The 56,805-nt window shown below is 68.3% G+C and carries 55 protein-coding genes and 2 pseudogenes; 31 read left to right on the top strand and 26 right to left on the bottom strand.

All coding sequences use genetic code 11. The features are described from left to right. Positions 1-107: 107 nt before the first annotated feature. Both AB0H93_RS39945 and AB0H93_RS39940 read right to left on the bottom strand, forming a co-directional pair. On the bottom strand, positions 108-2,072 hold the full coding sequence (locus AB0H93_RS39945) for a beta-galactosidase (protein WP_358581096.1): 1,965 nt from the start codon (positions 2,070-2,072) through the stop codon (positions 108-110). A gap of 28 nt (positions 2,073-2,100) precedes the next feature. Beyond that, a complete protein-coding gene (locus AB0H93_RS39940) occupies positions 2,101-3,021 on the bottom strand; it encodes a dihydrodipicolinate synthase family protein (protein WP_358581093.1) in 921 nt (306 codons plus the stop codon). A gap of 216 nt (positions 3,022-3,237) precedes the next feature. On the opposite strand from AB0H93_RS39940, the gene AB0H93_RS39935 reads away from it, so the two are divergent. The 9 genes from AB0H93_RS39935 (at position 3,238) to AB0H93_RS39895 (ending at position 11,498) form a co-directional block, all read left to right on the top strand. After that, positions 3,238-4,902 (top strand): ubiquinol-cytochrome c reductase cytochrome b subunit, encoded by a 1,665-nt coding sequence (locus AB0H93_RS39935; RefSeq protein ID WP_358581090.1) that lies wholly within the window; start codon positions 3,238-3,240, stop codon positions 4,900-4,902. A 33-nt stretch (positions 4,903-4,935) separates the two neighbouring features. Further along, a complete protein-coding gene (locus AB0H93_RS39930; RefSeq protein WP_358581088.1) occupies positions 4,936-5,850 on the top strand; it encodes a ribonuclease Z in 915 nt (304 codons plus the stop codon). 52 nt (positions 5,851-5,902) lie between these two features. Then, the gene (locus AB0H93_RS39925; protein WP_358581085.1) at positions 5,903-6,931 is read left to right on the top strand and encodes a GTP-binding protein; all 1,029 of its coding nucleotides are present in this window, start codon (positions 5,903-5,905) and stop codon (positions 6,929-6,931) included. Between the two features lie 67 nt (positions 6,932-6,998). After that, positions 6,999-7,841 (top strand): SAM-dependent methyltransferase, encoded by an 843-nt coding sequence (locus tag AB0H93_RS39920; RefSeq protein ID WP_358581082.1) that lies wholly within the window; start codon positions 6,999-7,001, stop codon positions 7,839-7,841. A 52-nt stretch (positions 7,842-7,893) separates the two neighbouring features. Beyond that, a complete protein-coding gene (locus AB0H93_RS39915) occupies positions 7,894-8,406 on the top strand; it encodes a DUF664 domain-containing protein (protein WP_358581079.1) in 513 nt (170 codons plus the stop codon). A gap of 40 nt (positions 8,407-8,446) precedes the next feature. Beyond that, positions 8,447-8,938 (top strand): DUF1992 domain-containing protein, encoded by a 492-nt coding sequence (locus tag AB0H93_RS39910; RefSeq protein WP_358581076.1) that lies wholly within the window; start codon positions 8,447-8,449, stop codon positions 8,936-8,938. Between the two features lie 266 nt (positions 8,939-9,204). Continuing rightward, positions 9,205-9,738 (top strand): winged helix-turn-helix domain-containing protein, encoded by a 534-nt coding sequence (locus AB0H93_RS39905; protein WP_358581073.1) that lies wholly within the window; start codon positions 9,205-9,207, stop codon positions 9,736-9,738. Between the two features lie 111 nt (positions 9,739-9,849). Then, positions 9,850-10,128 carry a DUF6343 family protein gene (locus AB0H93_RS39900; RefSeq protein ID WP_358581070.1) on the top strand — a complete coding sequence of 93 codons (279 nt, stop codon included), beginning with the start codon at positions 9,850-9,852 and terminating at the stop codon, positions 10,126-10,128. 200 nt (positions 10,129-10,328) lie between these two features. Beyond that, entirely contained in the window at positions 10,329-11,498 is a 1,170-nt protein-coding gene (locus tag AB0H93_RS39895; RefSeq protein ID WP_358581067.1) for a 4-hydroxybenzoate 3-monooxygenase, read from the top strand. Positions 11,499-11,526: 28 nt separating this feature from the next. Here the strand turns inward: AB0H93_RS39895 and AB0H93_RS39890 are convergent, their stop codons facing one another. The 4 genes from AB0H93_RS39890 to mdlC form a co-directional block, all read right to left on the bottom strand. Then, on the bottom strand, positions 11,527-12,096 hold the full coding sequence (locus tag AB0H93_RS39890) for a helix-turn-helix domain-containing protein (protein ID WP_358581064.1): 570 nt from the start codon (positions 12,094-12,096) through the stop codon (positions 11,527-11,529). A 118-nt stretch (positions 12,097-12,214) separates the two neighbouring features. Further along, on the bottom strand, positions 12,215-13,675 hold the full coding sequence (locus tag AB0H93_RS39885) for an aldehyde dehydrogenase family protein (RefSeq protein ID WP_358581061.1): 1,461 nt from the start codon (positions 13,673-13,675) through the stop codon (positions 12,215-12,217). A 42-nt stretch (positions 13,676-13,717) separates the two neighbouring features. Continuing rightward, complete coding sequence (locus AB0H93_RS39880; RefSeq protein ID WP_358581058.1) at positions 13,718-15,043, bottom strand: aromatic acid/H+ symport family MFS transporter; 1,326 nt, start codon at positions 15,041-15,043, stop codon at positions 13,718-13,720. A 42-nt stretch (positions 15,044-15,085) separates the two neighbouring features. Continuing rightward, complete coding sequence (gene mdlC / locus AB0H93_RS39875) at positions 15,086-16,672, bottom strand: benzoylformate decarboxylase (RefSeq protein WP_358581056.1); 1,587 nt, start codon at positions 16,670-16,672, stop codon at positions 15,086-15,088. Positions 16,673-16,790: 118 nt separating this feature from the next. Here mdlC and AB0H93_RS39870 point away from each other — a divergent pair, with 118 nt between their 5' ends. After that, a complete protein-coding gene (locus AB0H93_RS39870; protein WP_358581054.1) occupies positions 16,791-17,726 on the top strand; it encodes a LysR family transcriptional regulator in 936 nt (311 codons plus the stop codon). A 2-nt stretch (positions 17,727-17,728) separates the two neighbouring features. On the opposite strand, the gene AB0H93_RS39865 is transcribed toward AB0H93_RS39870, so the two are convergent. Beyond that, positions 17,729-18,889 (bottom strand): C45 family peptidase, encoded by a 1,161-nt coding sequence (locus AB0H93_RS39865; protein WP_358581052.1) that lies wholly within the window; start codon positions 18,887-18,889, stop codon positions 17,729-17,731. A 1-nt stretch (position 18,890) separates the two neighbouring features. Then, complete coding sequence (locus tag AB0H93_RS39860; protein WP_358581050.1) at positions 18,891-19,466, bottom strand: GNAT family N-acetyltransferase; 576 nt, start codon at positions 19,464-19,466, stop codon at positions 18,891-18,893. Positions 19,467-19,645: 179 nt separating this feature from the next. On the opposite strand from AB0H93_RS39860, the gene AB0H93_RS39855 reads away from it, so the two are divergent. The 10 genes from AB0H93_RS39855 to AB0H93_RS39810 all read left to right on the top strand — a co-directional run bounded on the left by AB0H93_RS39855 (position 19,646) and on the right by AB0H93_RS39810 (position 27,633). Continuing rightward, entirely contained in the window at positions 19,646-20,572 is a 927-nt protein-coding gene (locus tag AB0H93_RS39855; protein ID WP_358581048.1) for a GntR family transcriptional regulator, read from the top strand. 70 nt (positions 20,573-20,642) lie between these two features. Next, positions 20,643-21,191, top strand: a complete 549-nt coding sequence (locus AB0H93_RS39850) for an FABP family protein (protein ID WP_358581045.1) — start codon at positions 20,643-20,645, stop codon at positions 21,189-21,191. Positions 21,192-21,222: 31 nt separating this feature from the next. Next, positions 21,223-21,678 (top strand): MarR family transcriptional regulator, encoded by a 456-nt coding sequence (locus tag AB0H93_RS39845; RefSeq protein ID WP_358581042.1) that lies wholly within the window; start codon positions 21,223-21,225, stop codon positions 21,676-21,678. A gap of 78 nt (positions 21,679-21,756) precedes the next feature. Next, positions 21,757-22,179: an MFS transporter gene (locus AB0H93_RS39840; protein ID WP_358581102.1), complete on the top strand. Its 423-nt coding sequence runs from the start codon at positions 21,757-21,759 to the stop codon at positions 22,177-22,179. 856 nt (positions 22,180-23,035) lie between these two features. After that, the gene (locus AB0H93_RS39835; protein ID WP_358581039.1) at positions 23,036-23,206 is read left to right on the top strand and encodes a hypothetical protein; all 171 of its coding nucleotides are present in this window, start codon (positions 23,036-23,038) and stop codon (positions 23,204-23,206) included. A gap of 624 nt (positions 23,207-23,830) precedes the next feature. Further along, positions 23,831-24,115 carry a hypothetical protein gene (locus AB0H93_RS39830; RefSeq protein ID WP_358581037.1) on the top strand — a complete coding sequence of 95 codons (285 nt, stop codon included), beginning with the start codon at positions 23,831-23,833 and terminating at the stop codon, positions 24,113-24,115. Positions 24,116-24,646: 531 nt separating this feature from the next. Then, a complete protein-coding gene (locus tag AB0H93_RS39825; RefSeq protein WP_358581034.1) occupies positions 24,647-25,645 on the top strand; it encodes an L-histidine N(alpha)-methyltransferase in 999 nt (332 codons plus the stop codon). Positions 25,646-25,723: 78 nt separating this feature from the next. Then, the gene (locus AB0H93_RS39820; protein WP_358581032.1) at positions 25,724-26,377 is read left to right on the top strand and encodes a HemK2/MTQ2 family protein methyltransferase; all 654 of its coding nucleotides are present in this window, start codon (positions 25,724-25,726) and stop codon (positions 26,375-26,377) included. Further along, positions 26,370-26,621: a CDGSH iron-sulfur domain-containing protein gene (locus AB0H93_RS39815; protein ID WP_358581030.1), complete on the top strand. Its 252-nt coding sequence runs from the start codon at positions 26,370-26,372 to the stop codon at positions 26,619-26,621. Before AB0H93_RS39820 ends, AB0H93_RS39815 begins: the two co-directional genes overlap by 8 nt. Continuing rightward, on the top strand, positions 26,578-27,633 hold the full coding sequence (locus AB0H93_RS39810) for an iron-containing redox enzyme family protein (protein WP_358581028.1): 1,056 nt from the start codon (positions 26,578-26,580) through the stop codon (positions 27,631-27,633). The genes AB0H93_RS39815 and AB0H93_RS39810 overlap by 44 nt, the downstream gene beginning before the upstream one ends. 236 nt (positions 27,634-27,869) lie before the next feature. On the opposite strand, the gene AB0H93_RS39805 is transcribed toward AB0H93_RS39810, so the two are convergent. The 8 genes from AB0H93_RS39805 to AB0H93_RS39770 form a co-directional block, all read right to left on the bottom strand. Next, positions 27,870-28,442, bottom strand: coding sequence for an alkaline shock response membrane anchor protein AmaP (locus tag AB0H93_RS39805; RefSeq protein WP_358581026.1), 573 nt, complete (start codon positions 28,440-28,442; stop codon positions 27,870-27,872). Next, positions 28,442-28,942 (bottom strand): DUF6286 domain-containing protein, encoded by a 501-nt coding sequence (locus AB0H93_RS39800; RefSeq protein ID WP_358581024.1) that lies wholly within the window; start codon positions 28,940-28,942, stop codon positions 28,442-28,444. Before AB0H93_RS39800 ends, AB0H93_RS39805 begins: the two co-directional genes overlap by 1 nt. A gap of 41 nt (positions 28,943-28,983) precedes the next feature. After that, entirely contained in the window at positions 28,984-29,460 is a 477-nt protein-coding gene (locus AB0H93_RS39795; RefSeq protein WP_358581021.1) for an Asp23/Gls24 family envelope stress response protein, read from the bottom strand. Next, entirely contained in the window at positions 29,457-29,645 is a 189-nt protein-coding gene (locus AB0H93_RS39790) for a hypothetical protein (RefSeq protein WP_168588647.1), read from the bottom strand. Before AB0H93_RS39790 ends, AB0H93_RS39795 begins: the two co-directional genes overlap by 4 nt. Before the next feature lie 2 nt (positions 29,646-29,647). Then, positions 29,648-29,986, bottom strand: coding sequence for a hypothetical protein (locus AB0H93_RS39785; protein WP_358581019.1), 339 nt, complete (start codon positions 29,984-29,986; stop codon positions 29,648-29,650). After that, positions 29,983-30,438 (bottom strand): Asp23/Gls24 family envelope stress response protein, encoded by a 456-nt coding sequence (locus AB0H93_RS39780; protein WP_358581017.1) that lies wholly within the window; start codon positions 30,436-30,438, stop codon positions 29,983-29,985. Before AB0H93_RS39780 ends, AB0H93_RS39785 begins: the two co-directional genes overlap by 4 nt. Positions 30,439-30,693: 255 nt before the next feature. Continuing rightward, a complete protein-coding gene (locus tag AB0H93_RS39775) occupies positions 30,694-31,266 on the bottom strand; it encodes an Asp23/Gls24 family envelope stress response protein (protein ID WP_358581015.1) in 573 nt (190 codons plus the stop codon). A 56-nt stretch (positions 31,267-31,322) separates the two neighbouring features. Beyond that, on the bottom strand, positions 31,323-31,940 hold the full coding sequence (locus AB0H93_RS39770) for an RNA polymerase sigma factor (RefSeq protein ID WP_358581012.1): 618 nt from the start codon (positions 31,938-31,940) through the stop codon (positions 31,323-31,325). 983 nt (positions 31,941-32,923) lie between these two features. Between AB0H93_RS39770 and AB0H93_RS39765 the strand changes: the two genes are divergently transcribed. Both AB0H93_RS39765 and AB0H93_RS39760 read left to right on the top strand, forming a co-directional pair. Continuing rightward, a complete protein-coding gene (locus tag AB0H93_RS39765) occupies positions 32,924-33,079 on the top strand; it encodes a hypothetical protein (RefSeq protein ID WP_358581009.1) in 156 nt (51 codons plus the stop codon). Between the two features lie 408 nt (positions 33,080-33,487). Continuing rightward, complete coding sequence (locus tag AB0H93_RS39760; RefSeq protein WP_358581007.1) at positions 33,488-34,141, top strand: PhoU domain-containing protein; 654 nt, start codon at positions 33,488-33,490, stop codon at positions 34,139-34,141. 460 nt (positions 34,142-34,601) lie between these two features. Here the strand turns inward: AB0H93_RS39760 and AB0H93_RS39755 are convergent. Further along, positions 34,602-34,772, bottom strand: a pseudogene (locus AB0H93_RS39755) (transposase); the annotation flags it as partial. 104 nt (positions 34,773-34,876) lie between these two features. On the opposite strand from AB0H93_RS39755, the pseudogene AB0H93_RS39750 reads away from it, so the two are divergent. The 4 genes and pseudogenes from AB0H93_RS39750 to AB0H93_RS39735 form a co-directional block, all read left to right on the top strand. After that, positions 34,877-35,617 (top strand): annotated as a pseudogene (locus tag AB0H93_RS39750) (LysR family transcriptional regulator substrate-binding protein); the annotation flags it as partial. 502 nt (positions 35,618-36,119) lie between these two features. Next, positions 36,120-36,707: a hypothetical protein gene (locus AB0H93_RS39745; RefSeq protein ID WP_358581005.1), complete on the top strand. Its 588-nt coding sequence runs from the start codon at positions 36,120-36,122 to the stop codon at positions 36,705-36,707. Positions 36,708-37,101: 394 nt separating this feature from the next. Further along, a complete protein-coding gene (locus tag AB0H93_RS39740) occupies positions 37,102-37,632 on the top strand; it encodes a DUF5994 family protein (RefSeq protein WP_358581003.1) in 531 nt (176 codons plus the stop codon). Between the two features lie 114 nt (positions 37,633-37,746). Then, positions 37,747-38,196, top strand: coding sequence for an Hsp20/alpha crystallin family protein (locus AB0H93_RS39735; RefSeq protein WP_358581001.1), 450 nt, complete (start codon positions 37,747-37,749; stop codon positions 38,194-38,196). Positions 38,197-38,251: 55 nt separating this feature from the next. Here AB0H93_RS39735 and AB0H93_RS39730 read toward each other — a convergent pair whose 3' ends face one another. Both AB0H93_RS39730 and AB0H93_RS39725 read right to left on the bottom strand, forming a co-directional pair. After that, entirely contained in the window at positions 38,252-40,366 is a 2,115-nt protein-coding gene (locus tag AB0H93_RS39730) for an EAL domain-containing protein (RefSeq protein WP_358580999.1), read from the bottom strand. Positions 40,367-40,728: 362 nt separating this feature from the next. Further along, the gene (locus tag AB0H93_RS39725) at positions 40,729-42,027 is read right to left on the bottom strand and encodes an acyl-CoA desaturase (protein WP_358580997.1); all 1,299 of its coding nucleotides are present in this window, start codon (positions 42,025-42,027) and stop codon (positions 40,729-40,731) included. 122 nt (positions 42,028-42,149) lie between these two features. On the opposite strand from AB0H93_RS39725, the gene AB0H93_RS39720 reads away from it, so the two are divergent. The 3 genes from AB0H93_RS39720 to AB0H93_RS39710 all read left to right on the top strand — a co-directional run bounded on the left by AB0H93_RS39720 (position 42,150) and on the right by AB0H93_RS39710 (position 44,195). Next, positions 42,150-42,329 carry a hypothetical protein gene (locus AB0H93_RS39720; protein ID WP_358580995.1) on the top strand — a complete coding sequence of 60 codons (180 nt, stop codon included), beginning with the start codon at positions 42,150-42,152 and terminating at the stop codon, positions 42,327-42,329. A gap of 182 nt (positions 42,330-42,511) precedes the next feature. Next, positions 42,512-42,940 (top strand): NfeD family protein, encoded by a 429-nt coding sequence (locus AB0H93_RS39715; protein ID WP_358580993.1) that lies wholly within the window; start codon positions 42,512-42,514, stop codon positions 42,938-42,940. 10 nt (positions 42,941-42,950) lie between these two features. Next, positions 42,951-44,195: an SPFH domain-containing protein gene (locus tag AB0H93_RS39710; RefSeq protein ID WP_358580990.1), complete on the top strand. Its 1,245-nt coding sequence runs from the start codon at positions 42,951-42,953 to the stop codon at positions 44,193-44,195. A 363-nt stretch (positions 44,196-44,558) separates the two neighbouring features. Here AB0H93_RS39710 and AB0H93_RS39705 read toward each other — a convergent pair whose 3' ends face one another. Further along, positions 44,559-45,920 carry an SGNH/GDSL hydrolase family protein gene (locus AB0H93_RS39705; RefSeq protein WP_358580987.1) on the bottom strand — a complete coding sequence of 454 codons (1,362 nt, stop codon included), beginning with the start codon at positions 45,918-45,920 and terminating at the stop codon, positions 44,559-44,561. A 267-nt stretch (positions 45,921-46,187) separates the two neighbouring features. Here AB0H93_RS39705 and AB0H93_RS39700 point away from each other — a divergent pair, with 267 nt between their 5' ends. Continuing rightward, positions 46,188-46,406: a hypothetical protein gene (locus AB0H93_RS39700; protein WP_358580985.1), complete on the top strand. Its 219-nt coding sequence runs from the start codon at positions 46,188-46,190 to the stop codon at positions 46,404-46,406. A gap of 49 nt (positions 46,407-46,455) precedes the next feature. Here the strand turns inward: AB0H93_RS39700 and AB0H93_RS39695 are convergent, their stop codons facing one another. From AB0H93_RS39695 to AB0H93_RS39670, 6 genes are all read right to left on the bottom strand, one after another. Further along, a complete protein-coding gene (locus AB0H93_RS39695; RefSeq protein ID WP_358580982.1) occupies positions 46,456-47,301 on the bottom strand; it encodes a hypothetical protein in 846 nt (281 codons plus the stop codon). Between the two features lie 332 nt (positions 47,302-47,633). Then, positions 47,634-48,464, bottom strand: a complete 831-nt coding sequence (locus AB0H93_RS39690; RefSeq protein WP_358580979.1) for an alcohol dehydrogenase catalytic domain-containing protein — start codon at positions 48,462-48,464, stop codon at positions 47,634-47,636. A gap of 53 nt (positions 48,465-48,517) precedes the next feature. Further along, the gene (locus AB0H93_RS39685; protein ID WP_358581099.1) at positions 48,518-49,033 is read right to left on the bottom strand and encodes a fatty acid desaturase; all 516 of its coding nucleotides are present in this window, start codon (positions 49,031-49,033) and stop codon (positions 48,518-48,520) included. 301 nt (positions 49,034-49,334) lie between these two features. After that, positions 49,335-49,739, bottom strand: coding sequence for an amidohydrolase family protein (locus AB0H93_RS39680; protein WP_358580977.1), 405 nt, complete (start codon positions 49,737-49,739; stop codon positions 49,335-49,337). 570 nt (positions 49,740-50,309) lie between these two features. Further along, positions 50,310-50,522, bottom strand: a complete 213-nt coding sequence (locus tag AB0H93_RS39675; protein WP_358580975.1) for a hypothetical protein — start codon at positions 50,520-50,522, stop codon at positions 50,310-50,312. Beyond that, on the bottom strand, positions 50,519-56,290 hold the full coding sequence (locus AB0H93_RS39670) for a PA14 domain-containing protein (RefSeq protein ID WP_358580973.1): 5,772 nt from the start codon (positions 56,288-56,290) through the stop codon (positions 50,519-50,521). Before AB0H93_RS39670 ends, AB0H93_RS39675 begins: the two co-directional genes overlap by 4 nt. A gap of 45 nt (positions 56,291-56,335) precedes the next feature. On the opposite strand from AB0H93_RS39670, the gene AB0H93_RS39665 reads away from it, so the two are divergent. Next, the coding region (locus AB0H93_RS39665) for a class I SAM-dependent methyltransferase (protein ID WP_358580971.1) at positions 56,336-56,805 on the top strand (470 nt) is incomplete at its 3' end.

Genomic DNA, 56,805 nt, shown 5'->3' with positions numbered 1-56,805 from the left:
CTTGACCTCCGGCCCGCAGCCCCCACAATCCACCCATCGCGGGGATGGCCCCAAAACACACCAAACCTCTAAAAGCCCCAACCCCGCCCCAACCCACCCAAAAGCCCCTACCCCGCCAGAACCTCCACCCCGAACCCGGCAATCTCCACCCGACCCCCAGCAACGGAAACCGAAACGCTCCCAACGTTGTGGTTGAGCAGGAAAACCCGCCCACCCCGCCGAACGGCCTGCACCCCTTCCGGCAGCCCGGCCACCACGGGCGAAACCCCGCTGTCCCGCACAACCCGATCAAGCACGGCCCGCATCCCCTCGCGCCCCAACCGGGTCCCGAGGTACCAGGCCACGCCGTCCCCGAAGGCGTTCCGGGTCAAGGCGGCCCCGCCGGCCAGCCCGCCCTCGGTGAACCGCCCGACCACCTCGGCCCCATCCACCACGATGTCCTCGGACCACAGAACCCCGCGCTCGGCCGAATCCAGCACCGAGACCCCGACGGATTCCCCGTCCGCCAACGGCCAGAACTCGGCCACGTGCGCGCCGAGGACCTCCCGCAACGGCCCCAGGTACCCGCCCAGGTGGACCTGGTCGGATTCGTCGGCGATGCCGGAGAAGAACGACACCAGCAGGTGCCCGCCCCGCCGGACGTGCTCGGTCAGGTTCGCCGCCGTTTCGGCCCTGGTGAGGTACAGGTTCGGCACCACGACCAGCCGGTAGCCGGACAGGTCCGAGTCCGGGTGCACGACGTCGCAGCCGATGTTCGCGTCGAACAGCGGCGAGTAGTGCGCCAGGAGCGCGTCGAGCTGGTCGAGCGTGGCCGGGTGCGAGTTCAGCTCCAGGGCCCACCAGCTCTCCCAGTCCAGCACCAGTGCCACGTCGTTGTCGGGACGGGTGTCGACGAGCTGGCCGGTTTCCGCGAGTTCCGCGCCGAGTCCAGCCACTTCGCGGAAGGTCCGGTTGTCCGGCCCGGTGTGCGGCACCATCGCGGAGTGGAACTTCTCGGCGCCGCCCTTGGACTGCCGCCACTGGAAGAACATCACGGCGTCGGCGCCCTGGGCCACGGCCTGCCAGCTCCACAGGCGCATCCGGCCCGGCTGCTTGACGCCGTTGCGCTCGCGCCAGTTCACCGCGCTCGGCGCCTGTTCCATCAGCAGCCACGGCTGGCCGCCGCGCAGCGACCGGATGACGTCGTAGGACAGCGCGGCGAGCACGTGCGCCTGCGGGTCGTGCGGGTCCGGGTAGGAGTCGTAGCTGACGACGTCCACTTCGGATGCCCAGCGGTGCAGGTCGAGGGTTTTCGCCAGCGGCACGTGGTTGGTGGTCACCGGCACGTCGGGCGCCGCCGCCCGCAGCACGGCCTTCTCCATGCGCAGCAGGTCGAGCATCGTGTCCGAGGAGAACCGGGCGAAGTCGAGCTGCTGCGTGGGGTTGGCGAAGGTGGGCGCGGTGCGCGGCGGCAGCACTTCGTCGAAGTCGTCGTAGCGCTGCGACCAGAACTTCGTCGACCACGCGTCGTTGAGCTCGGCGATGCCGCCGTAGCGCTCGCGCAGCCATTCCCGGAACGCCGCCGAGGAGCTGTCGCAGTAGCAGGCGCGGACGTGACACCCGTACTCGTTGCCGATGTGCCACAGCGCGAGCGCGGGGTGATCGGCGTAGCGCTCGGCGATCCGGGTCACCAGCCGCGTGGCGTGCTCCCGGTAGACGGGGCTGGACGGGCAGTACGCCTGCCGCGCCCCGGGCCACAGGACCGTGCCGTCGGCGCGCCGCGGCAGGGTTTCCGGGTGCAGCTTCGCCAGCCACGGCGGCGGTGAGGCGGTCATGGTGGCCACCGCGGCGGAGATCCTGGCATCGGCGAGGTTGTCCAGCACGCGGTCGAACCAGCCGAAGTCGAACTCGCCGGGCCGGGGTTCCACCAGCGCCCAGCCGAAGATCCCGACGCTGACCAGCGACACCCCGGCCTGCTTCATCAGCCGCATGTCCTCGGCCCACACCTCTTCGGGCCACTGCTCCGGGTTGTAGTCCCCGCCGTAGGCGATGCGGCCCAGCCTCTCCGGCAGGCGGCGCAGGTTCTCGGTCACGACTTGACGCTCCCTTCGACGGGTTCGGTCAGGCCTGGAGGAGGCCGGCCTCGACCAGGTGCCGGCGGACTTCGGCTCGCTCGGCGTCGTCGAGCGTCACCATCGGCACGCTGGTCGTGCCGTGCTCGATCACGCCCAGCTGCACCAGCGCCTCCTTGAACGCGCCGATCGCCGAGGAGTACCGGCTCATCGGGCGGGCGCCGACGCCGATCACCCGGAAGAACCGCCGCAGCCGCGCCTGCTCGGTCGCGGCCTGCTCCCACTGCCCCGCGGTCGCGGCGTCGTAGAGCCGGACGTAGCCGCGCGGGTCTGCGTTGCCGAGGCCGGGCACCAGGCCGTGCGCGCCGAGCTGCAGGCTGGTGTCGGCCATCGTCTCGGAGCCGCTGAACACCAGGAAGTCCTGGTCCGGCAGGGTTTCCAGCACGGTGCGCAGGCCGTCGAGGTCGCCGCTGGAGTCCTTCAGGCCGCGGAGCGTGCCGTCCGCCGCGAGCTCGACGACCGTTTCCGGGTCGAGCTTGGTGTGCACCGAGACGGGGATGTCGTAGGCGAGCAGCGGCAGATCGACGGCGGCGCGGATCTGGCGGAAGTGCGTCCGGATCTCGGCCGGATGGGTCGGGACGTAGAACGGCGCCGTGGCCACCAGCGCGGAGGCGCCGTGCCGCAGCGCGGCCCGCGCGTGTTCGACGACCCGTGGAGTGGCGGTGTCGATGACGCCCGCGAGCACCGGCACGGAGCCGGCCGCCACCCCGGCGACGACCTCCAGCACGCGGTGCCGTGCCGCGTCCGGCAGGTAGCCGACCTCGCCGGTCGAGCCCGTGACGAACAGCCCGTGAACCCCTGCTTCGAGCAGGTGACCGGTGAGCTTCTCCAGCGACGGCACGTCGACTTCGCGGTCCGGGGTCAGCGGTGTGCACAGCGGCGGGATCACTCCGCCGGCCAGCTCGGCCATACCACTCCTCTGTTGCCCATCATGAAGACGTAGGACGTAGGATGTCCAGACGCTATCGGCTCGGACCGCCCCTGACAAGTGCCGGTGCGCCCGCTGCCGGTGGCGGGCCGGCGCAGTACGCTCGTATCCGCGCAGTGTCGTTTCGCCCAGCCGATCGGCGGGAGTTCGCGGAATCGACGCCCGTCGGTGGCTCGCAGCGCGGTGCCTGGAGCCGACATGAGCAGGTTGACGCAACCCACCAAGCCCGAGAGCAAGCTGTTCCGGAAGATCCGCCACCAGGCGAACGAGGCGGACCTGCGGTTCCGCCTGGCGCCGGGGATGCGGCGCCAGATCAGCAAGGTCTTCCCGTCGAACTGGTCGTTCCTGCTCGGCGAGCTCGCGCTGTACAGCTTCGTCATCCTGGTGCTCACCGGCACCTACCTCGCGTGGTTCTTCGACCCGTCGATGACCGAGGTGACCTACAACGGCGTCTACCAGAACCTCCGCGGGGTGTCGATGTCCCGCGCGTTCGAGAGCACGCTGGACATCTCCTTCGAGGTCCGCGGCGGGCTGTTCGCGCGCCAGCTGCACCACTGGGCCGCGCTGGTGTTCATGGCCGCGATCGTGGTGCACATGTTCCGGATCTTCTTCACCGGCGCGTTCCGGCGGCCGCGCGAGGTGAACTGGACCATCGGCATCCTGCTGTTCTTCCTGGGCATGTTCGAGGGCTTCATCGGCTACTCGCTGCCCGACGACCTGCTCTCCGGCACGGGAATGCGGATCGCCTCCGGCATCGTGCTCTCGGTCCCGGTCATCGGCACCTGGCTGCAGTGGATCCTCTTCGGCGGGGAATTCCCCGGCACCGAGATCATCCCGCGGTTCTACATTCTCCACGTCTTCCTGCTACCGGGCCTCATCGTCGGCCTGGTCGCGGTGCACCTGGCGATCGTCTGGTACCAGAAGCACACCCAGTACCCCGGCCCGAAGCGCACCGAGTCCAATGTGGAGGGCGTGCGGATCATGCCGGTGTTCGCGGTGAAGAGCACCGGGCTGTTCCTGATCATCACCGGCGTGCTGGCGATCATGAGCGGCATCTTCCAGATCAACGCGATCTGGAACTTCGGCCCGTACGTGGCGTCGATGATCTCGGCGGCCTCCCAGCCGGACTGGTACATGATCTGGACCGACGGGATGGGCCGGCTGTGGCCGCCGTGGGAGGTCTACCTCGGGCCCTACACCATTCCGGCGGTGTTCTTCCCGCTCGTCATCGGGCTCGGCCTGGTGTTCACCGTGGCGATCATCTACCCGTTCCTGGAGCGCAAGCTCAGCGGCGACACCGCCCACCACAACCTGCTGCAACGGCCGCGCGACGCGCCGGTGCGCACCGGGCTGGGCGTGATGGCCATCGCCTTCTTCGTGGTGGTGCTGCTGTCCGGGGTCAACGACGTCATCGCCTTCGTGTTCGGGCTGTCGCTGAACATGACGACTTGGGCGGGCCGGATCGGCGTGCTGCTCGCGCCGCCGATCGCCTACTACGTCACCTACCGGATCTGCCTGGGCCTGCAGCGCACCGACCGGGACGTGCTGGAGCACGGCGTGGAGACCGGCATCATCAAGCGCCTGCCGCACGGCGAGTTCATCGAGGTGCACCAGCCGCTGGGCCCGGTCGACGAGCACGGGCACCCGGTGCCGCTGGAGTACCAGGGCAGCCCGGTGCCGAAGAAGATGAACCAGCTCGGCGCCGCCGGCCGGTCGGTGCCCGGCAGCCTGCTGGTACCCGATCCGCGCGAGGAGACCGAGGCCCTCGACGCCGCCCGCCGCGCCGAGGCGGAGCGGGCACGCCCCGCCGGGGAGGCCGAGGTCGAGGTCCCGTCCGGTCGCCCGCAGGCGCCCGAGCGGTGATCGCCGCGGCGCGAGTGCCGTAGGGTGCCGCGGGTGTCCAATCGGGAACTGATCGTGCTGGGCACGGCGAGCCAGGCGCCGACGCGGTCCCGCAACCACAACGGCTACCTGCTGCGCTGGGACGGCACCGGACTGCTGTTCGACCCCGGCGAGGGGACGCAGCGGCAGATGATCCACGCGCGGGTCAGCGCGCACGACATCGACCGGATCTGCCTGACCCACTTCCACGGGGATCACTGCCTCGGGGTGCCGGGCGTGGTCCAGCGGCTGTCGCTGGACCGCGTCCGGCGGCCGGTGCACGCGCACTACCCGGCGAGCGGGGCCGGCTTCTTCCGCAACCTGCGCTACGCCTCGGCGTTCGACGAGGTGGTCGACCTGCAGGAGCGGCCGATCGAACGGGAGGGCGTGATCGCCACCGGCCCGTTCGGCGCGCTGGAGGCGGTGCGGCTGGACCACCGGATCGAGACGTTCGGGTACCGGCTGGTGGAGCCGGACGGCCGGCGCATGGTGCCGGAGCTGCTGGTCCGGCACGGGGTGCGCGGGGCCGCCGTCGGGCAGCTCCAGCGCGAGCAGGTGCTGCGCACCGGGACCGGCCAGGTGACGTTGGAGCAGGTCAGCGAGCCGCGGCCGGGACAGCGGTTCGGGTTCGTGATGGACACCCGGCTCTGCGACGGCGTGTTCGCCATCGCCGACGGCGCCGACCTGCTCGTGATCGAGTCGACCTTCCTGGACGAAGACGCGCGGCTGGCCGACGAGTACCGCCACCTCACCGCCGCCCAAGCGGCCCGGGTCGCGGCCGAGTGCGGCGTGCGGACCCTGGTCCTCACCCACTTCTCGCAGCGCTACTCCGATCCGCAACGCTTCCACGACGAGGCCGCGGCCGTGTTCGACGGCCAGGTCGTGGTGGCCGAGGACCTCCAACGCATCCCGGTCCCGAAGCGCTCGTGAACCGAATCGCTATGCTGCCGGGCGGTCAGCAGTCGCGCGGAAGGCGGATTCCTTGGTTCGGCAACCGATCCCGGTCATCATCGTCGCGGGATTCCTCGGGGCCGGGAAGACCAGCCTGCTCAACCACCTGCTGCGCAACCCGCAGGGCGCCCGGATCGGCGTCGTGGTCAACGACTTCGGGAAGATCAACATCGATGCGCTGAGCGTCGCCGGCCAGGTCGACTCCACGGTGTCGCTGGGCAACGGCTGCCTGTGCTGCGCCGTCGACGCCAGCGGGCTCGACGACCTGCTGGCCCGGCTCGCGCGGCCCGGCAGCGACATCGACGTCATCGTGATCGAGTCCAGCGGCCTGGCCGACCCGCGCGGCATGGTCCGGCTGCTGCTGAACAGCACCAACCCCCGCCTCGGCTACGGCGGGCTGGTCGAGGTGGTCGACGCCGCGGAGTTCGACGCGACCCGGCGCCGCCACCCCGAGATCGACCAGCACCTGCGCTTCGCGGATCTGGTGCTGCTGAACAAGATCGACCGAGTCGCCGAATCCGATCAGCGGCGACTGGCGGAGCTGGTGGGCGGGCTCGCGGGTGGCAAGCCGGTGCTGCCGACCGCGCACGGCCGGGTCGACCCGGCGCTGCTGTTCGACCGCGAGGCGGTCCGCGAACGGCAGGACGTCGCGCGCCAGCTGTCCTTCGACGAGCTGCTGGCCGAATCGTCCGACGACTGCCACGAGCACCTGCACACCGCGTACCAGAGCGTGGATTTCACCGCCGACGACCCGGTTCACCCGCGGGAGCTGATGCGGTTCCTCGACGACCGCCCGGACGGCGTCTACCGGATGAAGGGCCAGGTGCACTTCGGCGCTCCGGGGCAGGGGCAGAAGTTCACGCTGCACACCGTCGGCGACTTCCTGCGGTTCCAGCGGTCGCGGTGGGCCCGGGGCGAACCGCGGCGCACGCAGCTCGTGGTGATCGGCTCCGGCCTCGACCGGGACCGGGTGCGCCGCGACCTGGCCGCCTGCCTCGGCGAACCCGACCCCGCGGACGAGCACAGCATGCTGGATGTGCTCAAGTACACCCGCGCCTGATCTTGCCAAGCCGATCGCGCAGGAGCAGCCTACGGCTGATCGGCCGTCGAACCGGAGAGGCACGGGGATGCAGGGACATCCGGGACAGGATCCGGCCCGGGCGGAGTTGTTCGCGAACCTGGCCGGGGTGGACCGCGAGCGGGCCAACCCGGCCCGCATGTACGACTACTACCTGGGCGGCGCGCACAACTTCGCGGCAGACCGCGAGGCGGCCGAACGAGTGCTGGCGATGCTGCCCGAGACACGCACGTTCGCACAGGAGAACCGGGCGTTCCTCCAGCGCGCGGTGCGCTACCTCGTCACCGAGGCGGGCATCGACCAGTTCCTCGACCTCGGCTCCGGCATCCCGACCGTCGGCAACGTGCACGAGATCGCCCAGGGCCTGAACGCCGACGCGCGGGTCGTCTACGTCGACCACGAGCCGGTGGCGGTGGCGCAGTCGCAGCGCATGCTGGCGGGCAACGAGCGCGCCACCATCATCCGCGCGGACCTGCGGCACCCGGACCTGGTGCTGGGCCACCCCGACACCTGCCGGCTGCTGGACTTCTCCCGGCCGGTGGCGGTGCTGATGATCTCCGTGTTCCCGTTCATCCCGGACTCCGACGACCCGGCCGGGATCATCGCCAGCTACCGGCGGGCCTGCACGCCCGGCAGCCACCTGGCGCTGTCGCACAGCCTGACGCCGGAGTACTGGCCGGGCGAGGTCGCGCAGGCCATCGAGCTCTACCAGTCCAGCACCCACCCGCTGCACCTGCGCAACCCGGACCAGGTCACGGGCCTGTTCGCGGGCTACGAGCTGGTGCCGCCGGGCGTGGTGTTCACCTCGGCGTGGCGGCCGGACCGGCCGGTCACCGACGAGCAGGCGCGGGCAAGCCGCGCGGTGGCCGGGGTCGGCGCACTGGCCGGCTAGCGTCCACTGTGGATCTGCTGCCGGATCCCGGCGGCGGCCGTACCGTGGGCGGATGTCCAGCGCCGAAGTGCTCGTCGATGCGTTCGACCGGATCCGCGAAGTGGTGCACGAGACCGTGTCGGGCCTGGATCCCGACCAGCTGGCGTACCGGGTCGATCCGGAGGCCAACTCGATCGCTTGGCTGGTGTGGCACCTGACCCGGGTGCAGGACGACCACGTCTCGGACGTGGCCGCGGCGGAGCAGGCCTGGACCGCGCAGGACTGGCTGGGGCGCTTCGGGCTGCCGTTCGCGCACGAGGACATCGGCTACGGCCACGATCCCGACGAGGTCGCCGACGTCCGCGTCGACTCCGGCGAGCTGCTGACCGGGTACCACGACGCGGTCCACGCGCGGACGGTCGAGTTCGTCGCGGGGCTGACCGACGACGACCTCGCGGAGGTCGTGGACGCCGGGTGGGCTCCCCCGGTCACCCTCGGCGTGCGGCTGGTGAGCGTGATCGCCGACGACCTGCAGCACGCCGGACAGGCCGCCTTCATCCGCGGCATCCTCGAACGCGTCGGCTAGCCGGTGGCATCACGGTGGCGCCGTGGCCGACAATCGGGGCATGACCGAGCGCAAGCCACCCGGTGTCACGTTCGAATCATGGGTCGACAAGCAGATCCGGACCGCGCAGGAGCGCGGCGACTTCGACGACCTGCCCGGCGCGGGCAAGCCGCTGCCCGGCGCGGGCGCGCCGCTGGACGACCAGTGGTGGGTCAAGGACTACATCCGCCGCGAGGGCCTCTCCGGTGACGCTCTGCTGCCCACCCCGCTGCAGCTCCGCAAGGAGGCCGAGCGGCTGCCCGAGGTGGTGCGAGACCTGACCACCGAGCAGGCCGTTCGCGACGTGGCCGCCGACCTGAACCGCCGGATCGTCGAGCACCTCCGCGCGCCGACCGGGCCGCAGGTGGTCATCGGCCCGGTGAACGTCGACGAGGTGGTCGCTTCGTGGCGCGCCGGCCGGCCCGATCCGGTGCAGCAGCCCGCGGCCGAGCCCGTCGAACCGGCCGCGGCCGCGCCGCGGAAAGCCCGCTGGTGGCAACGCTTCCGGCGGTGACCCCGGCCAGCGTTTCCCACCTTGTGAACGGCTTTGACGGAAATCTCCGACGCTGCTTTGATCAACCTCATGACGCCGGGACCGCTGCTCGTGCAGCGCGCGCACATCGACCTGCTGTGGGTCGCTTCCGCGGCTTGTCCGCGCACCTGATCTCCCCTTGCCCCGGCGCCGCTCCGCTGTTCGTCCGAGCCGCCTGCCGCCGGGTTGCTGTTGTTCGCACCGGCGCCGGGATGCGCCCGCGCCGCGATGAGACGGAGACCTGTGCAATGACGCTGGAAGCCGCATTCCTGGACCCGGCGGACGGTGGCGCGGTGATCGAGGTGACCGCCCGGTTCGTCGTCCCGCAACGAGATCTGGCCTCGCTGGAACGCGATTTCGCCCGGAAGATCCGCGACCTGGCCGAAATACCAGGCCAGTCCACTGTGGAGGTGCAGGCCCGACCGCAGGCGCCGCGGCTGCGCGCGCTGCCCGCCCCGGTGGAGCCCGCCCTGCGGATCCTGGTCGCCCCGCGCCGAGTCGTGCGCGCCGACGGGACGTTCATCGACTTCACCCGGCTGGAGTTCGACCTGCTGCTGTTCCTGTGCGAGAACCCGGGACGGGTGCACCGGCGCGGCGCGCTGCTCAACGCCGTGTGGCACCTCAACAGCTCGCCGAGCACCCGCACCGTGGACGTGCACGTCCGGCGGATCCGCAGCAAGCTCGGCCCCGGCCTGGACCTGATCACCACGGTGCGCGGGGTCGGCTACCGGGTGGACCACACCTCGGAGGTCGAGATCGAGCCCGACCCCTACGCGTTGTAGGCCGCCAGCTTCCGGGCGACGTAGCGGGCGTCGCGGCCGACTCCGTACAGAGACCCAGTCCCGGACCGGCGATCAGGTGAGCAAACGCGCCGGAACGGGTAGCCGGGTGGCATGCCGAAGCGCAAGCGCGAGGAGTACGAGCGGGGCCTGCCGGGCTACCACGATCCCCTGGCCGGATTCGCCGGCGCGCCGTACGCCCGCAGCGCCCTCACGCTGCGGATCTGGCTGGCCGGATTCGGCCTGGTGTTCTGCGCGGGCGCGGCGGTCCTGCTGTTCCTGGCGGTGCCGGAGCTGGCCTGGCTGGGCTGGGCGCTGGTCGTGCTCGCGGCGATCGCCGCGGTCGACCTCGGCTGGGTCATCCACCGCAAGCGACGCGGCGAACCCGGCTGAGCAAGAGCATTGACAAGCCGCGACCTCACCGTGCCCGGGGACGCCACCGCCCGCTGACCGGCCGCCGCGATCGGGCTTCCGGTGAACGGAAAGGGGCGTTCCTTCTCCCCCGGCCCGCAACCGATGGTGGGGGCCGGCCTGCGGTGCCGGTCACATCGGAGTGCACCGGTGCCGCGGCGGCGCGAGAAGGGAAGCGGCACATGGAGATCCAGGTCGGGATCGTCGGGGCGGGACCCGCGGGGCTGATGCTCTCGCACCTGCTGCACCAGCGCGGCGTGGAGTCCGTCGTCATCGACACCCGCACCCGCGAGGAGATCGAGGGCACCATCCGCGCGGGCGTGCTGGAGCAGAGCTCCGTGGACCTGATGACCGAGACCGGCGTCGGCGACCGCGTTCGCCGGCTGGGCATGGTGCACGAGGGCATCGAGCTGCGCTTCGGCGGCCGCGGGCACCGCATCGACTTCGCCGGCCTCACCGGCGGCCGCGGCGTCACCATCTACCCGCAGCACGAGGTCCTCAAGGACTTGATCGCCAAGCGCCTCGCCGACGGCGGCGACATCCGCTTCGGCGTCTCCGACGTGCAGGTGGAGGGCATCACCGGCGACGCGCCGACGATCCGCTTCACCCAGGACGGCGTCGAGCAGGAGCTGACCTGCGGGCTGGTGGCGGGCTGCGACGGATCGCGGACCACGACCCGGTTCCTGATCCCGGCGCCGAAGCCGCGGCAGGACCACTTCCGACAGTACCCGTTCGCCTGGTTCGGCATCCTCGCCGAGGCACCGCCGTCCTCCGAGGAGCTGATCTACGCGCACCACCGCAACGGCTTCGCCCTGATCAGCACCCGGTCGGCGACCGTGCAGCGGCACTACCTGCAGGTCGACCCGAACGACGCGGTCGAGGACTGGTCCGACGACCGGATCTGGCAGGAGCTGCACACCCGGGTGGAGGGCGCGCAGATCAAGGAGGGCCCGATCTTCTCGAAGTCGGTGCTGCACTTCCGCAGCTTCGTCTGCGAGCCGATGCAGTACGGCCGCCTGTTCCTGGCGGGCGACGCCGCGCACACCGTGCCGCCGACCGGCGCGAAGGGCATGAACCTGGCGATCGCCGACGTTTACGTGCTTTCCCGCGCCATGGACCGCTTCTTCGCCGAGAGCGACCGCACCGCGCTCGACGCCTACACCGCCACGGCGCTGCCGCGGGTCTGGCGGGCGCAGCACTTCTCGTGGTGGATGACGTCGATGCTGCACCGCATGCCGGAGGCCAGCGGCTTCGACCACAACCGCCAGCTCGCGGAGCTCGACACGGTCACCCGCTCCCGGGCCGGCCGCACCCTGCTCGCCGAGAACTACGTCGGCACGCCCTTCGACTGACCGTCGAGCCGCCGGTCCGGCCGAAGTTCTAGGCCGGATCGGCGAAGTGGCGGAGGACCATCTCCGCCAGTGCGGTGACGTCTTCGTCGACCATCGGCGCGCCGGTCATGCCCATCCGGTGGAGCAGGGTTCCGACGACGACGTCGATGAGGAGCAGGACCTGGTTCTCCGGCTCGCCGAGCGCCTCCTGGAGCGCGAGCCGGTACGGGTCCTGCAACCGCGTGGACAGGACCTCGCGCAGGGCCGGATCGCTCACGGCGTCGACGAACACGCCCGCGAACGCCGCGCCCACCCCGGGCTCGCCGATCTTCGCCGCGACCCAGTGGGTGGCCGCCGCCATGTCCTCTTCCCGGCTGGTGCCCGTCAGCGGCACCGGGCCCAACGCGTCGACGAGGCAGTCCGCGATCAGCGCGCCCTTCGACGGCCAGCGACGGTAGATCGTCGTCTTCGCCACGCCCGCCGCCGCCGCGATGCGATCCATCGTCGCGCCCGCGTACCCCAGCTCGTGGACCGTGCTCAGCGCTGCGGCGAAGACCTCGGCGTCGATGCCGGCGCGCGGGCGGCCCGGGGGTCTGACGGATGCGGTCGCTCGGGGCATGGCCACACGATAACAACTTTCGCTACGATCGGTATCGATACCATCGGTAGCGACACCGCCATAACGAGGACCGGCTCGACCTCGGGGAGGTCGAGCCGGTCCTCGATGCCGTCGTGGATCAGAACGGGTACTGCTGGATCTTGCCCTGGATGGTGACCCACTGGGTTTCCGTGAACGACTCCAGGTTGGCCTCCGCGCCGCCGACGCGACCGCCGTTGCCGGAGGCGCCCACGCCGCCGAACGGGATGTGCGCGTGGTCCCCGACGGTCTGGTCGTTGACGTGCACCAGGCCGCTGGGGATCTGCTTGGCGACCTCCCACGCCGCCATGGCATCGCCACCGAGCACGCTCAGCGACAGGCCGTACTCGGTGTCGCGCGCGATCTCGACGGCTTCCTCGACCGTGCGGTAGCGCAGCACGGGCGCGACCGGGCCGAAGATCTCGTCGCAGAACGCCGGGGTGTCGCGGCGAACGTGGTCTAGCACCGTCGGCCGGTAGAACAGCCCGTCGTACTCGCCGCCGGCGGCCAGCGTCGCACCCGCCGCGACGCTCTCGGTGACCAGCCGGTGGATGTTGTCGCGCTGGCGCTCGTCGATGATCGGCCCCAGCGCCACCTCGGCGGTGTTCGGGTCTCCGACCGGCAGGTTGCGGGCCTTCTCGGCGAGCGCGGCCACGTATTCGTCCGCAATGGACTCGTGCACCAGGTGCCGTCCCGCGGCCATGCAGATCTGCCCCTGGTGCAGGAACGATCCCCAGGCGCCCGCCGACGCGGCGGCGGCGACGTCGGCGTCCGGCAGCACGATCAGCGCATTGTTGCCGCCGAGCTCCAGGTGCGCGCGCTTCAAGTGGGTCGCGGCGGATTCGGCGACCTTGCGACCGGCGGCGGTCGAGCCGGTGAACGCGATGACGCGGGTGTGCTTGTTGGCCACCAGCGCCGCCCCGGCGTCTGCGCCGCCCGGCAGCATCTGGAACACGCCTTCCGGGACACCGGCGGCCTCGAAGATCGCGGCCAGCACCACGCCGCCGCACACCGCGGTCCGGGTGTCGGGCTTGAGCACCACCGCGTTGCCCAGCGCCAGCGCCGGGGCGACGGCGCGGATCGACAGGATCAGCGGGAAGTTGAACGGCGCGATGACGCCGACGACCCCGGCGGCCACCCGGCGGCTGAGGCTCAGCCGGCCGTCCGCCGACGGCAGCAGCGAACCGGCCGGGTGGGACGGAAGCGCGGCCGCTTCGAAGCACTCGTTGGCCGCGCTGTGCGCCTCCAGCTCCGCCTTCGGCGGGATCGAACCGGCCTCGCGGATGATCCAGCGGCGGATCTCCTCGGCGTGCTCCTCGAACAGCCGCCCGGCGCGGCGCATGATCGCGGCGCGCTCCTCGAACGGCGTGTTCTCCCACTCCCGCTGCGCGGCGGCCGCCTCGGCGCACGCCTCGTCGATGTCATCTGGCGTGGCGGCGCCGACGTGGCCCAGCACCTGCCCGGTCGCCGGCTCGACGACCTCCGTCGGGGTGCCGCTCGCCGTGCTCCAGCTACCGGTGAAAACGCGCTTCGCCCAGCGTTCGACATCCAGAATCGTCATGTACAACGGCCTTTCTCAAGCGAATCGAACTTGTGGTCCTGGTCAGCTCGCGGCTGCCCGCTCCGGTTCCGGGGCGCGGAACTTCTTCCCGGCCACCAGCGCCACGGCGACCGCGCCGATGGCACCGGGAACCGCGACGGCGATGAAGTTCTGCTGGAACGGCAGTTCCAGCGCCAAGAGTGCGCCGCCGAGCGTGGGGCCGCCGATCGCGCCGATGCGGCCGATCCCGGCTGCCCAGCCGACGCCGGTGGAGCGCACCGCGGCCGGGTAGTACTCCACGGCGAACGCGTGGATGATCGCCAGCACGCCGACCGTCGCCGCCCCGGCGACGAACAGCAGCACGTTGAGCAGCACCGAGTTCGGGTTGAACGACAGGCCGATCAGCGAGGCGGACGCCAGCACGAAGTACGCCACCAGCGTGTTGCGGTAGTTCCAGCGGTCCGCGATCCAGCCGCCCGCGATGGCGCCCACCATGCCGCCCAGGTTGAGCACCACCAGGTTCCACAGCGCGGAGCCCAGCGAGTAGCCGGCGGTCTGCATCAGCTTCGGCAGCCACGTGTTGAGCCCGTAGCTCAGCAGCATGCACATCGCGAAGAAGACCCAGATCAGCACGTTGTTGATCGCGTTGCCGCCGGCGAACAGCTGCCGCAGCCAGGCCTTGTCCGCCGTGGCGCTCCGTTCGACGACCACGTCGCCGAGCTCCGCGGCCGGGTCGATCTTGCGCAGCACGACCAGCAGCCGCTCCCGGTCGCCCCGGGTGGCCAGGAAGTCCGGCGATTCCGGGAGGTGGCGCAGCAGGAACGGCACCATCAGCAGCGGGATCGCCGCCACGTAGAACACGCCGCGCCAGGTCCACAGCGGCTCGATGTAGATGGCGAACACCGCGGCGGCGATCCCGCCCACCGAGTAGAACGACGAAACCAGCGTCACGAACAGGGCTTTCGCCCGCCGCGGCGCGATTTCGCCGGCCAGCGCGTTGAAGTTGGGCACCAGCGCGCCCAACGACACACCGACGACGAACCGCAGCACGCCCAGCTGCGCCGGCCCGGTGGCCAGCGCGCAGCTGAACGACGCGATGCTGGCGATGGTCACGCAGGTGATCATCAGCGGCCGCCTGCCGTACCGGTCGGCCAGCGGCGCCACGAACAGGCCGCCGACCAGCATGCCGACCAGCGCGACGGAGCCGAGCGTCCCGGCGGTCACCGGGTCCATGTGCCACTCGTCCATCAGGTGCGTGATCACGGTGCCGTAGGACACCATGTCGTAGCCGTCCACGATCATCAGCAACGAGCACATGATCAGGACCTTGATGTGGAAGCCGTTGAGCCGGGCGTCGCCGACCACGGCCCCAACTGTTTGCCGGGCCATATGTTCTTCCTTGGGGTTCCGCTGCCGTAGGGGAACGGCCGGTCAGGGTTCGGTTAGTTCGGTCTCGGCCTCGATCACGGCCGGTTTTCCGGAGCGCAGTGCGGCGGCCAGGGCGTCGGCGAACTCCTCGCGGGTGCGCACCGAGGTCGCCGCGACGCCGTAGCCGCCCGCGATCTGCACGAAGTCGATGCCGGGCACGTCCATACCGGGCGTCTCGGCCGCGTCGAGCACCTTCGAGAACCAGCGCAGCGCGCCGTAGGTGCCGTTCTTCAGGATCACGATGATCACCGGGATCTCGTACTGCGCGGCCGTCCACAGCGCGGTGATGCCGTAGTTGGCCGAGCCGTCGCCGATGAGCCCGATCACCTGGCGGTCGTCGTGGGCAAGTTGTGCGCCGACGGCGGCGGGCAGCCCGAAGCCGAGCCCGCCGGAGGCCGGGAAGAAGTAGCTGCCCTGCCGCGAAAGGTCCATCTGGGCCCAGAAATCGGCCGCCGTCGCGGTGGATTCCTTGACGTAGACGGCATCTGCCGGTGCGTTCTCCCGCAGCACCGCGAACAGCTCCGCCGGGTGCAGCCGGTCGCCGCCCGAGGGCGCGGGCGGGTGCTCCGCCAGCGGCAGCAGCTCCGGGCGGCGCCCGGCGGTGACGGTCTCGGCCAGCCTGGACAGCGCATCCTTGACGTCGCCGACCAGCGCCTCCCCCATCGGCGCCCGCGCGGCCTCGCCCGGGTCGCCGGTCAGCTGGATCAGCCGGGCGCCGGCCGGGAGGTACTCGCCGGGCACGAACTGGTGGTAGCGGAACACCGGCGCGCCGACGACGAGGATCAGGTCGTGGCCCGCCAACGCGTTGGTGACGCCCTGGACTGCGGCGGGCAGCACGCCGCGGAAGCTGCGGTGCCGGGTCGGGAACGGGCAGCGCGACGCCGAGGGCGCGATCCACACCGGCGCGCCCAGCCGGTCCGCGAGCCGCACCGCGTCGTCGTTGGCGTACTGCGCGTCGACCTCCGGTCCTAGCACCAGCACCGGGCTCTCGGCCGCGTCGAGCGCGCCGGCCAGGTCGGCGAGCTGCGCGGCGCTGAGCGAACCGGCGGTGCCGGTGGTGCGCTCCAGCAGGTGCCGTGCTTCCGGTGGCGCCTCCTGGCTCCAGTCGTCGTAGGGCACCGACACGTACACCGGGCCCTTCGCCGGCAGGTTCGCGATGTGGATCGCGTGGCTGATCGAGCGCGGCACGTCCTGCGCGCACGCCGGTTCGCAGCTCCACTTCACCAGCGGCTTCGGCAGCGTCGCGGCGTCGACGTTGGCCAGCATGACCTCCTGGCCGATGGTCGAGCGCACCTGCTGCCCGGCGGTGATGATCAGCGGGCTGTGCGAGTACACCGAGTTCGTCAGCGGGCCCAGCGCGTTCCCGGTGCCGGCCGCCGCGTGCAGGTTGACCAGCGCCGAACCGCCGCGGGCCAGCGCGTACCCGTCGGCCATCGCCAGCACCGCGCCCTCGTGCAGGCCGAGCACGTACCGGAAGTCCGCCGGCATGCCGGCCAGGAACGGCAGCTCGTTGGATCCGGGGTTGCCGAAGATCGTGGTCAGATCATGCGATCGCAGCAGGTCGTAGGTCGCCTGGCGCACGTCGGGCATCGTTGCTCGCTTCCGGCTCGGTGGGCCTTTCGGTGATGCCCGCCACCCTAGGCAAGCAGTGGTCATAGTCCTAATGAATGCTGTTGATCCCGGCATAGACAGGACTTATTCTCACTGCGTGGTCGACGTGGACCTGAACCTGATGCGCACCTTCGTGCTGCTCTACGAGACCCGCAGCGTGACGAAGACCGCCGAGGCCTTGTTCATCACGCAGCCTTCGGTGAGCCACTCGCTGCGCCGGCTGCGGCGCCAGTTCGCCGACGAGCTGTTCGCCCGCTCCCCCGACGGCCTCGCGCCGACCGAGATCGCGGAGCGGATGTACCCGCGCCTGCAGCAGGCGCTCGAGGTGATCGACGAGACGGTGTCCGGGGCGGGCCGGTTCGACCCGGCCACGTCGGTGCGCACCTTCCGGATCTGCGCGACCGACCTGGGCGAGATCAGCCTGCTGCCGCCGATCCTGGCCCGGCTGGAGGAGCAGGCACCGCGCTGCACCGTCGAGGTCACGCCCCTGGACATGGCCGCCGCGCCGCAGCAGCTCCGCCAGGGGCGCACCGACGCCGTCATCTGCACGCCGCGCATCGACGCGCCGGACCTGCGCCGCGACGGGTTGTTCCAGGAGCGCTACGTCGGGCTGATCGCCCGCGATCACCCGCGCATCGGCGAGCGCCCCACCCTGGACGAGTACCTGCGGGAACGGCACATCGTGGTGGACCCGGCCGCCGGGCACGTCGACGCGGACCAGGAGCTGACCCGGCTCGGGCACCGCCGCGAGGTCGCGGCGCGGGTGCCGCACTTCGCGGTGCTGCCCGAGCTGCTCGCCCGCACCCGCTACCTCTCGGCGGTGCCCAGCGGCGTCGCGGGCCTGTTCACCCGCTCGTCGCGGGTGCGGACCTTCGAGCTGCCGTTCGAGATCCCCACGGTCGAGGTCGCGCTCTACACGTACCGGCGGGCCATTCCCGCGCCGGGCACGGACTGGCTGCGCGACCTCGTCCGGGACACCCTGCGCCGCGAACCGTCCACATCGGACACCGAAGGGCCGGCGGCGCAGGGCTGAGGTCAGCCCGCCAGCAGGCCGGGGCCGAAGGTCAGCTCGGCGCTGTGCCGCAGGCCGCCGGTCGCGGTGTCACCGAGGTAGAACCGCGTCGACATGGTGCGCTCGTCGAGGTCGAACACCGTGCGCCAGAGCGTCCGGACCGGGTAGTGCCCGGCGTTGGTGGCGTCGAAACCGATCTCGTCGAGGGTCGCGCGCAGCAGCTCCCCGGACATCACCGAGCCGCCGGTGCGGTCGACCAGCGTCCGGTACCGCCCGTAGGTCTGCAGGGTTTCCTCGTTGTCCTGCGGCAGTTCTCCCGCCTGCCGCTTGTGCACCAGGTGGTTGGTGAGGCACAGGGCGTCGCCGTCGATGTCGATGATGTGCTCGATGCCGGCGTCGCCGCGCTCCCAGATGAACGCGTTGCCCGCCGCATCCGCGATCAGGTAGTGCAGCGGCACGCCCAGGTCGTAGTGCTTGGCGCCGAGCAGCGCCTGCTTCGCCTCGTCCACCGTGGCGCAGGTGTCCAGCACGAACCTGGGCAGCTGCGCCGAGGAGATCCCGACCTGCGGGCCCGCCTCGACCGGCGGCGTGGTGCTCTCCGCGTCGGCGATCAGCAGGGCCACCGCGAGCCCGTGCTCGTTGATGCCCTCCATGCAGCCGTCGAGCTCGTTCATGGTGAGCACCGTCGTGGTCGGGCCGGCGTCCGGGATGCTGTTGAGCACGTACGGCCTGGATGCCATCGGCGGTCGCGGCCCGGCCGGCTCGGGCCCACCCAGCGCCGCGAAGATCTCCTCGGCGCTGGTGGTGAAGAAGTCGTAGTTGCGCCCGAAGAGCCCGTGCCCCTCCTTCGTCGCGGACGGCCGGAGGTAGGTCACCGAGCAGGCCGATCCGCTCGGCACGCCGGTCAGTCCGTCGAGGTGCACCCGGTCGTCGTCGGGGTCGACGCCGGCCGCCTCGGCCGCGCCGCGCATCCGCTCGTGGTGCTGCGGCCAGTTCCGCTCGAACCAGGTGCGTCGCGCCCGGTTCACCACCGGGTCGACCAGGACCGGCGCCCAACCGAAGGTCGCGGCGGCCTCGGCGGCCAGCGCGCGGCCGATCTCCCGCTGGCCGCCCGCCGCGGTCACCTTCCGCACCGTCATGAAGTCGTCGTCGCCACCGGCGATGATCTCGCTCGTCACGCTCATGTCAGTTCTCCTCTTCGTTGGTCTTCGGGTCCCGCCACATCGGCCACACCGTCGGCCCGCCGGGTAGCGCGACCGGCTCCCCCAGCTCCCGGAAGCCGTGGCGTTCGTACAGCGGCCGATTGCGGGGCGAACTCGCCTCCAGGTACGCGGGCACGCCAGCGGCGTCGGCTCGGGCCAGCCGGTCGGCCAGCAGCACGGATCCCAGCCCCTCGCCACGCCGCTGCGGCCGGACGCCCAGGAACGGGAGGTACAGGTGCGCGCGCCCGCGCGGATGCCGCGCCAGCACCAGCCTGTTGAAGATCTCCAGCCGTTCGAGGTGCGGCAGGAACGCGGCCGGGAGCTCGCGGTCGCCGCCGATCTCCGCATCGTGGTCCGCAGGCGGCAGCCAGACCGCCACCGCCGAGCCATCACCGGCCACGGCGAGCTCCCCCGCTTCGATCGACGCCGCGACCGCGGGGCCGAAGACGTGGGGCAGGGCCGCTCGCAGATCTTCGGCATCGGGGAACAGCCAGTTCGTCAACGGGTCGTCGTCGAACGCCGCCACGAGCGTGCCGACGACGGCTTCGGGATCGTGCATCAAGTCCTCCGCAATACGCCGTACTCAATCACGGGTACACCGTATCGAACACTGTCAATCAATGCTCGAACCGGATCAAAATCCCTGTAAATACGCAGGTTGATGGAACTATTCAAACAAAGTGCACTAGTTTTCCGACCTAGTGCACTAGTACGATTACGATGCCGCTGGAGGTGCCGATGACCAGAGGGACCGAGCCCCCGTACCTGCGGATCGTTTCGGCGATCCGCGATCGCATCGCGCGCGGCGAACTGCGCCCCGGCGACCGCGTGCCGTCCACCCGCTCGATCACCCGCGAATGGGGCGTGGCCATGGCCACCGCCACGAAGGCGCTCGCCGAGCTCCGCCGCGAAGGGCTGGTCGAAGCGCGACGCGGCGCGGGCACGGTCGTCAGCGCACCGCCGCAGCCGCCACCGGATCGCCCGGCCGAACCGCCGCTGACCCTGCAGCGGATCGTCGCCGTCGCGGTGGCGGCTGCCGACGCCGAAGGGACGAAAGCGGTGTCCATGCGCCGGATCGCGGCCGAGCTGGGGGTCGGCCCGATGTCGCTCTACCGGCACGTGGCGAGCAAGGACGAGCTGGTGCGCGAGATGATGCGCGTCGCGTTCCTCGAACGGCCGCTGCCGGAACCGGGCCCGCCCGGCTGGCGGGCGAAGCTCGAACTCGTGTGCCGGACGCAGTGGGAGCTCTACCTGCGGCATCCCTGGCTGGCGAGCGCGGTGTCCATGACGCGCCCGCAGCTGGTTCCGGAGGCGATGGCGCACACCGAATGGACCCTGCGAGCCCTCGACGGCCTCGGACTGGACCCGGACGAGATCGCGCGCGAGGCGCTGACGCTGCCGTCGATGGTGCGCGGCCTCGCGCTGTCCCGGGAATCCGAGGCCGAGGCCGAGGAGGCGACCGGGGTCGGCGCCGAGCAGTGGTGGAGGTCGCTGGACGACCAGGTGAAGGCGCTGTACGCGACCGGGCGTTTCCCCATGCTCGCGGACTTGAACAGCGAGGTCGTCGACGACATCGACGGCCTCTTCGAGCACGCGCTGACCCGCAACCTCGACGGCTTGCAGGCCCGACTGGAGCGCGGCACCGCCCCGGCGCGCCGGCCCTAGCGAATCGGGCCGACCGCAGATTCCACAGTGGACGACGAACCCGCGTTGATCGTGCCGCTACCCTGCCCGCATGGGTTCTTCCAGTGAGCACGCTCCGCTGCCCATCCCGGCCGAGACCACGGACCTGCGCAGCGGGCCGCCGCTGCACGGCGCGTGCGCCCCGCTGCAGGATCTGGTCGGCGTGTGGCGCGGGGCCGGCGAAGTCGACTACCCGAGCATCGAGGGGCCGTACCGGTTCGGACAGCAGGTCACGATCGCCCACGACGGGCGGCCGTTCCTGCGCCACGAGGCACGAGCCTGGCTGCTCGACGCCGAAGGCAACGTCCTGCGGCCGGCGGCGTGGGAAACCGGCTGGTGGCGGCCGCAACCGGACGGGAGCCTGGAGCTGCTGATCAGCCACTGCACCGGAATCCTGGAACTGTTCTACGGCACGGCGAGCCCGCAGCGCTGGGAACTCGCCACCGACACCGTCGTCCGCGCCGCGACCGCGAAGGACGTCGAGGCCGCGCAGCGCAGTTACGCGCTCGACGCCGACGGCGCGCTCCATTACGCCGAGAGCCGCGCCATGGTCGGCCTGCCGATGACGCCTCACGTCACAGCCCGGCTGCAGCGCCTCTGACCACATCGAGAAGCACAGCTATGCTAAATACATGACCCATGACGATCCCGCCGCCGATGACGACACCGCCGGGATCGCCGCGGCGGCCACCGAGGTCCGGATGGGCGTGATGCGCCTGGCGCGGCGGCTGCGCGCCGAGCGCGAGTCCGGCGAGCTGCCCCTGGGGCGCCTGGCGGTGCTGGGCCGCCTGGAACGCGACGGTCCGGCGACCGCCAGCGCGCTGGCCGCCGCCGAGCGGATCACCCCGCAGTCCATGGCCCGGATCGTGCAGCACCTGATCGATGCCGGGCTGGCCGAGCGCGACACCGACCCGGCCGATCGGCGGGCCGCCATCGTCCGGATCACCGATTCCGGCCGCCGCCAGGTCCTGCGGGACCGGAGCCGGCGCGAGGCGTGGCTGGCCCAGGCCATGACCGGTCTCACCGATGTCGAGCGGGAGCTGCTGGTGCTCTCCGCCAGGCTGCTGGACCGCCTCGCCGACTCCTGACCCAGCTCCGAGCCGAGATGACCGATGCCACGAACCACACCCGAACCATCCCCCTGAAAAGACAGCAAGGCTGAAGATCTGCCGCAGTCCGCGAAGCCCGAACCGGAGTTACCGGGCAGGTTCATCACCCCGATCGCCTTCGGCACCATCCTGCAGCCGCTCAACTCCTCGATGATCGCGGTCGCCCTGGTCGGCATCCGCTCCCACTTCGACGCGGGCACCTCGGTGACCTGGCTGGTCTCCGCGCTCCACCTGGCCACCGCCGTCGCCGCCCCGGCGATGGGCCGCATCGCCGACGTGCTCGGCCCGCGCCGCACCAGCCTCGCCGGGCTCGTCCTGGTCGGCATCACCTCGGTGGCGGCCCCGTTCGCGCCGAACATCGCGGCGCTGGTGGTCTGCCGCGTCCTGATCGGCATCGGCACGGCGGCCCACCCTGTGAGACCGGCGCGGCTAGTCGGACCCGACCGGCTGCGCCGGGGCGAAGAAATGCCACGAGTTTGAGACTGATCACGGCCGCAGTCACCGTGAGACAGAAGGGCAACCGTAGGTTAAACAAGTTCGACATGTCATGCGGTTTGAGACCCTACACCAACGTACGTGGGGCGCCACGATGATTGGAACGAGCCACGCGGAGCTCGCCTGCTCACGGAGGGACAACTGAATGACTCCTCAGAACCGGACTCCCGAGCAGAAGCACTCTGAATAGCCAGGCCATCAGACCGCCCCAAATCAGGCTTTCCTGCTTGTCAAACCGATTGCAGGTACTTCCCGGATGGGTTCTGGGGGATCTACACGTTGGCGCCTCGCAGCAGACCCAGCAGAGGATTCACGATGCCGGGAGCAGGCAGGGCAGCGACGAGTGTTTTTCCGTGTCGAGCCGGTGCCGCCTTGCTCGGCGGCGATTGATCACGCTGACCTCGCCGAGGAATGGACGCGGGTCCGGCGAACGGTGTTGAGGCAGTTGGCGTGTGGCACCCCTCCCGCGCCGGCTGAGGCGGGCCAGCCGAACTCCGCTGTTGGTGGCGCGGATCCGAGGAAGATCCCGCAGGCTCGTGAGCAGCGATCGTCCATTCAGGACCTGGGAACGTTCGAACAGCTCTCGATTTGCCCCGCCGAGATGGATGCCATGCTAGCAGGGCAACCCGTGGCGCGTGTTGTCGTCAATGGCGAGGATGACGCCGCCCCGGATCTTCGCCTTGCGCGTAGCCAGGAACGAAGCCGAACCCCTTGCACAACACCAATGAATCTACTGGCTAGTAGAGGTTCCGTCGCCCTCCCCCTCGTGCGTTGGAGTCGTCGGTTCCTCGTTCGAACTACCCGAAGTTTCGCGGCGGGCACTATACCAGGCCCGCTGCGCATGCCGTTGTGTCTCTGCGACTTCGGCGAACGCTTCACCGTGTTCCTGCGCGGCAAGGGCATCAGCAATCCCAGCCAATGCCACGGCGCCGCGCGACCCAGCAAGCGCGAACGCCGTAACCAAATCATCTGGCAGGGCTGCACCGGGGCCCTCTCCACGGGCGGCGCCTGACTCCGCGTCCACTGCGCCCTCCCAAGCTGAGCTTAGTTGCCCTAGAGCATCTAGCAGGTTGCGCCAAACAGTGACCTGCTCGACGTTCGGTTCTGGCGACACGTCACTCATCGTCTTCGCTCCTCGAATCGCACCTATGATTGCGTGATCTAGGCCCGGTGGCGCCTCGGCGGTTCGCGCACTACTTGAGGCTTCACACTCAGCCGCGCGCTCGAGTCCGGGCCAATTTACTTGTCAGATGGAAACTAATTTGACACACCGAAGCCATGAACGCACCCCAGACGGATTGCAACCGCTTTTCCGGCTATCGCTGAACCCTGCCATTGAACCGTCGACAACTTGCACTAGTTGTCGAGCGATGTCCTGGCATTCGAGAAGCCACTTCCGTCTGCATCGAGAAACATTTCGCCGTATCGATTCCGGCGCGATCTCCAGCCGACTTTCGCTCCTACCAGTTCGACTTTGCTTCAGGAGCACCCCAGGGCCTCCGCGTGAGACACTGGACGCATCAACTCCGCACTGTGATCGTGTATTGGAGCAAGGGAGACGACCCTGGTACGTCAACCTGATCTACCGCCAGACGATCTCCTGGATGAGATCGAGACCGCAGCCCGGGTACTCGTGGTGGTCGACGTGCCCATCGAGGGGTTCCGCCGGTACTCGCGGGGCGAGGCCGAGGACCTCGATGCCACGGTCGCCATTGCCTGGCCGCCAACCGTCGTCCGCGGCGCGCCGGCCGTAGGCCAAGCAGGCCCGCGCCCCTGCGGTGGCGAGCTTCGCCCGGTGCGTGCCGAAGTCGGTGCGCAAAACGACGTCGAGGTCGAGGACCTGGACGAAGTGACCGGTCCGTACAGCAGCGTAGAAGGCTCCGACCGCCTGCCACTGGCGTGCCAGATCTGGATCAGGTGATGGGATCCGATGAACCCTCGCTTTGGGTTTACCCGGATCACCGACCATGCCCTGCCACGGTGGGTCGGCTCCGGAGATCCTCTGGGCTCGACAGACGAACCCGCACGGAGGGAAGTTCCTTATGGAGGATGTCATCCTGATCCTGCCGGCGGAGGCTGTCACCCTGCTGGCCATGTTTGTGACGGCAAGCGCGGCCCAGCGCAGCTGTGCTCGGACCTGGGGAGCGGGCGTCCGCACTCACGTACCGGTAGCTCGTAATCGGGTGCTCTGACCGTGCCAAAGGTGCGGACGCGAAGCAAAACGTCCCGGCGCCGACCGCTCTAGGGTGCTCGATCGCTGGGCGGCCCACCACCACGGGGTCGCGATCTACCGTTCTGCACGTCGGAAAGATCCTTACGCACGCGCCGCATGAGCTCTGCCTCGAACCAGGTACCGGCCGAGCGTTTCGTAGCCGACCAGAAGAGCTTTCACGCCTAAGTTTTGGCCAACATGACGAGCGCGTGCTCCCAAAACACCCAGCAACGAAGGTTGGTGAGCAAGGTGGAGGGCCGAGCTGGGATCGAGTCCATCGAGTCCGTAGATGGCGACACCAGCTTCTGGACCGATAGTGACGCGCTCGTGTCCTGCTTGCGAGAGGCACCGCCTCGGATCCCGTCGCACTTCGGCTACGACGCGCTCGGTTCGAATCTCTTCGAGGAGATCACCGCGCTACCGGACTACTACCTGACCCGTGTGGAAGACGGACTGCTGCGGCGTCATGCCAACGACATCGCGGACGAGCTTGGCACTCCGTGGATCGCGGAGCTCGGAAGCGGAAGTGCCAAGAAGACACGAGTTCTACTGGCCGCGTGCGCTGCTCGGCGTCAAACGACCTTCCTGCCCATCGACGTCAGCCGTGAAATGCTCGTGTCCAGCGGCGACGCGCTAGCCATCGACTGCCGCGACGTGACCGTACGTGGGTTGTGGGGTCGCTACGAAGCTGGGCTTCGCTGGATCCGCAGAGAACGGTCCACCCCGGTCACAGTGACGTTGCTGGGAAGCACACTGGGAAACACAACCCCCACCGAACGCCGCAATCTGCTCACCGAGATCACCCGCACACTCGCCCCCGGCGACTGCTTCCTAGTTTCGGTGGACCTGATCAAGCCCGCGCACATCTTCGAATCGTGCTACAACGACCCACCCGGCCACTCCGCGTTCGTACGCTTCCGGCTCAACCACCTGGCGCACATCAACCGACGCTTCGACGGCGATTTCGTGCTCGACCGCTTTCAGGCACGGGCCCACTACAACGAGCACACCCACGCCGTCGAGGGGCATCTCTACGCCACGAAAGACCACATGGCGAAACTACGTGCACTGGATGTGGAGCTGAAGTTCCGGGCAGGCGATTCAATCAACGTTGGGTTTTCCGCGAAATTCGACCCATCGCGCTTCGTCGACAACATGCGCCAGTTCGACCTCATCCCTCACACGCACTGGATTGACCAGCGCTGGAAGTACGGTCTCTTCCTCTTCCACCGCCGCTGAACGTAGCGTGGGCCGGAACCGAAACAGGCGCGTGGCCCGCGATGTTTCGCTCGCCTGCGGGAGGGGTATCAGGGCGGCGTGCTCCTCATACGACCGCCCGGCGTATATCGGGTAGCCGATGACACTTCGTTGCTGACAGACGTCATGCGCCAAGGACGCTACGCACACGGACGGCGCGTGTTAGACGTCGGTTGCGGAACAGGTGCCCTCGCCATCGAGGCAGCACGCGCTGGCGCGACATCGGTCACCGCGATCGACCTGTCCCTGCGGTCGATCGCCGCAACATGGCTCAACGCCCGGACTTACCGAGCCGCGGTCCACGTTCGTCGCGGCGACCTCTTCGAACCTGTGCAGGGCGAAAAATTCGATCTCCTCCTTGCTAACCCTCCCTATGTACCCGCACCAACTTCGATACTCCCCCGCCACCGGATCGCTCGCTGCTGGGACGCCGGATTTGACGGCAGGCAAGTGCTCGACCGGGTCTGTTCCGGGTCTGCTCATGCACTCACCAGCGACGGAACAGCCTTGATCGTGCAATCTGAGGTGTGCGGTGTGAACGCGACCGTGGCGCGCCTGGAGGAAGCCGACATGCAAGCACAAGTGGTAGCGCGATCGATTGTGCCGTTCGGCCCGGTGATGCGAGCCCGCGCCGCACTACTCGAAGATCGCGGTCTGTTGAAGACCAGCCACCACGAAGAGGAACTCGTCGTGGTGGAGGCCCACCATGGCTGACCGTTCGCACACCCGCGTCGAGATCACCGGCGAGGGCCCTGTTCTCATCTACGGCCCGGTCGAACTGTTCACACCGGACGGACGTCGCGTGTGCTCCGAACGCGCGGTCACCGCCCTGTGCGCATGCCGACGAAGCTGCCGCTATCCGATATGCGACACCAGCCATCGCCGTGCCACCCGAAACCGTCTGAGGAAGACCGATGACGCCCACGACAATGCCATCAAAGAAGATCGGCAGCGCTGAGAGCCCCGAGCTGCCATCCCCCTGTGGACCGCTGTCAGCCGCAGTTCTCGAAGCACTTCGCAGTAATTCCGCTCCGAGACGGTCCCTGGGACGCGCGGAACCCTACGGGCGAGATCTGCAGCTCGCCCTCTACTGTCTTTACGAACTGCACTACCGTGGCTTTCGCGGCGTCGAACCCGAGCAGGAGTGGGACCCGACCTTGTTGGCGCTCCGCCAAGAACTGGAGCGGGTGTTCCTTACTGCCCTACGCGACGACGTCCCCGCCGGCGATGACGTGGAAGCCGAACTGCAGAGCCTTCTCGTCGAGCCTGCCGATGCCTGGGGCATCACGCAGTACCTCCGCCGTGACGGGCAGTTGTGGCAGCTACGCGAGTACGTAGCACACCGATCGCTCCACCACCTCAAGGAAGCCGACCCACAAGCCTGGGCGATCCCCCGGCTCTCGGGGCCGGCCAAGGCCGCTTTGGTCACCATCGAACACGACGAATACGGTGCGGGCTCCCCCGAGCGCATGCACTCCCACCTGTTCGCCAAGATGATGCGCGCTCTCGGCGTAGATGACCGCTACGGCGCCTACGTCGATTCCGCCCCAGCCGAGACACTCGCCGAAGTCAACCTGATGTCGATGTGCGGGCTTCACCGCAAGCTCAGAGGCGCGTTACTGGGGCAGTTCGCCACCATCGAGCTCACCTCGTCACCCGGCTCTGATCGCCTTGTCCAAGCGATGCGACGGCTGGACTGCACCCCCGAGGCCATCGATTTCTACTCCGAGCACATCGAAGCCGACGCGGTCCACGAGCAACTGGTCAGACGGGGCGTCCTCAACCCCTTGCTGAATGCCGAGCCAGAGCTGGCATCCGATGTCGTGTTCGGCATCCGCGCCAGCACCCACCTGGCCAACAAACTCGAAACACTCCTGCTCGAGTGTTGGACCCACAACCGACACTCCCTACTGACCCCCGTGACCATGGAATGCTCCAACGCGACTTGCAGCTCACCGCCGAGCCTGTAGCGGTGGAACGGACATCAGTCTGCGTCCGGCTGGAGAAGCCTGGTGACGCCGTGGCCAGGCCACTGCGTGTTCCCGCGACCTGAGAAAGCGGACACCTCGGGAGGGGATCTCAACGAGCAGGTGCGCACTGACATCCACCTCGTGATCTCCAAGCTGCGCAACACTCCGTGGTTGGGCCCACGATCACTGGGAAGCGCGCAGTGCTTTGGTCAACGGGCCGGGTCCGGTCGTCCGTTTCAGTAGGTGCGGGCGCTGCGGGCGGTACCCAGGCGCAGCAGCAGGTCGGAGTCGAGGTGCTCGAGTTCGAGGGCTTGACGCATCCGCGGGATGGCTTCGGCGTCGATGCGGTGGCGCACCTGGCGAATGTCGGCGCGGTCCTCGGTGACCACTGCCAGGTGCAGCACCGGGTGGGTGCGGGTGCCGGCCAGGCGGGCACGGGCCCGATGCACCCCGGGGTAGGTCTCGATCTCCTCGACCAGAGGTACGGCAGCGGTATCGGTGTCGAGGCGGGTCTGACCTTTGCGGGGGTTCTGGCTCAGCTGCCAGGTGCCGGTTTTCGCGCGGCGCAGGGTCTGGGCCAGCAGCCAGCGCAGACACAACAGCCCCACGATCACCGCCACGACGGCGACCACCCACGGCACCCAACCCGCCAGCGGCGGCACGGTGGACACAACCGGAGCCTCGGGAGCCAGCAGAGGCATCGCACCGAACGCGCTGGCCAAGATGCACACGCCGCCGACCAGCAGCACAACACCGGTGAGCACCAGCAGGGTGCGGTTGAGGAGAGCAGGCGGGTTGGGACTGGCCATCAGCTGCTCCTTTTCGTGGAGGCTTTGATGCGCAGCGCGGGCCTGCGCGCCGGATTGATGTCGTCGAGCCGGTCGGCCAGCAGGCCGCGGACCTGCTCGGGGATGCCGCCTGTGTCGGCGACGGGGGTGCGCACGGTGACGGTGATGCGGCGTCGGCCGACCTTGAGCCGGGCCGCGCTGACTCCGTCGGCCGCGGCGGCGGTGGAGGTGAGGTCCTTGCGCAGGCTTCGGCGGGAGACCCCGGTGTCGGTGTGTTCAGGTCCGGTGCCTGGGTCGTCGGCCAGAGGCAGGACGGTGGGCTTTCCGGGTCGAAGCGCGGTGGCGAGCAGGATCAGTCCGAGCAGGGTGGCGATGACGCCGGCGGTGATGGTGACGGGGTCGTTCCACGCGCGGCCCACCACGGGGGTGGTCAGGGCCTGCGGCGACACGATCGGGTCGTATCCGAGGAGGTGCTGGATGGCGGCGGTGGCGGCGAGCACCGACAGAGCCAGCAGCACCACGGCAACCACGGTGGCGGGCACGCTGCGGCGGGGTCGGCGAATCATCGGATCTCCCGGCGAACGGTCGGCCGGTATAGCGCGGTGACGGTGATGTCCACGATGCGCACCTGCACATCGGCCAGTGTGGCGATCCGGTCGATGAGGTGCTGGCGTACCTCTTCGGTGACTTGGACGACCGGGGCCGGATAGCACACCGACAGGCGTACACGCAACGCGCAGACACTGCCGTGCACCTCAGCGGTGACCCGGGGTTGCTGTTCGGCGCGTTCACTGCCTGCGGTCACGCCGAATACCCGGCGAGCGGCCCCGCCGACCTGGTCGACCTCGGCGATGATCTGGGCAGCCATGGCCTCGATCACCCGCTCGGAGACGGTGGTCGAGCCCCTCTCCTCCGGTGGGACCTGCCCGCCCCGGGTGCCCGTGTGGCGGGCACCCGGATGGAAAACCGTCTCCTCTGCGGGTGCGGTTCTGGGGTGGGGGGCTGTCGCGCCCGGCCCCGCGACGGTCGACGGGTTCATCGGTGGGCTCGCTCGCGTTCGCTGCTGAAGAGGTCAGCCAGATCGAGGTGGCCGTCGAGGTAGCGTCCGACCCCGAATCCGAGGGCGCCGAGGATGGCCACGATGGCAAAGGCGGAGAACCCGCCGAACGCGCCGGCCAGGCCCAGCACGAGGCCCACGGCCAGGCAGATGAGGGTGGCGTTCATGATCAGCACTCCTGGGTCTGGTTGTCCCGGAGCTGGTGCTGTCCGGGAAGTTCGAGATCTTCGATGACGACCGTGACTGGCAGGCCACCCGCGTAGGGGGTGACAGCCGCGCGGACTTGGTCGGCGACCTTGGCCACCGAAGCTGGGTAGCGGGCCACGACGTGGATGTCCAGCCCGGTCTCGGTCAAGCGGATGCCGACAACGCGGCGCCCGGGCAGGTAGGTGGCGATGTGGTCGTACCGGCCGCCGTGCAGCCCGGCCACGAGCGGACACCCGGCCACAGCCGTGGCAACGGCATCGGCTCTGCGGGCCACCTCACCCATCAGAGCTGGGGCGCTCATTCCACGCGCCCGGTCGTCGATGATTGCTCGCTGGTGTCGTCACCGGGAAGGTGCAGGTCGGTGACGTGGATGTTGACCTCCACGACTTCCAGGCCAGTCATCTGTTCGATGCCGTCGATGACGTTGCGGCGTACTCCCCGGGCCAGCTCGGCGATCGCCACGCCGTACTCGACAACGAGGACGAGATCGATCGCGGCCTGCTTTTCTCCGACCTCGACCGTCACGCCCTGCGTGGACGAGGCGCGCGCCCCGGGGATGCGTTCACGCAACGCTCCGATAGCCCGGGTAGTCCCACCCCCGAAACTGTGCACCCCGGAAACGTCGCGGGCCGCCATCCCGGCGATCTTCGACACGACCACATCGGCGACGGTGGTCTTGCCCTGGCTGCTCTCCAGCTGCGACTCGCCCACGGCCGGGCTGCGCGGCGACGGCGTCGCCGGGGCAGAACTCACGGCCTGCGAGCTTTGACTCTGTTGCTGACCAGTCGGTGTAGTCATAGCGTGGTTCTCCCTCGCGATCGGACAAGGCCGAGCTCACCGTGTGTTGCGGCGCTAACGGCACTTGCTCTCGTAGGACACGTGCCAGCACCTACTCCTCGCGCCCCCGAACCGAATGACCCCCGAATGAGGGACATGCGTCGCATGCGACGCCACGCCAGAAGCTCGGGTGCTCTCGCGCACCTGGCCGCAGGGAGCGTCACCGGGCGCCTAGTCGGAGAGGGCGATGTCGCTGTGCGCTGCGAACACGTCGTCGATGGCGATAGTGATGGCCACGGGTTCCAGCCCCGTCACCGCGCGCACCTGTTCATCGACCGCAATTCGGATGCGCTCCGCAAGTTCGTACAGATCCGTGCCGTAAGTTGCGGCCACAGTGAGCACGATCGCCGTACTCTGGCCAGCCATGCCGACTCGCACCGCGTTCTCCTGGCCTACCGAGCCGCTACCGGGCAGGCGCAGGCGGCTCAAGGCGACCCGCACTCCCGGGACGTCTTGAGCCGCCTCCCGGGCGGTGACCACCACGACCCGGGCCGCGATCCGGGTCTGCCCGTCGTCATCAGCCAGCACTCCAAAGGTTGGGTTGTGGACCGTCCCGCGGATTCGTCTTAGGGCGGCCTGCAGCGGCGATTCCGGCGGGTGCACCGCCGCACCGGCGACCTCGCGGACCGGGGCCCACAACCGGTCATACTCCGCCAGCGCGGCTTGGCAATGCGGGCATCCGGCCTGATGGGTGTTGCGGCGGGCCGCATGTCCGTCCGCGACCTGTGCGAGCACGTCATCCACAGCCACTCCACACGGCAACCGTTCGCCGAAGCGGTACCGGGAACCATGACCAGTCGTCATGTCCAGTCCTCCAGACGATCCAGCACGACGCGGCGTGCTCGCGACAGCCGACTCCGCACGGCCGCCTCGGAAATGCCCAGAACCACCGCAGCCTCCCGGTAACTCAATCCTTCCAATTGACACAACACCAGCACGCTTCGCTGCTGGGGTACGAGATCGTCGATCGCGGCATACACAGCGCGAACGCGCTCGCGGGCCATCGCGACATCCTCCGCACCGGCCGCAACCGGCGTCGGGCGCTCGGTATCCAATGAGAAAACTCCAGGATTCCGGGAACGCCGGTAATTCAAACACCGGTTCACGACGATGCGATACAGCCACGTCGTGAACGCACTGGTCCCAGCAAAACCCGCCAACGCCGTCCACAGCTGAATGAACACCTCCTGCACAACGTCCTCGGCATCCTGATGGTTGCCCAGCATGCGCAGCGCGATCCGGTAGATCCGGCCCTGATGACGACGCAGAAGTACCTCGAACGCCTCGAGATCACCACCGCGCGCCTTGCCGACCAGCCACAGGTCCGCCTCCTCGTCCCGGAACGACACCGCCGCCACAGACCACCCCGAGCCGGGAGGACGCCCCGCCCGACCACGTCGCCCCAGATCCTCGCTCACCACCGCACGGCCACCGACTCCATGACGCACCAGAAATTCGCTTCACCCCTGCCAGCGCCCATCTCTCTGGGCACCGCAAGCTGCCCAACTCACGCCATACCCATACAGGTGCCCCGCTAACGGACCTCTCGAAATGATCCACAACCAGTTGCCACACCCGAACACCACCAAGTACGCCTGACGTCTGCGCCCCCCAATAGCAGACCCCGGCCAGGCGCATCCAGCCGCGACAAACCTGCCGCCGAACTCTCTGCCAGCTGTCCGAAAAGCTCTCAAGGGGCCGGTACACAACCAGGGCCACCCGAGGCACTTCGGATGCCGGCCTCGGTGAGCCCGCATCTCCGCCCTTGCCGACGTCCGGCTGCAGCATGCGGGCGCCGACCGGTCATCCACCCGGACACCGTGCGTCTGCGACCACAGGAGGTTTATGTCCCGGCTCCAGGGCCTCCTGTCTGCTTCGAGGCATCGGCTTCCACCCCGCCCCCAAGAGAACACCGATGGAAAGAACCAGGTCGAGTGCACGATCTGTCAGTGGTGTAATGCCTGACCGATGGCTAGCGACTCGTCTGGTCACGCACGACGACCAGCGTGGATGGGGGTGTGAATGATCGCGTTGAAGGGTAAGTACAAGACATGGCCAAGGACAAACGATCAGAAAGACCGTCGCCGCCCTCTGAGGAACCGCTTGCACGGGCGCGGACAGTGGCTCCACAGATGAGGCCGAAAGATGAGGCGCTGTACTGGGCGATGATGGCTCAAGTCCTGCTCATGAGCGAACTCCGCGACATGATCTGCGAGGCCCGTCACCCTCACCAAGGCAGCAGCGTGCAACTACCCGAACAGACACCGCCACGAGAAACGGCCCGAGTCACCATCGTCACGGAGTCGTAGCCGCGCACGCGGCCTTGGCAAGTACACGACCTTCGCCTTACCAGCCGGGCATCTCCAGGTTGTCTGTACAGGTGAGGAACACGGAGACAGAGATGACCAATACCGCGCATTTCAAGGCAGTCGGCGATGAGACCAGCCCGGTGGTCATCATCAGAGATGACCGAGGCGGCGCCATCACAGAGTTGCAACTGCCTGGGGCAGCATCCGAGCCGGAGCAGGCCGACAGCGCATTGCGATCCGCCGGCTAGTCCCGAAGTAGCGAATGGACCCCTTCTATCGATTGCGTCAATGCAGGTCACTCCGCTCCAGTCTCGCTGTAAGGAACCATCGCTTCCGCCCGAAGTGATCAACGGGACGGGAGAGGATCACAGCTTTGGCGCTCATGAGGGTGGGTACCGCGCAGCGCAGCGCCCGTTGCCGTTTAGTCGACGTCTCACCACCTTGAGGTGCGCTACGACACTCGAATCAGCCGCAGCTTTCGCGGCCCAAGAGGGCGGCGAAAAGCCGAAGCCGGCCGCGGAGCCGCCGCGCAACGGCGTTCCGTTGCCGACAGGTGGTTCGCAGTGGTTTCGAACTGTGTGGCCGCTTAACGTGGGTGTGGGTGTGGGTGTGGGTGTGTCGACACAGTGGACAGTGGACGTCTACGGGGAGGGCGTATGCGGGAGGCCTTTCACGGGGAGCTTGCGCAGCTGGGCACCGAGCTTGGCGGCATGTGCGAGCTGGCCGCGGAGGCCATGCGTCAGGCCACCCAGGCGCTGCTGGACGTCGACCTGCAGCTGGCCGAGCACGTGATGTCCGTGGATGACCGCATGGGCCGGGCGCGTAACGTCTGCGACACCCACGCCCTCCGGCTGCTGGCATTGCAGCAACCAGTGGCCACCGACCTGCGCACCGTGTTGGCGGCGGTGTACTGCGCCGTCAAGCTCGAACGCATGGGTGTCCTCGCCGCGCACATCGCCGACACCGCCCGCCGCAACCACCCCCGGCCGGTCGTACCCACCGGCATGGAACGCGACTTCCGCACTCTCGGGGAGCTCGATGCGAGCATGGCCGGTCACCTTGCCAACCTGATCATTGGCAGTGGCCACGAGGGCGGCTTTACCGAGCTGGATCGCACCGACGATGCCGTCGACGCCCTACACGCCGACCTGATGGCTGCTGTCACCAACGAAAGCTGGCCCCATGGCATCCCCACGGCCATCAACGTCGCCCTGCTGGCCCGCTTCTACGAACGCTTCGCCGACCAAGCTGTACACGTCGCCCAACGCCACGAATTCATCACCACCGGCACCCTGCCAACCCACAGCTAGGCTAACTGCAGCCTTGTCGGTGGCGCTGTCTCCATTGCATCCGCGCCGCCGCAACGGCACTCACGATCAGCACCAACAGGAGGACCACAACCAAGACCACCAAGAGGATGGGCAGCAAGATCATCCCGGTGCGAGGTTCGCCAGCGCCATCTTGATCCGAATCATGGTCATCACCGAGCCTCCAAGTTCCCACTGGTTACCCGGGAGCGCTCGAACGGAAGCGCCGGACATCCGAGTCCGACCTCGTCCGAATCGCCGCGGCACACTCGCAGCTGCACCACCTGGGTTGTCTTCGGGTGGACTTAAACCTGCGGTCGGGCGCCCTCCTTGCCCGCAGAGACGCCGGTCTTCCGCCCCGCCCGTGAACGCGAAGAAGCGCCCCGCCTGCATTCCGGTTGTGTGTCCGCAACCGGAATGCAGGCGGGGCGTTTCCCGGGTTCGTGGTGGAGAAATCCCTGTCGGCCTTGACCGCGCGGCGGATGCGGGCGTTGACGCTCTCGATGGCGTTGGTGGAGCAGATGACCCGCCGGGTCTCGGTATCGAACGCCAAGAACGGAACAAACTCCGGCCAGGCGTTCTCCCAGAGTCTGATGATCGCCGGGTACTTGGTGCCCCAGTCCTCGCTGAACTGCAGCTACCGTCGCCGCGACCCCTGGTCGGTTCCGCACGCATGATCCTACGAGAGGCGGAGGCTGCCGCGAGAACGCCGTCCGCACCGTCGGGCACGGCCGCAGTGGGCGCGTCGATATCGCCGCGCTGCCAGACATGTCTTCAGATCCGCTGTCGGCGTGGGTGGCGAGGTTTCGCACTCGGTTCCACGACGTGCGCTTTCGCATCGACGAGCGCGATGATGCGGCCGAGGTCGTGGAGCTGGTCCGATCGGGCGCCTGCGAGATCGGTTTCCTGTCCACGTCGATCGCCGCCGAACTCGTCCACGAGGAACTGGTCGATCAGCGGTTCGTCCTGGTCTGCCCACCTGGTACCGAGTCGTTCTGGCCCGCTCCCACTCCCATTGCGGCGCTCTCCGGCGTCCCCTTGGTCATGAGCGGAAAAGGCACGGCGATCAGGGATTACATCGAGCAATCGTTGCGGGCGAGTGGCGTCGAGCCCCGCGTCGTCGTGGAGGTTCCCCAACGGGGCGCGGTATTGTCGACGGTGCTGTCCGGCGGCGGAGCCGCCATCATGCCTCTGCGCATCGCGCTTGATGCCCGTCATCGCGGCGGTGTGGTGCGCGAGCTGACACCAGCGCTGTCCCGGCCTATCGGGGTGGTGCACCGAGGGGCCCAGATGACGGCAGCAGCCAACGAGTTCTTGAACTACGCGAAGCACTCGTTGCAGGGCTGGCTGCGCAACATCGAGAGCTACATCGCGCGGGGCGAATCGATGATCGAGGCGGCATCCCTGGCCACCCAGGACGAGGACAACCGCATACGCGAGCGCAACCGTCACAACACCGACGTCCGCCCCAACCCATAGGCGATCTCACCCGATCCAGGTGAAAATCAGTCTTTGACCAAGTCTGCCCGGGGCGCATTCAATGACTGCTCGCCGGGGTCACGCAGTCGCTACATGACGCAGCGCGAAACCTCAGCGCCGAGGCCCACGAAAGCGGCGAAGCAAAACCTGCTTCGTTCCTCCGTTAATTCGCTGAGCGACCACCTGCCGGCTGATGAGAAGCGCATGCCCTTCTGCGCCAGTCGTTGACGACACCGTCGATCAGCACCCCGTCTCTGGACAACGGAGTCCTTTGCTATGGCTCATAGCTCCACTGCGCAGCCGGCTGCGGCCACCACCGCATCCCGAATTCGTGCGCGGGCATGGCTGATCACCGCCCTGCTGCTCGTTTTCATGCTGCTCAACTTCGCGGACACGGCGATGCTTCGCCGGCGTCCACATCCAGACGGATCTGGGGATCTCACCAGAGCAGTTCGGCCTCCTCCAGAGCGCGTTCTTCTGGTTGTTCGCAGCCGGTGCCATCGTGATCGCGGCGCTGTCGTCGCGCATCCGCGTGCGCTGGCTGCTGGCCATCCTGATCCTCGTGTGGATCGCCGCGATGGGGGCGATCGGCGCGGGGTGGCTGTCCAACCGGCTGACCGCGCGGGGCGCGCCAAGGCGGATCTCTCGCGGTTTTCTTGCTGGCAGCCTGGTTGTGCTCGCAGGTGTGTCGATGTTCGCGTTCACCGTGCTGCCAACCGGTGTGCCGCAGATGGTGTTCATCACGCTGGCCTTCTCGTGCAACTCGGCCGCGTACGCCGTTGCGTTCACTGCCGTCGCCGACGTCGTGCACCCGCGGACGCGCAGCTTCGTCCTTGGCTTTCTCGTCGCGTTCTACAGCATGGCCGGCGTGATCGCGCCCCTGGTGCTCGGCTACTTCGTCGGCAATGCGGCCAACAGTGCGACCGGGTACGGGTACGGCTTCGCCTTCACCGGCATTCTCATGGCCGTCGGCGGAGCAGCCTCCACCTTCCTCGTCCGCCCCGAGGTCGAACTGCTGGCGGGGCTCGGATACTCCGACGCCGTCATCGACGAACTCACCTCCGCCGGCGTCGTCCGCTCCGCCCGATAACCAAGCCGATCCACCTTGGCCCGGACGGTTGTCTCCAATTGGCTTTTCACCCAGCAGAACATGCGCCCTAGCGCATCAACGGCAAGTCCAGCGACTCCCGTAACTGCCGAGACTACGCCGAGGCCGACTCCGACCCACCTGTGGATCAACAAGGGCGCCGTGCGCGCCGGGGGGCCGCTTGTCTCCGGCGGCCTGTCCCGCACGCAGCTGGGGTACTGCTCGGTCGCCCCGCGGCGCAGCAGATGCCTGCGCCCAAGCCCCGCCGAACAGTGCTCTGGTCCACGCGATCAGGCGTAGGCTGAGGTCAACGAGGTTCTCGGCAACGTGAGCAGTCCCGCTTCCACAGTCCCGGGGGTCAGTACCGGTCGTCGAACGACCGGGAAGGAGTTCCGTCATGGGACCCGATCAGCTAAACCCCGGCACCGCACAGGCCACCTCCGCAGGTGCCTGCGTCGCAGTCAAACCGGAAACCGGCATGCGAGGTTTCGTCGACGGCGCTTGGTGGCCGCGATCGGTGAGCCCGACAACCGAGTTCACCGCGCTGCTCACCGCTCTCGCCGCCACCCGCGGTCCGATGACCCGGCTCGCCTACAACCTGGCCGCGTGGGAGCCGGCCCCTCGGAAACTCCGCATCGAGGGGCACCAGGTACGCCTCGAAGGCTTCCACACGCTCGATCAGCACACGGTCAGCCTGACCGACCCGAGCGGACATCGAATGGTCCTGCTGGTCATCCCCGCGGACACGACCGAACTTCGCGGGAACGCGGTGCTGACGAGGGCATCCGAACCGGACAACCTCGCCACACCCCACGATCTGCTCGCCGATGCCCCGAATTCCGTTCCTGCGGTCGCCCCGCAGCCAACCGAGGCGTCGCCAGAAGCTCGCTGGGAAACCGACGGCGGCCACCTGCTCGCCGTCCGATAGGCCGCCGCGGGTTGTCGCCTGCGGCTGCCGGTCAGCACGGAATTCTCAACAGCCGAGTCACGCCGGTATCAGCGGGGAGTGCACTTGGCGCTGCCACCGAAGGAGGTGTGTGCGATGCCGGTGCTGCAGTTCGACCCGTTCCGCGATATCAGCCGGTTGGCCAACGAGGTGCTGACTGCGGCGCGCACGCCGCAGCCAATGCCGATGGATGCCTACCGCCGCGGCGAGGAATACGTCGTCGAGTTCGACCTGCCGGGCATCGACCCCGAGTCGCTGGAGGTCACCGCTGAGCACAACACGCTGACGGTGCGCGCGCAGCGCACCGCGACCGAGTCCAGCAGTTCGGAAGTGAGCTACCTGGTCACCGAACGCCCCACCGGCACGTTCGCCCGGCAACTCCAACTCGGCGCCGCGCTGGATGCCGATCGCGTCCAGGCCGAATACCGAAACGGCGTGCTGACCCTGCGCATCCCAGTAGCCGAGCAGGCCAAACCCCGCCGCATCAACGTCGACAGGAGCGACGAAGCCCGCATGATCTCCGGGGCCACCACGGACCCCGATTAGACAGTGGAGCCCTTCCAGCCCGCCGGTTCACGCAGCTCGGAGGGCTGGCGCGGTCCTACTCCGGTTCCGGTGTGGGTGGATCTTCGAGGAAGGCGCGGAGCTGGTCGGCCGGGAGCGGGCGGGAGAACAGCCAGCCTTGGTAGAAGTCGATTCCGAGGTCGCTGAGGACCAGGAACTGGCCGATGTTCTCGACGCCTTCGGCGACGCAGCTGCGCCCCATCGCGTGCCCCATGCCGGTCATGGCTTGGGCGATGGCGACGTCGGCCACGTCGGTTTCCACACCGGAGACGAACTGGCGGTCCAGCTTGATGATCTGCGCGGGCAGATCTTTGAGGCGGGCCAGCGAGGAGTATCCGGTGCCGAAGTCGTCCAGGGCGAAGCGCACTCCGCGTTCGGCCAGTTCGACCATCGCTTCGCGAGGGCGCGCGGGCAGGTCGATCAAGGACGTTTCCACGATTTCCAGAACCACGCGGTGCGAGTCGATGCCGCTTTCGGTGATGATCGCGGTGATCTCGTCGACGAATTCCGGGTCGTGGGGCAGCAGATCGACCAGGTTGACCGCGATGGCCACCGGGCGTCCATTCCGGACGGGCCATCCGGCCGCCTCGCGCAAGGCGGTGCGCAGCACCCACCGATCCAGTCCGCGCAGCAGGTTGCCTTGCTCGGCCACGCGCAGGATCACCTCCGGTGAGAGCAGGCCGCGGTCGGGATGCGGCCAGCGCACCAGCGCCTCGGCCATCACGACGGAACGATCACCGGCCAGGATCGGCTGGTAGTGCAGGACGAGGGAATCGGTCTCCATAGCTGCGCGGAGTTGCTCTTCGAGGCCCAGTTGCTCCTCCACCGTGGCGATCATGGTGGGGGTGGCCAACGACACCCGCCCGGGCCCCCGGCTCTTCGCGTGGAACATCGCCGCGTTGGCATAGCGCAGCAGATCCGCGCCGACGGTGTCCCGGTCGAGCATCGCGGCCCCGATCGAGGCCGACACTGCGACGGGGTGCCCGCGCACGGGCACGCTCGTGCGCAGCAGCTCCGCCACCCACATCGTGAAGGCTTCCAGGCCCCCCACGGCGTCGACGTCCGAGCAGATGATCAGGTACTTGTCTCCGGAAAGCCGGGCCGGCGTGCATCCGGGCGGCAGCCCGTCCACGAGACGCCGCGCCAACGCCGTGAGCAGTTCGTCGCCGGCCTCGTGGCCCAGCGCGTCGTTGACGCGCTTGAAGTTGTCGATGTCGCAGAACAGCACGGCGACCTGTTCGGCACCCCGGTGCAGCAAGCTGTCGAGCAGCTCGTTGAGGCCCGTGCGGTTGAGCAATCCGGTCAGATCGTCGTGGGTGGCCTGGTAGCGCAACGCCTCCGTCTGGCGCAGCCGCTCGGTGATGTCCTGGAACACCACCAGCCAGAACCGGCTTCCGTCGTCCGCCACCGATGCCGCGCTGTGCACGTCGCAGTGCACAGCCTGGCCATCCGAACGCACCAGCACTCGCTGGTGCACCCGTGACCGGTTCAACGGTGCATCTGTTGCCGCGGCGTCCACGAGGAGGCTTGCACTCCGGTCGTCCGGGTGCAGCAGGCCCGCGGCGGGCATGTTGTTCAGGTCGTGCAGTTGGTAGCCCAACAGGCCGCAGAGCGCCTCGTTGGCATCCAGTACGCGCTCGGATGCATCGAACAAGGCGATGCCGGCCGGGGTCAGGTCGAACAGGTCGGTGAACCGCCGGCTGGACCGCTGCTGCCGGACACCGGCTTCGGTCTCATCGCGGGTGACCTGGATGAAACCTCGCACGCCACCCGCCGCCGACCGCTGCGCGATGATCACCACGTGGGCCCAGAAGCGGGTCCCATCGCGGCGCAGGAGCCAGCCTTCGTCCACATGGCTGCCGAGCTCGGCGGCCTGAGCCAGCTGCCATTCCGCGTGGTCGGCGACGCCCGGTTCCGCCGGAGAGAACACCGAGAGGTGCCTCCCGATGATCTCCTCGCTGCGATAGCCCATGATGCGTTCTGCCCCGGCATCCCAGCCATCCACCCGACCGGCCGCATCGATCCCGAAGATCGCGTACTCCTGCAAGCCCGCGGCCAGCAGCCCGAGGCGCGCCTCAGCCTTCGACTGCAGCCGCGCAATCCCACCGTGGCCACCCCGGGTCACGAACTCGGTATCACGTTCCTCGACCATCGCGCCCCGATGTGTTCGATCCTCGCTCTGATTTTCGCACCGACGTAGCCGAACTACGACTACAACCAGCCACCGAACAGCACCCGGGTCGGCCCATCCGAGCTCAGGCCTGGAGGTCGACGACGACCCTCGCCTCGTCGAGACCCGTCTCGAAGGCATCGGTCCGATCGCCCAACGGGATCGGGCGACTGATCAGGGAGCCCGGTCGGTTCCGATCCGCACCGGCCAACGCCTGCACGGCCTGGTTGTAGTGGCGCAGGTTGGTGTCACACTGCCCAGAGCGACGTCGTCGTCCAACATCAACTCGTTGTCGATCGCCGCCGCCGACAACGCCGACCTGCCTGGAACCACGGTGGCGGCCTTCACCGGACAACCCTCCCGTGTCGTCGCATGGACGGGTGTCGCAACGGCATGCCGACCGCGTGCAGGTGCCGCAGCACCTGGGCGTAGGAGCTGAGCAGATCGCACTGGCTGTACGGAACTCCGCGGCTGGTGCAGAACCGGTGCACCAGCTGCTGGGCATGTCGCAGATTCGGCCGAGGCATGCTCGGGAAAAGGTGATGTTCGATCTGGTAGTTCAAACCTCCGAGCAGGAAGTCCACGAACCGGCTCCCGCGAACGTTGCGGGAGACGAGCACCTGCTTGCGCAGGAAGTCCAGCCTGTCTCCCGCGGACAGGGTCGGCATGCCCTTGTGGTTGGGCGCGAACGCGCACCCCATGTACACACCCCACAGCCCCTGGTGCACCGCGATGAACACCACCGCCTTCAGCGGCGACAACACCAGCAACACCACCACCAGATAACCCACCACGTGCGCGGCGAGCAGCAAGGTTTCCACCCGGTGCGCTTTCACCTCCCGCCGCAGCACGGCCCGGATGCTGTGGACGTGCAGGCCGATCCCCTCAACCGTCAGCAGCGGGAAGAACAGGAACGCCTGGTACTTCGCCATCCACCGGACGACGCCGCGCTTGGCGCGGGCCTGCTCGGCGGTGAACGCCAGAGCCTGGATCTCGATATCGGGATCAGCGTCCTCGTGGTTCGGGTTGGCGTGGTGGCGCCGGTGCTTGCCGACCCACCAGCCGTAGCTGATCCCGATGAGACACCCGTGAACATGCCCTATCAGGTCGTTCGCCCGGCGCGTGCGGAAGATCTGGCAGTGCCCGGCATCATGTCCGATGAAAGCGAGTTGGGCGAACGCTCCAGCGAACGCCATTGCCGTGAGCACCTGCCACCAGGAGTCGCCAAGCACGATGAACGCTGCGCCGGCAGCCGCGAGCAACCCTCCGTTGATGGCCATCTTCGCCGCGTAGTAGGCGCGGCGACGATTCAGCAGGCCGCATTGCTTGATCAACCGGGCCAGCTCGGCGAAATCACTGCCTCGCCCTGCGCTCCCGTCACCGACCGGGCGTGCCTCCCTCCGGCGGTGTTCACCCGAAGTCCCGAAATCTCCCCGCGAGATGCGCTGCCGCGCCGACTGCCTTCCACCACCAGTGAGCGGCGCATCGGAAGTCATGATCGCCGCCCCCCCCTTACGACCGATCGACATCCGCCTTCCTGGGTGCGCTCGGGAACCTGAACCCAGCGCGCGAGTTGCCGCGGGACCATCGTGCCCCTGTACTGGCGACGTCACCACACGAGTACCCAGGCGCACGGCCGTCACACGAGTGCCGCCGTTGCTCGGCGAAGGGCAACCAGCAGCGTGCCGAACTACGCTCGGGAACAGCAGAGGACAGGAGCCTGCACTGGCGACGACGTCGGTGCGGTTCGGATGAGGAGTGCGCGATGAAGCCCCCCGAGGAGTACGCAAAGTCGACCGAAGAGGCCCTGCAGCAGGCGAAGGACCACTCCACCGCGGAGATCCGAGCGGCTCGTCTGACCGAGGCCGCGGTGTGGGCACGCCTGGCGCAGGCAGCCGCAACGGTCTACGCCGCCGACCAGCAGAGGGCCAGCGAGCGGGCCTGACCCGGCCCAGACACGCCACAACGCCGCCACCGAGCACGACCGTCGACGCGGCCCCAGAGACCACCTCATCCAACGGTTCGCGGCGCGGCCTCCGGCATCTTCCTTGCCCACCAGGCCCTCGGCTGCGTCGTGGAGGCGGTTTACGCCGGCCACGGCCTTGTTGCGTCTGTCACCATGAATGCATGGTCGCGCTGCTGTGGTTGATCGCAGGCGTGGTCCTGATCGGGGCCGAGGTCGTCTCGGGTGAACTCGTGTTGCTGATGCTCGGCCTCGCGGCCATCGGGGCTGCCGGAGCAGCGGCGTTGGGAGTGCCGCTAGGCGTCGATGCCGCCGTGTTCGCCCTACTGGGACTGGGACTGATCTTCGTCGCCCGGCCCGCGCTGAAGCGACGGCTGAACCGCGGTCTCGAGCTGAAGACCAACGTGGAAGCGCTGATCGGCAAGAAGGCCGTCGTCGAATCGACCGTGGATGCCACTCGCGGTCGGGTGCGCATCAATGGCGACGTGTGGTCTGCCCGGGCATTCGACGAAACCCAGGTGCTGGAGACCGGCCAGACGGTGATGGTCATGGACATCTCCGGGGCCACCGCCGTCGTGTGGGCCGAACCCTGAGGAGGCTGACGTGGACCCGTTCGGACTGATCGTCCTCGCTGTCATCGTGCTGCTGGTCCTCGTGATCGCGGTGAAGACCGTGCTGGTGGTTCCGCAGGCAACGGCGTCGGTGATCGAACGGCTCGGCCGGTTCCGCAACGTGGCCGAGCCGGGCCTGAACTTCCTGGCGCCGTTCCTGGACCAGGTACGCGCCCGCGTCGACCTGCGCGAGCAGGTCGTGTCCTTCCCGCCGCAGCCGGTGATCACCCAGGACAACCTGACGGTGTCCATCGACACCGTGGTGTACTTCCAGGTCACCGACGCACGCTCGGCCGTTTACGAGATCTCCAACTACATCATCGGTGTCGAGCAGCTCACCACCACCACACTGCGCAACGTCGTCGGCGGCATGAGCCTGGAAGAAACCCTGACCTCCCGCGACGCCATCAACACCCAGCTCCGCGGAGTGCTGGATCAAGAGACCGGACGCTGGGGCATCCGCGTCGCACGGGTGGAACTCAAAGCCATCGACCCACCACCGTCCATCAAGGACTCCATGGAGAAGCAGATGCGCGCCGACCGCGAGAAGCGCGCCACCATCCTCAACGCCGAAGGACAGCGGGAATCGTCGATCAAGACCGCCGAAGGCCAGAAACAAGCCGCGATCCTCGCCGCCGAAGGTCAGAAGAAGGCGGCCATCCTCGGCGCCGAAGCCGACCGCCAGTCCAGCATCCTGCGGGCGCAAGGCGATCGGGCCAGCCGCTATCTGCAGGCACAAGGCCAAGCCAAAGCCGTCGAAAAGGTCTTCGCCGCCGTCAAACGCGGCAAACCGACCCCGGAACTGCTCGCCTACCAGTACCTGCAGACGCTCCCGCAGATGGCGCAGGGAAACGCCAACAAGGTATGGGTCGTGCCCAGCGACTTCGACAAAGCCCTGGAAGGCTTCGCACGGATGCTCGGCGCCCCCGGCAAAGACGGCGTCTTCCGCTACGAACCACCGAAGGAAGAAATCCCCACCACCGCACCCGAAGATGAAGAGGAATCGATCAAATCCTGGTTCGACACCTCCACCACCCCAGAGATCGCCGAAGCCGTGCGGGCGGCCGAAGAGGTCGCACGCAAGGAAGTGCCCAGCCCGAGCAGCATCGGCGGCACTCTGCTGCCCACCCAGCGCCAAGGCGTTCAGCAAGATGAACCACAGCCGTTGCCGGGCCCGCAACCAGGTTCAGCCGAGTTGCCCGAGTCGGATTCCGCTGAACGCGACCAACGCGCCTGAGTCTGCTGGTGAGAACAGCGGTTGTGCGGCCGGCCCGCTCGCTCGTCGCTGGAGCAGGAATCCATGGGATGCCCCGGTGTGAGGGGTAATGCCAGTACCCCGTTCAGGTCCTCCCGGGCTGCTGGTATGCGGCGTTTGCTGGAGGGTGTCAGGGCGGGTTGTGCTCCGGCAGCACAGGGCAGGACCAGATACCCCTCCCCGCGCCCGGACATCTTTCCGTCCCAAGAGGACAGCCATCTTCGAAAACCGATCTGAAAACCTGACACGCGAAGCGCCGCGTGTTGCGCGTCGAAGGCGCCGAGCACGGCGCTGCGGCATCCCTCGGAGCGGACCCGGGGATGCCGCCAGCGGCCTGCCACCGGATCAGAGCTGATCGAGATCGATGCTGTTCGCGATCGCGTGGTAGCCGGTGTCGTTCGGGTGCAGGCTGTCGTCGTAGACGTAGCCGGACCGGGGCAGCCCCAGTCGGGCGGGGTCGGCCATCACACGGTCGAAATCGATGATCGAATCGAACTCACCGCTGGTCCGAATCCACTCGTTGACCTCGACGCGAACCTGCTCAGCCGCGTCCTGGTCAAAGGGGAACTGCAAACCGCGCAACGGAATGATGGTCGCGCCGACCGGTTTGATGCCGTGATCACGCGCGGCCCGGACGAGCTCCCGGTAACCCCCGATCAGCCGCTGTGCGGTCACTTCGCCATCCGGGGGGAAGCACTGCTCAGGGCTTTCGAGATAGCCGCCCAGCAGATCGTTGCCGCCCAACTCGATGATCACCGTGCGAACGCCCGGCCGGGACAGCACGTCCCGCTGGAACCGGGTGCGACCGGCCTGCCCGTAGCAAGGCGAGTCGGACAGCAACCGGTTGCCGGCGATCCCGGCGTTGGCCACGGCGACCGGGCGGTGCGCTGCAGCTAGCCGCTCGGCCAGGACGTCCGGGTACCTGCTGCTGGCACCGGAGGTCGAGCCGGCACCGTCGGTGGCAGAGTCGCCGAAGGCCACCACCGTGTTCCGCTCCGCCAGGGCGCGGTCGGAGACTTCCACGGCGGCGAGGTAGTAGGACGACTCGGTGGACTCGGTGTAGGCACCGCCGTCGCTGTCCGCCAGGTGGTCCCCGGCCGCCCGGTAGGACGTAGCGAGTCCCAGCCGGTGGAAGGTCGCCGGACCGGTGGGATCGGTGAATCGCAGCGTCACCGACAACTTCTCCAGCGGCTCGGTCGGCAGTGGAACCGGATCGCTGACCAGTTCCTGCCCAGCCGGGATCGCCACGTCCGGAGCGCCGGCGAACGTCAGCGTCCGCATCGTGCCGGGCCACACCTGGGCGTTTCCGCCGTTGGCCAGGCCTGGCCGGGAGGGATCGGCAGCGCCCGGCAGGCCGACCGACGCACCGGCCACCCGCAGCGGCGAACTGCCGTAGACGTTCGACACCCTGATCCTGACCTGGGAACCGCCGGTGCTGACCCGGACCACCTGGCGAAGCGTCTGGTCGGCGAAGCCCTGCTGCGACCAGTTCGGCCCGAGGTCGTCGTCGCCGGCCACCGGCCGTTGCGCCGCGGCCGCCCACGCCACCGCCCACTCCGGACCGGTGCCGCCCGCCCCCGCGGCTGGTTCGGTGGCCCACGGCGACGCGCAGCCGGCGGCACCGAGCAGCGAGCTCCCGGCGAGTACCGCACCAGCGAGTGCCGTGGCGGTTCTCGACGGTCGCCGGGGTGTTTTCGAGGTGGACATGGGGAAGTTCCTCCGTATCTGCGCCCTGTCGGCAGGGCGGCGTGCACTACCACCGATCTCACCGCGTCACCGGCCGCAGGTCATTACGGCTACTACCCGAAGCCCAGGTATATCTGGCCCTACCCCAGTCGCGAGCCATGGCGATCGGCGCCGACCAGTCGAGACGAACCCTTCACGAATCGGCTGCCACCTCGGTGAGCTCGGAGATGGGCCGCAACCCCGGTCGATCCGGTATCTGTGGTGCGGGACGCGCGGAGGCCGGCCCGGGTGCGCCAGCAGGGCGAGCACGCCGTTGCCGATCAGTTTGACGGTCGTTTCGTGGCCCGCGATCAGCAGCAGTTGGATGGTGCCGATCAGCTCCCGTTCGGAGAGCCGGTCGTGCTCGTCGGCGGCGACGATCAACGCGCTCACCAGGTTCGGCTGGTCGTCCACGTCGACTGCCGGGTCGTGCGCGCCCGGGTGCCCGCGGTCAAGTCGACGAGGTAGCTCTCGCGGGCCACCTTGGCCTTTTCGCGGATCGCGGCGCCTTCGTCGGTCAGCGGCGCCGAGACCAACTCCCGAGTCCAGGCCCGGAAATCGTCGCGGTTCTCGACCCTCGATGCGGCGGCGGGTGAACGCCTTGGTGGCAGGATTTGTCCACCGACAGCGGCGAGAGCAGAAAGCGCAAGGACTCGAAACGGATGCCCAGGTCGGCGGCGAGATTCCGGGCCTGCTGCACGGCCCACTGCCGGGTCGGATGGGCGGTGACGCCAGTGATGTGCAGCCGCCGCGTGCCGTGCTCGAGGAACGCCAGCGCATACAGCCTCCTGCCCAACACGGTGTCGACGTGCAGGAAGTCGGCCGCGATGATGCCCTCAACCTGCGCGGTGAGGAACTCGCGCCAGGTTGGGCCGGAGCGACGCGGGGCCGGGTCGATGCCCGCCGCGTTGAGGATTTCCCATACCGTGGATGCGGCGATCCGGTGCCCAAGACGGGCCAGCTCCCCCTGGATCCGCCTATGCCCCCACCTCGCGTTCTCTCGAGCGAGCTGCAGGATCAGCTTCTTGAGCGCCGCTCTGGTCGGCGGGCGTCCGGTGCGGTCGCGGCGCTCGGTGTAGTCCCACTTCGCGGCGATGAATCTGCGGTGCCAGGCGAGCATGGTTCCCGGGGTGCCGGGGAAGACCTCGCGCCAGCGCCGCCGGGGTATCAGCGCGGACAGGGCGGCGAACCAGAACCGGTCCGCCGGTTCGTAGCGGACCGGACCCTTGAGTTGGCGGCGTAGCACCGCGTTCTCGTGCCGCAGTACGAGTAACTCGGCGTCCCTGGAAGTGTGGCGGCGCAGCAGCACCGCCGTGACGGACAACAGCTTCCGGGTCACCTGGTACAGCAGCGACACGATCATCCGGACATGGTGCCAGCCGAGGACGCACTATCGCTCTCAGCTGCGGCGATGACTTTCCGAGCGGCACAGGTGACGGGGTGGATCATCCACAGCTGCGCGCCCACGGAGAGTCCGCCGTAGGCCACGCCCCACAGGGCGATGGCGAGAGGAAGAACAGGTTCACGCTCGGGTCGAGCCTCACGTCTGATTCAGCGTCCAGACAAGAGCGGCGGGGATAGCCATCACCCCGGCGCGGGGCACCAAAGTTAAACCAGGAGATGGGTAAAAAGGTCAAGAAGAGCACGAACGTTGCCCCTGGAGATGGGTCGACCTACTACCTTTGACCTGCGGTTTTATCGACTTCCATCGACAGAATCGGCGTAGACCCCACCTCCATCGATTTCGACGGTGATGGCGTTGCGCGCGGTGTGCCGCAGCACCTCGAACACGACCTTCCCGGATCCGGTCGCCTCGATCACAACGTCCGGTTCGCAGCCCAGATCGTCCAACGAGGTGTGGTAAGTGGCACCCAGCGCGCGCACCAGATCCGGCTTGGGCCCCTCGGTGGCGTGATCGAAAACGTGCATGTCCAGCCCGCGCTGCGCGCCAAGCAGAGCACCGAGCAGTCCGATCGGTCCTGCGCTGGTCACCAACGCGTGACGGGGAGCGAAATAGGCTCGTCTGCCGATCACGTCGGCCTGCTCCCACGCCTTGGCCACCACCGATGCAGGCTCGATCAGCACCCCCAGATCACCAAGCCCCGGGGTGACCTTGATCGCGAACTGAGGCTCGACCGTCCATTGCTGAGCACCGAATCCGTCCAGTCCCTTGATGCCGCGCTCGGTGTACTCGCCGTTGAGGCAGAAGTCCCACTGCCCCGCGGTGCACGCCTCGCACGGCAGCGGGTCCGGACGCCGGACGACGCCCACCACGTAGTCGCCCTCCTGGAAACCGCTGATCGCGGGCGCATGGACCACCCGACCCACAGATTCGTGAAAAAGAACCATCCGGTCCTGCCCCGGCGGCAAGACGCCACGCGCGCGTTCGGTGACATCACGATCAATGTCGCAGAACCCCACCCACAGGCCACGCACCAGCAGCTCCCCCGGCTGCGGCACGGGATCGGGCAGTTCGGTGACCGCCGACAACTCCGGCCTGCCTGGAACCACGGTGGCGGCCTTCACCGGACAACCCTCCCGTGTCGTCGGGTGCGCACGGACGTACGAGCAGAACGTGGCTACGAGGTGTTGCGGCTGATGGACGGGTGCCGCAACGGCATGCCGACCGCGTGCAGGTGCCGCAGCACCTGGGCGTAGGAGCTGAGCAGATCGCACTGGCTGTACGAAACTCCGCGACTGGCGCAGAACCGGTGCACCAGATGCTGGGCATGTCGCAGGTTCGGCCGGGGCATGCTCGGGAAAAGGTGATGTTCGATCTGGTAGTTCAAACCGCCGAGCAGGAAGTCCACGAACCGGCTCCCGCGAACGTTGCGGGAGGTGAGCACCTGCTTGCGCAGGTAATCCAGCCTGTCGCCCGCGGACAGGGTCGGCATGCCCTTGTGGTTGGGCGCGAACACGCACCCCATGTACGCCCCCCCGTCTCGGATCCGGCCATCCACCACCATCCCGGCGCCGCCGCGCCCCTTGAAGTAGCGGACCAGCATGTCGCCGAAGCAGCCGGTGGTGTGGCTGCCTCGGGCCTCCACGACCAGCACGTCACCTGGCATGACCTCGTCGAGCACGGCCCAGCGCAGCCTCGCTGACTGCTGAGACCCAGCTGGCGAACTCCCAGCTCTTCACCGCGATCGCGAGCGCCACAGCCACAACGATCGCTGCGGCTCCGACCACCAACGCCACCTGCTTCAGCACTGCCGTGACGATCAGTCTGCCAGCGCTCCCGCGGCCCGCATGCAATCAGCTGTTCCCACTCTGATTCCGCGATGCCTCCGTCCAAAAGCTCAAAGGTCATTTGCCAGGCCTCGCCAGTAGGCGAGGTCTGTCGGGTGGTCTGCGTGTCGGGGTGTTCCGGGCCGAGCACCTCGCCGGAATGCGCCCCTACGGCCCGTTGATGGGCGGGTTCCCAGCGTGATCAAGGATCAGCGGCAGATCGGGCAACGCGTGAGCCAGGCGCAACGCGGCATCCCACTGTGGCTGTTGGATGAGCAGATCGTAGGAAAGGTCCGCCGCCGCGAGGGCGGCCAGGCCACGCCGGACATCGGGTCGGTCCAGCCAGCACGGGTCGGGTTCGGCCAGCACGGGATGCCGGATGGCGCGCAGCAGTTCGCCACCGCGGACCGCTCGCAACGACGAAAGCCGTTGGGACACATCGGGAGCGGTGAGGTCAACCCAGCCTACGACCGCGGCGATCAATCCAGCGCTGTCGGTAGCCAGGCCCAGAAACTCAACCGTCTCGGACTCCTCGGCCAACGTCTGCACCAATACCGTCGCGTACACGCGCATCGTGCGGCCACGGTTCGCAGCTCGGGAAGACCATAGCTGCGCCGGATCGCTGACATGCCTACCCCGTCGAGGAACGGGCGAGGACGAGCCAGATCCCACAGGTGGTGGTGAGCATCGGTGATCCAGACCCTGCACCCCTGCTTCATCGAATCGCCCGTTCGCGGAAAACGTCGATCCGCTGAGCTGTAGCGCCGTCGCAGCGGCTACGACTGGCGCATCGTGACCATCGTGCCCGGGTCCTTTGGGCTGAGCACCCGCCGCTGCGAAGCCAGCACCTCCTCTAACTCACCGACGGCCCCGGCCACGTCTCCGGCCTCACCCTGAGAAAAGGCGAGGCTATGCCGAGTCGTCAAGGTGGTGGGGATGGTGCGGCCCGGACGCCTGTAGCTGGCTAGCCAACAACTCCCCCAGCTCGGTCACCGTCCCAGCCACGTCCCCAGCCCGACCCCGGCAGCTCGCAGGGAGCGAATTTCAACGACCAGACACATTGATCTGGTTCGCCTGGAACCACGACTGGCTATTTACGCATTCCGAGGGGTTCAGCATCTCGTCGAGACCCAAAATGCGCGGTCAACCACCAAGATATCGGTTCTTCTTTCGCCCCTTCTTCCACCAAAGCCATATTGCAACTCCTAGGTCGGCTGTCAATCCGACTATCGCACCGATTAACAGCGCATTGAGAAGCTCCTCAAAACTGGTTGGAAGGAGCATCAAAACCGTCAAGCCGGTGCACAACAGAAAGGCGCCGAACCAAGCGAAGAGTTCAAGCAGCTTCTCCCTCACCTGATCCTCCACATGCGCCTGGAGGTGAGCATTGTGTAGCCGAATCGGAGATGGCTCTTGAATCTCCTCGACCTGAAACCGTACTTACGGCCTGTTAGCAAGACTTTCCCGTACGAAAGTCCAACCACGCCCCGCACTGCGCCAAACGCTCCTGATGCAGCACCCTTACCCATCCAGCCCAAGACCTTCCGCTTCGTCACACGTTCTCCCGTCACACGAGAGACCATGATCTGGCCGAAACCGTTCCCTGTCGCACCAATGAGCGCGCCGGCGATTGCGACACACCCAAGGCCAGCGGTCGCTCCACACACAACCCCGGCCCCGACAGCTGCAGCAATGCCAACACCGAATGTAACCGCACTCCGTACGAAGCCCCTGTTTCTCTGAACCCACCCCTTAACGGACCTCCAACTAAACCATGCCTTGCCGTCGAGGTCGAGGCGGTTGATGGGGTCGGCTGCGGTGTAGTCGTAGTCGTTGGCGGAGCCGCCTTCGACGGGGTCAACAGACAGGAAGCGGCCGAGCAGGGGTGAGTAGGGGCGGGCTCCCATCTGGACGAGGGAGAGCGCGCCTGCGTGTTCGTAGGGGCGTTGGTGCTGGCCCAGCCAGCCGTAGTCGAACTGCCCGGTCTGGTTGTCCGGAACGTTGTCCGGGTCGACAACACCGGCCGCTGTCAGCGGTTCGCCGTAGGGGGTGTAGGTGCGCAGATCGCCGAGTTGGGCGCCGGCGGCGTCAGTGCTCAGGGTGAGGTCGCCGCGGACGGTGGGGTGATCGTAGCGCCCGATGGCGTTGCCCTGAGCGTCGAGCGTGGCGGTCCACAGCACCCCGCCGGGCAGGGAGATAGTGCGGGAAACGGCCCGCTTGTTGGCGTCCAGTGCGAGGTCTGCCGTGTCCCCATCGGCGGTGTAGCTGTAGAGCACCGCGGCCGGGGTGTCGCCTTGTGTGGTGTCGCGGCGAGTGAGGCGGCCGGTGGCGTCGCGGCCGTACGCCACCTGCGCCACGTCAGCCGGGTTGGTACTGGTGGTGCGGGCGGTGAGGTTGCGGTCGGCACTGTCCCAGCCGAGCTGGGTCGTGACCCCGCCTTGGGTGTATTGGGTGGTGTTGCCGTGGTCGTCGTAGGTGATGCCGGTGACCGGGTTGGCACCGGTGGTGGCGAGGATGCGGTCGGCGGCGTCGTAGCAGTAGCCGGTTTCGGTCGTGCCGGTACCCGTGGCGTCGATCAGCCGCAGGCGGTTGGTGTTGGCGCCGGCGTTGGGTTGGGTTCCGGTCGGGCAGCCGGTGGGGGCTGTGGTGAAGTCGTAGGTGTAGTGGTGTCCGGTCACCCACGCTTCGGTCAGTCGCCCAACGGCGTCGTAGAGGTAGTTCGGTCCGGTGGGGCGGGCGTCGACACCGGCCAGGGCTTCGTCGGTGATGGTGCCCGCTCGGCTGCGGGTCACCGTGGAGACGACTGGGGTGGCGTCGGGCTTGCGCCAGGTCAGCGACGTGATTCTCCCGGCTTGGTCTTTGCCGATCGCGGTCAGGGAGGTGCCGCTGCCGTAGTTAACCGACGCCAGTTCGCCGGCGGCGTCGTAGCCGGGCATCGCCAGCACCGTGGTGGTGGGGGTTCCGTTGACCGTGGCCAGCAGCTTGACTTCCAGAACGCGGCCCGTGTCGTCGTAGCGGTACTCGGTGGTCTGCGGCGTGTCGGCGATGTTGGGTGGTGTGACGATTTCGCTGGTGACGCGGCCTGTTTGGTCGTATCTGGTTTCGGTGCGGGTGCCGTGCACGTCGGTGTGGAGCACGGTGCGGCCTAGCAGGTCGACGCGGGTGGTGATGGTTCCCGCGGAGTCTGTGACCGAGGTGGTTTGCGGGTCGCCGCCGGCGGCGTAGTTGGTGGTGACAGTGCGGGCCGGGGCGGTGGGATTGGCCGGGTAGGACTTCTCGATGACGCGGTCGCGGGCGTCGTAGCGAGTGCAGATCCATGTGCCGTTGACCGCTTCGGCGACTACGCGGCCAGAGGCGTCGTAGACCTGCTCGTCCACCCGCGCAGGCCCGCTCGCAGGTGCTGGTGGGGTGGTCAGTTTGGCCAGGCCGCCCTGCTTGGCGGGGTCGACTTCTGCGGTGCAGGGGTTGTCGCGGGTTTCGACGTCGCCGTAGTAGGTGGTGGCGCCCTGGGCGCCGGAGGGCATGGTTTTCCCGGTCTGCCGCAGATATCCGACGCCGGGAGTCTCGTAGGCGCTGGAGGCGGTGAGTGCCAGACCGGCTGGGTCGGTGATGCTGGCGGTGGCCAGCCCGTAGATCGGGTCCACGCCGTTGTCGTTGTAGCGTGTCGTGGTGACCTTGTTGGGCACCCCGCCTGATTCGTCCTCGGTGGTCGAGGTCGTCAGCCCGTAGCGCGGCCGGAGTTGGGTTCCGGGCACGACCTGCTGGAGACCGGACGGCGTGGTCCAGTGCAGCTCGAGTTGAGCGGCGAGGTCGTACTCGTAGTACTCCACCCGAATGCGCTTGATCGCGCCCGCGGTCGGGCTGGTGACGTTGCCTTGCCGCCAGGCTGCGGTGGTGTTGCGCCAGTCGTCGATGACGATCTGGTCGTCCACCCATAGCCGCACCCCGTCATCGGCCAGCACCCGCAGCGTGTATGTCCCGGTCTGCGGGAAGACGATCTCGCCGGTGGCGCGCAGGGAGAAGTGGTCGGCCGGGAATCCCGGTACGGGTGCGTCACTGCCGAGGTTGCGGGCGAAGCTCCCGTCCGCGGTGCCGATTCCGGTGACGTAGACCTTGGGCGCTCCGGCGAGGTCGCGGTTGTCGTAGAGGGACACCGCGAGGCTGTTGATGCCGCCGTCGTATTCGGTGCGGTTGTGGTCCACAGTGGAGGCGCAAGCTGTGGTCGGAGCGAGTCCGTTGAAGCAGGGTTCCGGCGCGGGTCCGTAGGTGTCGGTGGGCCGGTCGGCGTGGTCGTAGATCGTCGTCGTCTTGCGGCCTGCCGGGTCGATCGCGGCGACAACCTGGTCCTTGACGTTCCACTCCTGCCGACTCGTCTTGCCGGTGGCATCGGTATCCGTGAGCTTCCGGTACCCGGCGTCGAAGGTGACCTTCCGCGCGAAGCCCGAGGCCGGAGCCAGCCCGGCGACATCAACCTGAGTCTCACCGCCGTTGACATAGCGGTAGGTGTTCGCTGGGCGGGCCTGGCCGGGTGCGGGCGCAGGTTGGGTTACCGACGTGGCTTTCGGTTTGCCCGTGGTGGTGTCGTAGTTGATGGCGGTGAAGACCTCGGTGCTCGACTCGCGCGTCGCGGGATCCACGGCGATCCAGTCGTTAGCCAGCGGATCGCGGATCACGTCGATCTTGCCGGCAGTGGGGCTGTAGCCGAAGTCGGTGAGTTCGCTGCCGGGGTCTTCGATCCGGGAGAGCTTCCCGGCCACGTACCACAGGCGGGTTTCGGTGCCGTCCCAGTAGGTGATGCGGCACAGCATCTGCGCCGGCGGCAACGCGTCCCCGCCAGGCGGCACCGGTGTGCCGCCGTAGCAGTCGTCGCCGGGCCGGTTGTAGTGCAGCACGTGGGAGCGACCGGAGACCGGGTCCTTGATCTCCCGCAGCCGCACCGGGCTGCCGTCGTAGATGTTCTGCAACGCCGCGGGTTTGCGGGAGTCCACGACGGAGTTCTGCGACTCCAGCTTCCCGTCGGCACGGAAAACGAACACCTCCCCGCCATCGGTCAGCGTCACGCGCCCGGCGGTGTCCAACGAGAGGACGCCGTCTTCACCGGCGGGTGGGGTGTAGCCGCCGGTGGCGGCCTTGGTCCAGGTGTGCTTCGCACCCGTCGCATCAGTCAGGACGACAGTCTGGTCGGCGACCTGCGCGGAGACGTAGCTGCCGCCGTTGCCGTCGAGATCGGCCGACAGCGTCCAGCCCTCTGACAGCGCCGGGAGGTCTTCGGTGTAGAGCCAGTCCGAGCGCACGATCTGCGACGGCACCGTCACGTCATCGGCGGTCTTGACGAACAACCGCAACCGCGCCGAACCGGCCTTCTCCGCCAACTCGGCCTTGATGGGCACGCGCTGTCCCGCTGTCAATGACACACCGGTGGCCTGGGTCCAGTTGACGTCGCTGGGGCCTTCACCGAGGTAAACCTGGGTGCCGTTGATCCAGACCGTGGTCTTGTCGTCGTGCACCCCGGCGAACAAGTAGGTGCCGGTGGCCGGGACCTGGAAGAAACCGCTCCACTGGACGATGAAGTCATCCGCCGGTAACGCCGGGGCGAACGGTGAGGTCGTGCCCCAGTCGACGTTGACCTGCGGTTCGGTGCGCACCAGCGTGGGCTGCACGCCGTCGTCGATCACCGTGTTGCGGTTGAGGTCCTTGTAGTAGGACGCGCGCAGGCCCTTGGGATCGGTCTGCTGCGAGTTGTAGGAGAACGACACCCCCGCGGTGCCGCCGACCGTGGTGAACGTCGGCGAGGACGCCTGGGTGGAGACGTTGCCGTTGGCCAGGTTCACCTCGACCGGTCCGACGTCATCGGTCGGGGACGGGCCGTGGTCACCGATGCGAAGGTCGACCTTGACATGCCCGACCCAGGACGAGGTCGTGCTGGTCAGGTTCGCCACTGTGGTGACCTGCCAGGTGTAGGCCACACCGTCCTGCAACACCCCCGGCGGAATGGTCCACTGTGGTGTGTCCAGGCAGCCGGATTCGACCACCACACCGGTCTTGGCGTCCGGGCCGGTGGCGACGCGGAAGCAGTACTTCACCGCCTCCCCATCGGCATCCGACACAGCCCCCACCTGCAAGGTCGGTGTCGTGGTCGTCACCGTCGCGTTGTCCGCCGGTGCGACCAGCGGCGCGGCCGGCGGCGCCGACCCCACATCAACGAGCAGCGTGGCGTCGAGGTGCTTGTAGGTCCACACCCCGGCCTGCTCGTGGCCGATGAGCATGAACCATGCGGTCGGGTCTCCCCGCTCCACGAGGTAGCGGATGAACCCGGTCAGGCCCTCCCCGGAGAACTGGCCGGTGTCGCCCACGTAGGTGCTGGCGACGTAGCCGCCCACGCTGTTGAAGTCGAAACCGGAGGCGTGGTAGAGGTCGGTGTTCCACGACTTCACCGAGCCGACGTATCCGGGCACCTTCCAGACGTCCAGACGCGAACCCACCACCGTCTTGCCGAACAGCGGCGAGTAGTCCACTTTGAACACGCTGCGGTTGTAGGTGTCGCCAGCGGACTGGCTGTTACCGATCCGCAAACCGCAGTTCGCGCACTCGTACCCATCCGAGCGATAAGCGCGTGAGTCGATCACGCCGAACGACATCGTCGGGTCCACGAACACCGGGTACTGCCGCTGCGGCGCTCGCAACCACTGCTCATCCGCGGAAACGGTGAGGAACCACTGCGGCCCGTCCTGGCTCAGCTCGTAGCGACCGCCGGTCATCGCGGGCGCCTTGTCGCCGCTGCCGGAGGAATCCCACACCTCGATCGGCGGCAGGACCACCTTCACCACGTCGGCTGCGTCCTTGAGCACCACACCGCCGGTGGCATCCAGTTCAGGCGCGAGACCCTCGGTGTTCAGGCGGAAACGCCACGACGACCGGCCCTGGCGCTTGAGCACGATCGTCTCTTTCACAGCGCGTGGCGTGACCTCGTAGGTCAGGTCCGTGTCCGGCTGGACATCGGAGAACGTCGCGGTATCCCGGTCGAGTCGCGCCGGTCGGTCTGCGGCCTGTTCCAGCGATAACGACGCCTTCTTACCCTCGACCTCTACGGCGACCACTGCCGGGTCGTTGGCCTTGGCTGCCACCGAGGGCTGCAGCACATGCCGCGGCGCGTGTGCCCGTGTCGATCGATGGTCGCGCTGCAGGGTGGTGTCCACCGGCTGCCACTGCCCCGCCGCGTCCTGGACGAGTACGTGACCAGCGCGCCCTCACCACAGAACGCCGTCGACCTCTTCGCCGGCGAGTGGTCTTCCCAGCTGCCCGCGCCGCTGCAGCACGTCCAGGCGGGCCCCCTTCCACTGTTCGACGATGCCCGCGTCACGTGGGCGATCGAGTGCTTCGGTGGTGTGGCGGGCAGCCGCGTGCTCGAACTCGGACCGCTCGAAGGTGGGCACACCTACCAGCTCCACGCTGCCGGCGCCGACATCGTCGCTGTCGAAGCGCAGGGCCGCGCCTACCTGAAATGCCTCATCGCCAAGGAACTGCTCGGCATGCCCCGGGCCCGGTTCCTGCTGGGCGACTTCACACCGTACCTCCGCGACACCGACGAGCGCTTCGACATCTGCTTCGCCAGCGGCGTGCTCTACCACATGCGCAACCC

The organism is Saccharopolyspora sp. NPDC050642 (assembly GCF_040654735.1).
GTDB classification, from domain to species: domain Bacteria; phylum Actinomycetota; class Actinomycetes; order Mycobacteriales; family Pseudonocardiaceae; genus Saccharopolyspora; species Saccharopolyspora elongata.
The sequence above is the reverse complement of the archived record's forward strand: the minus strand, read 5'-3'. Positions and strand labels throughout refer to the sequence as shown.

Bases quoted from the DNA above. Each gene is read 5' to 3' on its own strand.
- AB0H93_RS39940 (WP_358581093.1), bottom strand. From the start codon at position 3,021: ATGGCCGAGCTGGCCGGCGGAGTGATCCCGCCGCTGTGCACACCGCTG.
- AB0H93_RS39935 (WP_358581090.1), top strand. From the start codon at position 3,238: ATGAGCAGGTTGACGCAACCCACCAAGCCCGAGAGCAAGCTGTTCCGG.
- AB0H93_RS39920 (WP_358581082.1), top strand. From the start codon at position 6,999: ATGCAGGGACATCCGGGACAGGATCCGGCCCGGGCGGAGTTGTTCGCG.
- AB0H93_RS39915 (WP_358581079.1), top strand. From the start codon at position 7,894: ATGTCCAGCGCCGAAGTGCTCGTCGATGCGTTCGACCGGATCCGCGAA.
- AB0H93_RS39910 (WP_358581076.1), top strand. From the start codon at position 8,447: ATGACCGAGCGCAAGCCACCCGGTGTCACGTTCGAATCATGGGTCGAC.
- AB0H93_RS39905 (WP_358581073.1), top strand. From the start codon at position 9,205: ATGACGCTGGAAGCCGCATTCCTGGACCCGGCGGACGGTGGCGCGGTG.
- AB0H93_RS39900 (WP_358581070.1), top strand. From the start codon at position 9,850: ATGCCGAAGCGCAAGCGCGAGGAGTACGAGCGGGGCCTGCCGGGCTAC.
- AB0H93_RS39895 (WP_358581067.1), top strand. From the start codon at position 10,329: ATGGAGATCCAGGTCGGGATCGTCGGGGCGGGACCCGCGGGGCTGATG.
- AB0H93_RS39890 (WP_358581064.1), bottom strand. From the start codon at position 12,096: ATGCCCCGAGCGACCGCATCCGTCAGACCCCCGGGCCGCCCGCGCGCC.
- AB0H93_RS39885 (WP_358581061.1), bottom strand. From the start codon at position 13,675: ATGACGATTCTGGATGTCGAACGCTGGGCGAAGCGCGTTTTCACCGGT.
- AB0H93_RS39880 (WP_358581058.1), bottom strand. From the start codon at position 15,043: ATGGCCCGGCAAACAGTTGGGGCCGTGGTCGGCGACGCCCGGCTCAAC.
- mdlC (WP_358581056.1), bottom strand. From the start codon at position 16,672: ATGCCCGACGTGCGCCAGGCGACCTACGACCTGCTGCGATCGCATGAT.
- AB0H93_RS39865 (WP_358581052.1), bottom strand. From the start codon at position 18,889: ATGAGCGTGACGAGCGAGATCATCGCCGGTGGCGACGACGACTTCATG.
- AB0H93_RS39860 (WP_358581050.1), bottom strand. From the start codon at position 19,466: ATGCACGATCCCGAAGCCGTCGTCGGCACGCTCGTGGCGGCGTTCGAC.
- AB0H93_RS39855 (WP_358581048.1), top strand. From the start codon at position 19,646: ATGACCAGAGGGACCGAGCCCCCGTACCTGCGGATCGTTTCGGCGATC.
- AB0H93_RS39850 (WP_358581045.1), top strand. From the start codon at position 20,643: ATGGGTTCTTCCAGTGAGCACGCTCCGCTGCCCATCCCGGCCGAGACC.
- AB0H93_RS39845 (WP_358581042.1), top strand. From the start codon at position 21,223: ATGACCCATGACGATCCCGCCGCCGATGACGACACCGCCGGGATCGCC.
- AB0H93_RS39835 (WP_358581039.1), top strand. From the start codon at position 23,036: ATGCCGTTGTGTCTCTGCGACTTCGGCGAACGCTTCACCGTGTTCCTG.
- AB0H93_RS39815 (WP_358581030.1), top strand. From the start codon at position 26,370: ATGGCTGACCGTTCGCACACCCGCGTCGAGATCACCGGCGAGGGCCCT.
- AB0H93_RS39810 (WP_358581028.1), top strand. From the start codon at position 26,578: ATGACGCCCACGACAATGCCATCAAAGAAGATCGGCAGCGCTGAGAGC.
- AB0H93_RS39805 (WP_358581026.1), bottom strand. From the start codon at position 28,442: ATGGCCAGTCCCAACCCGCCTGCTCTCCTCAACCGCACCCTGCTGGTG.
- AB0H93_RS39795 (WP_358581021.1), bottom strand. From the start codon at position 29,460: ATGAACCCGTCGACCGTCGCGGGGCCGGGCGCGACAGCCCCCCACCCC.
- AB0H93_RS39790 (WP_168588647.1), bottom strand. From the start codon at position 29,645: ATGAACGCCACCCTCATCTGCCTGGCCGTGGGCCTCGTGCTGGGCCTG.
- AB0H93_RS39785 (WP_358581019.1), bottom strand. From the start codon at position 29,986: ATGAGCGCCCCAGCTCTGATGGGTGAGGTGGCCCGCAGAGCCGATGCC.
- AB0H93_RS39765 (WP_358581009.1), top strand. From the start codon at position 32,924: ATGACCAATACCGCGCATTTCAAGGCAGTCGGCGATGAGACCAGCCCG.
- AB0H93_RS39760 (WP_358581007.1), top strand. From the start codon at position 33,488: ATGCGGGAGGCCTTTCACGGGGAGCTTGCGCAGCTGGGCACCGAGCTT.
- AB0H93_RS39740 (WP_358581003.1), top strand. From the start codon at position 37,102: ATGGGACCCGATCAGCTAAACCCCGGCACCGCACAGGCCACCTCCGCA.
- AB0H93_RS39735 (WP_358581001.1), top strand. From the start codon at position 37,747: ATGCCGGTGCTGCAGTTCGACCCGTTCCGCGATATCAGCCGGTTGGCC.
- AB0H93_RS39730 (WP_358580999.1), bottom strand. From the start codon at position 40,366: ATGGTCGAGGAACGTGATACCGAGTTCGTGACCCGGGGTGGCCACGGT.
- AB0H93_RS39720 (WP_358580995.1), top strand. From the start codon at position 42,150: ATGAAGCCCCCCGAGGAGTACGCAAAGTCGACCGAAGAGGCCCTGCAG.
- AB0H93_RS39715 (WP_358580993.1), top strand. From the start codon at position 42,512: ATGGTCGCGCTGCTGTGGTTGATCGCAGGCGTGGTCCTGATCGGGGCC.
- AB0H93_RS39705 (WP_358580987.1), bottom strand. From the start codon at position 45,920: ATGTCCACCTCGAAAACACCCCGGCGACCGTCGAGAACCGCCACGGCA.
- AB0H93_RS39695 (WP_358580982.1), bottom strand. From the start codon at position 47,301: ATGATCGTGTCGCTGCTGTACCAGGTGACCCGGAAGCTGTTGTCCGTC.
- AB0H93_RS39680 (WP_358580977.1), bottom strand. From the start codon at position 49,739: ATGCGCGTGTACGCGACGGTATTGGTGCAGACGTTGGCCGAGGAGTCC.